This is a genomic window from Pseudomonas sp. Sample_24 (genome assembly GCF_004307605.1).
Taxonomy (GTDB): domain Bacteria; phylum Pseudomonadota; class Gammaproteobacteria; order Pseudomonadales; family Pseudomonadaceae; genus Aquipseudomonas.
Window position 1 is genome coordinate 115,343 of the sequence record NZ_RCNW01000388.1, and the last position, 57,671, is coordinate 173,013.

A 57,671-nucleotide genomic window follows, 5' to 3' on the forward strand; every position below is an offset into this window, starting at 1 on the left:
CGACGAGCGTAGGGGCTGCGAAAGTCGAGGTAGACGCTCGGTCCTTCGCGCGCGATAGTGGCTAGCCAAGTGCTGCTGAACCATTGAGCGATCGCCGGGGTTGAGAAATAGATAGACGCCCTGATGATATGCATGAGGTCTGTAACAATATCGCTTCAAGCGAGCGGAGGAATCTGATGTCGATTGCCCAACGGGTTTTCCACGGCAGGTTTGGCCGGGTCGCCTTGCTGAATATGGATGGTTCGCTGGTCACCCATACCCATTCCGAATGCCATGTGCTGGTCAAAGTGTCCGGCGAGGACACTTACTTCAACGTTAACGGTCGGCGGGTTCCGCTCAGCGATCGCACGGCGGTGCTGGTCAACGCCTGGGAGCCGCATTTCTACGATCCGCAGCCGGGAGCCGGTGCCACCGTCATCCTGGCGCTCTACATCGAGCCCGCCTGGCTGGCCACTGCCCAGCAGTCGCTGGCGCTTAGCGGTCGGCCGGACTTTTTTGCCCAATCATGCATCGAGCTGTCGAGTCGAAATCGCACCTTGGCCGACATCCTGGTCGCCGAAGCGCATGGTTGTGGGATAGTGCCGAAAGAGCGCTTGGAGTTCATGCTGTTCGACTTTCTGATCGAATTGATCGAGGACTTTTCCAGCTGGCGGCATTTGTCGCTGCTGGGTGCGCCCAACTCAGGTGAGTTCCGGGATGCGCGCGTGCGCCGTGGCACCGCCTGGTTGCTTGAGCACCTCGATGATCCGAACCCGATCGACAACGCCGCGCGGGCTTGTGGTCTGTCTCGGGCACACTTCTTTGCGCTGTTCAAGAAAGACACCGGCATGACGCCGACCCTGTTGCTTAACGACGCGCGCATGCGCCGGGCTTTTGCTTGGCTTGAGCGGGAACGCAGTGGAACGTTGGGCCTGTTGTCGGAGAACCTCGGGTTCTCCGAGCAAGGTCATTTCACACGGTTTTTCCGTCAGCACATCGGAGCTTCACCCAGCCAATATCGGCGTGTAGTGGATTGTTATGCGACGGCTTGAACCGAGAGGAGGGCGGGGGTATTGGGAAATACCCCCGCCTATGAAGTTAGTCTTTTATCTTAAAGCTGGTGGCTTTTATAGGCTGCGAAATTTGCAGGTTTATTAACTTTCCAGAAAGTCATAAATCTCTTTCATGCGTTCTTCGCGCATCAACTCAAGTTCTTCCTTAGTATCGGCTGCCCACTGAAGGATGAAGTCCCAGCAATCACAGTCGTGAGCGTCCGCTTCTGCTTCAAATGCTTCTTTCAGAAATGTAAGGCGGTATTCTTTTGGCGAGAGCCCGCAGTTTTCGGCGAGGCTGTAATTCAGCTCGCTGAGTTCAAGTTGGATCCATAAGTTAGCGTCCAGAAATTTCTTCAGGGCGAGTTCGGCTCGAAGTTCTTTTGCGATCATGAATACTCTCTTTTGGCATGCTGAGAATGGTGGGGTGTTCGAGGTCGGCCCAGCGCTAAAATGGGACTATTTCAATTTGCTGCCATCATCCATCCTCGAACGCCATGACTTTCACTCAACTCTTTAACGACTCGAGCGGCGTCTTGTTTTTGTTTATACGGGCCGATGACGACAAAGTTGTTTTCTTTCCGAGCTACCGGTAATTCCAGTTGCTTAATGGCTCTGACTGCGCGAGGGCGGCTGGGTGTGTCCAATGCAATTTCAACCACCCAGAGGCCGGATGTAGGCGTGGTGGAAGCTTCTTTTTTTGCGTGGAAAATATAGCTACCACACGTTAAGCACGGGCTTTCCAGCGTGATTAGCGACCCGGGCACGGAGCGAAAGACGTGCCATTGCGGATCAGAGGTTTTTTTGCGGGCGAAGAGCACCAGAAGCAGGCCAGTAGAAGCAATCAGGCCGCTAAGGATAATTGTCCAATTGCGTGCTTGTGTGGGCAGTGAAGGCAGCGAAAATACTGGCGATTCGTCTGGCTTTTCGATCAAAAACTGTACGGCGTGAGCCTCCGTTGAGTCGGGTATGGGGGATTCGGTTTCCGCAAGGGGCGTGAGCCCGTCGGAATATTTTGTAGTGAGGTTTGTTACAACTTCATTAGCGGTGTCATCGATGAGTTGTTTTAGCTTTGTCACGTCTTTCTGGATGTATGAGTTGTCGACATTGTTTTCACAAAGTGGTCCCGTGGCTACGTCCATATTAATGCTGATAGTTGTCCTATAACGCCCGTTACCAGGAAACCCAAGCCAAGCTTTCGCACGGCACCATCTCCAAATCAAATGAATAGTTATTTGTCCCATTTCTTTCTGATAAAGCATGGTCCTATTGTTTGTCCTGGGATGGTCTGCATTCTTGAGCACGTCAGTGTGCCCAAGCGCCAAAATAAGTTGGCTTCTTTTTTGTTGTTTTAAAGAACATCGGGCTTGCACTTTATAGAATGCTGGTTGACGAAAAAGGCTCAGGTGAACGAAAAAAAATAGTATCAGATGGGTTATATGCTGGCCTTATTAAAACACTTGTATTTAAGGTGAATGTTGTGACTGAAATAACTGGCCAAAGATTTAGGTCATACCTATGCGCTTGCTGGAAAGGAAAGGGCTGTTAGCCGGCCCTTTAGGGTACGGACAGGAGAAGCTATTGAATTTTTTGTCAGCCTTTCAAACGATGCCGGTGCCCAGCGCTACATCAATTGTCGTCATTCGGTTCATCTGCGCTTCAGCGCAGAAAACTGACCACTCAACCACGTATAAAGCTGGGAAACCGCAGGGCTGATCTGCTTGCGATGCGGGCACACCAGACTCAATGGCGAAGCTTCGCCAGGAAAATCCGGCAGCAGCACAAGCAGGCGCCCAGCGGCGATATCGGCACTGACATCCAGCCAGGATTTGTAGGCGATACCTTCGCCCTCCAACGACCAGCGTCGCACGACATCGGCGTCATCGCTGAACAACGGCCCTGAAACCTGCACGGTTTGCCCGCCCAGATTCCACTTGTCGTAGATCCGGCCATTTTGCAGATAGAGCAAGCAGTGATGCTTGCTCAAGTCATCCGGCGTTTGGGGAGAACCGCAGCGTTGCACATACTCTGGCGAGGCAACCAGCACTCGCTGGTTCCATGGTGCAAGCGGCAGTGCCACGTAGTTGGCGTCTTCATTCGGGCCATAGCGAATCGCCACGTCCACCGGGTCACGAAACAGATTGGCCATCTGGTCCGACAGGAAAAAACGCAACGCCAATTCCGTATGCTGATGGCGGAATTGCGTCAGCCACGGCAGCAGTATGTTGCGCCCCAGATCGGACGGCGCTGTCACTTGCAGGACGCCCCGTAGCGTGGCGTTCTTACCACGCAAATTTTCCTTGCCTTGCTGCAGGGTCTCAAGCACTGAGTGGGCGGTGGGAAGATATTGCTCGCCTTCGGCAGTCAATCGCAGGCTGCGAGTGGTGCGGGCAAACAAACGCACGTCCAGCTCGCGTTCCAGACGTTTGATGGCGGCGGCGACCTGACCAGGCAGAAGATCAGCCTCCAGCGCCGCTGCGGTGAAACTGCCCAGCGCGGCGCTACGGATGAATAAACCAAGATCATCGATGCGGATCATTTTCACTCCTGTAGTGAAAGTGTTGGCGCATTCTGCTTGTTTTTCTTTGTGCATGGGAAGTCGAAGATGGCTTCAAGTGGGTGGATCAACCCTTCAGACAGCGAGATTCCATGAAAGCCATCACCTTTACCCAACACGCCTTGCCCATCGACAATCCGCAAGCATTGATCGACATCAGTCTCCCGAAGCCCACACCTGGTCCAAGGGATCTGGTGGTTGAAGTTCGCGCGGTATCAGTGAATCCAGTCGACACAAAGGTGCGCGCCGGAACTTTCACAAAAGAACCGAAAATCCTCGGCTGGGATGCCACAGGCATTGTCCGCGAGATCGGCTCTGAAGTGACGCTGTTTCAGCCGGGCGATGAAGTGTTCTATGCCGGCTCGATTGCCCGCACCGGCAGCTACAGCGAATTCCATCTGGTCGATGAGCGGATCGTCGGGCACAAGCCTCGGTCATTGAGTGCCGCCGATGCGGCAGCGTTGCCGTTGACCTCGATCACTGCCTGGGAATTGTTGTTTGACCGGCTCGGTGTCGTCGAGAGTTCGGGAGAGGGCAAGTACCTGTTGATCACCGGAGCGGCTGGGGGCGTCGGTTCAATGCTGGTGCAACTGGCACGACAGTTGACCCGCCTTACCGTCATCGGAACTGCCTCACGCCAGGAAACCGCTGATTGGGTGCGGCAGTTGGGCGCGCATCACGTGATTGATCATAGCCAGCCACTGCTCGCACAGTTGCAAGCGCTCGGCGTGCCGGAGATCGACTATGTCGCCAGCCTGACTCACACGGAACAGCACTTTGCACAACTGATCGACGTTCTCAAGCCGCAAGGGCGTCTGGGTGTGATTGACGATCCCGAAAGCCTCGACGTGATGCCGCTCAAGCGTAAGTCGCTGTCGTTGCATTGGGAGCTGATGTTCACCCGCTCGCTGTACGAAACCCCGGACATGATCAACCAGCATCACCTGCTCAATCGGGTCAGCGCTCTGATTGACCAAGGTGTTCTGCAAACCACTGTGGGCGAGCACTTCGGTGCGATCAATGCGGCAAACATGCGTCGTGCCCATGCTCTGGTCGAGAGCGGTAAGGCCCGGGGCAAGATCGTTCTCGAAGGTTTCTGATTTCACTCCTCGGGCTGGCTCGCTTGCGGGCCTCTGAACCGCCTGCGGCATCACTGCCATTTTTTATGTCGCAGAGTTGACGATGAATCCGTCCGGTAACGTATTGGTTTCAATTCGTTTCGGAACGAGGCTGTACTCCGAATCGCGGAACGATGTGAGTGCCCAGCTCCTCAATAACTTGCGCAGCAGGGCGCTTACCGTATTTGAGATTCAGGATAACGTGGTCCACCCCGATTTCCTGAAGCACCTCCAGCAAACCCCGGAGGTGGTCGCGTCCAAGCCTGAACCCCAAATGAATACGAGTGGGCGGCGTTGACGGGTTCTCAGCGAGGTCGATGTATAGCGACTGAGCGAAGGGCTTATAGACGGAACCACATTGCTTCATGACCTCCAGCCGCCAATCTTCCACGATCAGTCGCTGCATGTTCGGTTGGCGTGGATAGTTGATCCATCCGGTGCTTTCGCGCGCGATCCAATCCAGTGACTGGCGACTATTCCCGGTCACGAGCATTGGAATAACTTGTGTTGTGGGTTTCGGAATGAGGTCTGCGCCCTGCATCTCACCCCCGCTCCAGCGGATGGGCTCAAAGCTGGTGCTGTGGGCGCTGCGAATCACCCTGTAGTACTCCCGAAAGATTTCTCCGCGCCTTTCGGCATCGACGCCAAAAGCCGAAAACTCCACCGGGCGATCGCCGGAAGCTACCCCCAGAATCAAGCGGCCTGCGCTCAACTGATCGACGCTGGCTGATGCCTTGGCTGTGTGCAGGGGATGGTGTAACGGGATGGCAATGGATGCGGTGCCAAGCGCTATCTCTGAAGTATGAGCGGCTATATAACCCAGGTAAACCCAGGGGTCGAAGACTTGGCCGACATCGCCGAAGCCAGGGTCGCGAAGAGGCACGTCGCGAAACCAGAGCGCGCAGAAGCCCAGCGCCTCTGCTCGTTTGGCCAATGCGACCTGGTTGAGCATGCTCGGAGTGTCCCCATCGAAGGCCTCCATAGGAAAGAACAATCCAAGGCTCAAATGACCCTGAGTGAAGGTTCGGCTGAACCCTCGATGCTGCTGATAAGGAATCGTGCTCGGCCGATACATGCTCATCTTCCTCAATGGGAGAAACCTGAATTGCGCCCCTGTTTAAGAGGTGCTGCGGCATCGGTCGCTTGGAACGACAGGTGGGGTAGTGCGTGTAGCCTTTATCCTTTGCGCCGTACATGCTGGTCGGGTCGACCGGGTGAGGGGCCAGTTGCTGGCAAAACGCGCGGGCAGGCCCGGATTGGCGATGAATGGACGATCAAAACAAATCAGATCGTTCCAGCCCAATACATCGCCTGAGCAAAAGCAGGAGGACTATCCAACAAGATTAGGCGGCTTTGCGGGGAACCGCCATGTTCGTCGTCCGTCTCGGTACCTGTCGCAGATGATTACACCGCAGTCTGGGACTTGGGCGTCGTGATCGTGATCGGCGCGCCGCGGGTTGCTATAGAGGACAGTCGTCAGGTCAGCCCGCTGAGCCTTTGGGTACTCGACCGACAATTGGGTCCGGCCCCAATCCTGAAATTCAGACGATAAGATAAATTTTCAGACCGCAACGCAGAACTCCATTTGCCCGGGCAAGGCACTCCCTGCGCCTTTCTTACACAATCGGCTCTAACGCTATCGTGCTGCATAACAAAAACAGGTGCGATGAACGACTTTGGAACCAGCATTAACGATATTAAGTTGATGTAGGAGGGGAGAAGTATCGTCGATTTCTCGTTTTCAGCAAGATATTAAGAAGAATAAAAAACGCGCACCTGAAAAAATTTTGCGTTGCTTCTATTACTTTAAAAATAACAAATGGAGCGCTATATAAGTGAGTGTAAAAAAAATTTCTGCAAGTTCGGTGTTTCTTAGTATCACCCTGAGTGCCCAAGCGCATGCTGACTTCCTGAGTGAAAGCAAAGCCACCTTGGGAATGAGAAACTTCTACTTCAATAACGATAACCGCGATGGCGTTGCCGCCCCTTCCAGAACCGAAGAATGGGCGCAGGGTTTCATGCTGGACTTCAAATCGGGCTATACCGATGGCATGGTTGGCTTTGGTATCGATGGTCTGGGGTTGCTGGGGGTTACCCTCGACAGCGGTAAAGGACGGCATGTCGGCAGCACCATGATGCCTTCTGACAGTGACAACCGTGCCGTCGACGAGTGGAGCCGGCTCGGGCTGACCGCAAAAGTCAAGATGTCGAAAACTGAACTTCGCTACGGCACTTTGATTCCCAAACTTCCAATTTTGGTTGCCAACGATGGGCGCGTACTTCCACAAACCTTCGAGGGCGGTCAAATCACCTCGAGCGAGTTCAAGGGGCTGACTTTGACTGGAGGTCGGATCGAACATGCAACAGGACGTGGTTCGAGCGATCAGACGGGGTTGGCCGTTGCCGGTGGTACGCGGGAAAGCAATCAATTTGACTTCGCCGGGGGCGATTGGAACGTCACCAAAGATCTGACAGCTCAGTACTACTACGCCAGCCTCGACAACTATTATACGCAGCATTTTATGGGATTAATTCACACCCTTGCCCTCTCGGACAATCAGTCCCTTAAAACCGACCTGCGCTATTTCAAAACTGACTCGTCAGGGGCAAATAGCTCCGGGACGTCAGGCTACAGAATTAGTGGCTACACCAAAAACGGTAGTGGAGAGATCGACAACCGTACCTGGAGTGCCGCGTTGATTTACACACTGGGTGGCCACGCGATTACTGCGGGGTACCAAAGTGTGTCGGATGGCAGCAACTTCACTCAACTCAGCCAGGGTAGCCTGATAGACAAGGGCGCCGGTGGAGCAAGCCTGTATCTGTATACCGACCGCCTGATCCAAACTTTCACCCGCGCCGGCGAGCGCACAGCTTTCGGTCAGTATGCTTACGACTTCGCCGCTCTGGGTGTCCCTGGCCTGAAAGGCTCGGTCATGTACCTCTCCGGCGATAACATTAAAACTACGTCAGGCAACAACCAAAAGGAATGGGAAAGAGACATTAGTCTGGACTACGTCCTTCAGTCCGGAGCGCTCAAAGGCGTCGGGTTCGGCTGGCGTAACGGCAAGTCCAACAGCGAAGCATCTCGCAACGTAGATCAGAATCGTGTTTTTGTGAGTTATAGCATTCCGCTTCTCTAGATAGTGGTGCGGGAAGTTTGATTCAACTAACGTCCGAACCGTTCATGGTAGACAAACGATAGTAACGGGCGGGCCAGGATATCGGATTCTCATGATCGGCGCAGACCCGGAGTGCGACGCGCCAGTCATGGTCAAGCTGAGGCTACAGTGGTCCTTGTTTACCAGTCGGATGCCATGCACCTCGGGCTACATTTGATAGTGTCCATTCGAAGGCATACGATTGAGCGGGAAGGTGCCTACGTACAAGTTACAGCTCCGCCACGGTGACACCACGCCTGAAGCGGTCAGCAGACTGGGAGGTGTTACTTGAAGCACACAACTGATATGCCCGCTAGCGTCATCACGACACTCACCTACCTGGTCAAGCACGATGCGAAGCCCTATGTGCATACCGAGGCGCTGACCGGTAACAGTGAACCGCACTACTTTGCTGAGCAGGAGGAGCGCGAGGTCACGGTACACAACGGTCGTCCGTTGGCAGACAGCCTCTCTCTGGACAAGCAGGGGTTTGAACTCCATCGGCGCGATACGGTGGTCGACGATCTCTACGACGATACCTCAGTGGAAAGCGTCTACTATGACGAGGTCAAGGCATTGATCAAGGAGTTAACGGGCGCGAGCCGAGTCGTCATCTTCGACCACACTAGGCGCAGCGACGCCGAGCGGCGGGATATTCGCGGTCCAGCCAGCCGTGTGCATAATGACTACACCGACCGCTCGGGGCCTGAGCGTATTCGCGACGTGCTGGGTCAGGATCAGGCCGGCGCACAGGTGTCGGTGGCCCAGATTAACCTGTGGCGCCCGATGAGCGGGCCCGTCAAGCGCTCACCGCTGGCTGTGCTGGACGCCTCGACGCTCGACTCCAATGACCTTCTGGCCACCGACTTGGTCTATCCGGATCGTATCGGTGAGATCTACCACCTGGCCTACAATCCGCAACAGCGCTGGTACTATTTTCCGGACATGCGCCGTGACGAAGTCTTGCTGATCAAGGGGTATGACTCACGTCACGACGGCCGTGCCCGCTTCACGCCCCACACCGCCTTCAAAGATCCCAATACGCCGCCGGGAGCCTCGCCGCGCGAGAGTATCGAAGTTCGCACCCTGGCCTTCTTTGATTAGGTTTCTGCCATTTGACGCGGGCCCCCCCGCGGGGTGTTTGCCCCCCCCGTGCTTTACCAGACGACCACCCACTTTGGTTGGTAAGGATGTGTGGGTGCGCGCGGATAGCTGATCCACCCGTGATATGGCCTAACTTTAGAGATTCAACGATACCTGAAGTTTAGTAAAACATAACAGATCATGGTTGCTGTCAGGCCGACCAATATGTACTCGACGCGGGGTAGGAATATAACCAACCCACCTAGAGAAAACACGATTAAGGTGTTTTGCAGTATGTATTTCCTTATTTTAGGTACCGCTATGAAGTAGCCATATTGCTTGCCTAGGAAAAATAAGGCCATGCCGATGATTGACGTAATCTGGAAATCGCGCATCGCAATGTCATTCAGGATCGCATGCCTGATCAAATTTGCCAGGAGTGCTAGCCCCAGAAATAGAAAAAGATGCGAGTAAATCAGGGAGTGTCCAGTCATACTACTTTCATTTTTGCTCAGCAGGTAAAAACTATCAAAATAGATCCACCAGATACTGCAAATCATGATAAATCCGGTGATTGCTGCCATCACATTATAACGATCCCATTGAATGTCAGATAATCCTCCAGAAAGGCTAATCACTGACTCACCCAATAAGATGAGGGTGAGTAAGCCTACGCGTTCAACCAAGTGTTCTGTATGTGCTGGCAGTGGCTTTAGTTTAGTCCAGAAAAATACAGGGAACAGAATATCAAGAATAATCCCAGTGTAAGCGACAAGGTAACGCACGGGTGGGTCAAAAAGAACGGATGAAAGACTAACAACTGCGCTAATTAACAGGGCGAAGCCAAGCTTGGAGGAGAGTTCGTTACGTGAATCGAGTTTGCTTATGGACGAAATGTACATAATACTGATGATGGCACGTATACCAAAATAGCAGGCAATAACAAGGGGGTAGTTTACTTCCAGATCTTCCCCGATCCGAGCAGATGCCACAATGAGAAGCAACATTATAAATAATGTTGCTAAGCGGTGAAGGTTACTGTCTGTATCAAACCTATTGGAATAAATCGTGTGGCTAGACCAGATCCACCACAATGGAACAAAAATCAGTAAAAATGTCCATAATTGCTCATGTTCAAAGTGGCCTTGATGAACATGTCCGAGAGTATGCGTAACTTTGCCAATTGTAACAACAAAAGTCAGGTCAAAAAACAACTCTAACCATGTGGCGCGCCGATTTTTTTCATAGTACTTCAATGATTTCATTAGTTGCCGGCTCCGTGTACACCTCTTTAAATGTAGAAGGAAGCTAACCCTGTTAGTCCCCGGCTTCGGTGTGGGTGATGCCAAGCCGATGTCGCTGTCTAGCGACTTCACCCACGCACTAACGAAAGCTCAATCATCTGGCTCATCTCGGCGAACTCTGGAACCCCGTCATAGCGAAGCCCGTCGATGTAAAACGCTGGGGTGCCATTCACGCCGCTTCGTACGCCGCCATTAAAGTCGGATTGTATTTTGGGGAGGTAAGTATCGTCTTGCATGGCAAGAACGAGTTCTTCGCTGGAGAGGCCGTGTTTTAGAGCGATGGCCCGAAACAGCGGCAGGCCCAATCGCTCCTGATTTTCATACAATTCGTCGTGAGCCTCCCAGAAAAATCCTCGACTCCCGGCATACTCAGCGGTGACAGCTGCACCCATCGCATGCGGGTGAGCGGTGGTCAGTGGAAAGTTACGGAACACGAACTGCAGATCATCGCGAAAATGCTTTTGTAGCTCTTTGACCATCCAATACGCTTCACCGCAATAGGGACATTCATAGTCGCCAAATTCCACCAGTGTGACCTTGGCATGCGCACTTCCCTGACGATGGTCGTTTTCACTTACCGGGACTTTGAGAGTGGCCATGTGATCACCTGTTAATTTTTGGCTGGCGTTCTTTGTGGCGAACTCGCCAGAGCATCCAGCGCATCCAGAATGCCGTCCGCCCCAGGATTGATAGCCATCGGTGAGACGTAGCTCCAGGCGACCACCCCTTCCTTGTCAATCACGAACAGCGCCCGCTTACAAACCCCCAGGTGGGAGTCGTACGCTCCATACTGTCGCGCCACAGCCCCTTTGGGCTCGAAATCGGCCAGCAGGCTGAAGTGAAAATTCCGATCTTTGGCAAAGGCCTGATGACACCAGGCGCTGTCAACCGAGATACCCAGTAGCGTCGCACCGTATTCTCTGAATGTGGGTAGCAACTGGTTGTACAAAGTCAGTTGGTCGCCACAAACCGCACTCCAGTCAGCGGGATAAAACGCCAGTATCACGGGATTTCCCTTTAGCTCGCGCAGCGATAGCTGCTGATCAGGGGTCGCGTACAGCGTGAAGTCGGGCGCGACAGTGCCGGCTGACAGCGGCCCCTGAGCCAGGTCGTCATTCGTTTTTTTTGCATCATCCAATTCTGAGGTGTTCATTGCTTGAGCCCTGATAGAAAGGTGGTTGGGGTCTACTCAGGGGGATACGACTTGGTCGGCGGGATAACTCCATCCACCATCAAGGGATTTATAACGGCAACGATGCCTCGATCTCAGCCTGAGCCTGAGTGTTTTCGGCAGTGAGACGTTCACGTTCCGCTTCAAGAAGCACGACGACGTCCGCCGTGCTTTCGCGGTATTTGATTGAGGGCCAGGAGGGTAGAGCGGCGACAGGATTCGCTCTGGCTCACCAATGACTATAGTCGCTGTTCTCGCTTGCCGTAGTAGCTGAACGCGTTTTTGTTTTCGGTTTCCTCAGCAAGGCCGCGCTCGCTCGTTCTGTTGCCCATGAAATTATCAGACGTCGTTCGTCGGTATCCTGTGTCGCCCATAGCGTGTTTTGATGAGATCCGACTATCTTGATTGGATGGCATCGTCTGTCGTGACTGCCATTCCCCGCAACATCATCGTCTTCCTGATCAAGCTCAGCGTAATGCGGATCTCATGTCCCAGCTTCTTGAGCATCGTTTACAGGGAAGTAGATCCATCTGAATGAGTTCGTGTTATCCACCTTTTGGAGACAACTCATGGCAACTCTCTGTGAAATATGTAACGCGAGACCAGCGGTCGCGCGGGTGACCGTATCGCAAAATGGCCAAGCCAGAACAATGTCCGTTTGCGACCACGATTACCGCCAACTCTTACGCCATCAAAGCATGTTGAATCCATTCGACTCTCTGTTGGGCGGGGGAGTCTCTCGCTTTTTCGACAGCATGGGCGGCGCAAAGGATCAGGGGGGCGATGACTTCAGGCTCTCTGCGCAAGTACCTCGAGAATCTGTCGATGCAACCGATGCATTCAGTTCCCAGACGCTCGAAATTTTGCAGCGCGCCGGAGAGAAAGCCCACGAACTGAACCGCAGCGATCTCGATACCGAGCATCTGTTGTACGTGCTGGCAGATACCGATGTTGGTGCGGCTTTGCTCAAGGAGCTGAAGCTTTCTGCGGACGATATCAAAGGCTACATCGATCAACATGCGCAGAGGGGCACTGCCGAGGTTTCGGTCGATCAGATGACCATTTCTCCGCGCTTGAAGAAAGCGTTCAATTTTGCATTCCAGGCCTCTCGTGATTTAGGGCATTCGTACGTAGGCCCCGAACATTTGTTGATCGGGCTTGCTTCTGTCCCGGAAAGTATTGCCGGGACGTTGCTTAAAAAATACGGCGTAACGCCTGAAGCCTTGCGGCAGAAGGTGGTCAAGGTGGTGGGCAAGGGGGCTGAAGATGGGCGAGTCGATACCCCGACGGGAACGCCGACACTCGACAAGTTCGGTCGCGACCTGACGTCGTTGGCTCGCGAGGGCAAGCTTGATCCCGTACTCGGACGTGCGCAGGAAATCGAAAATACCATTGAGGTGCTGGCACGGCGCAGAAAAAACAATCCAGTGCTTATTGGTGAACCCGGCGTTGGTAAAACAGCCATCGTTGAAGGGCTTGCACAGCGTATCGTCAAGGGTGACGTCCCTGAGATCTTGCGTGGCAGACGGCTCGTTGAAGTCAATCTGAACTCAATGGTTGCGGGCTCCAAATATCGTGGTGAATTTGAAGAGCGCGCCAAGCAACTGCTTGATGAAGTCGCCGCAAAAAGCTCGGAGCTTATTCTGTTCATCGATGAGTTACACACGATCGTTGGCGCGGGGCAGGGTGGTGAGGAGGGCGGCCTGGATATTGCCAACGTACTGAAACCCGCATTGGCACGTGGGGAGCTTAGTTTGATCGGTGCGACGACACTCAATGAGTATCAAAAGCACATCGAAAAAGACGCAGCGCTTGAACGACGCTTTCAGCCTGTGCTGATAGCCGAGCCCACCGTCGAACAGACCATCATTATCCTGCGTGGGCTGCGCGATAAGCTTGAGGCTCACCATCAGGTCACATTCGCCGATGAAGCATTTGTGGCGGCAGCAGAGCTGTCGGATCGTTACATCACCTCGCGCTTTTTGCCGGACAAAGCCATTGACCTGATCGATCAGGCAGCCGCCCGCGTCCGAATCAGTTCCTCCTCAAGGCCGGCTGGCATTCAGGAGCTGGAAGCCGAAATCACGCAGCTTAAACGTGAACAGGATTATGCATCCTCCCGTAAACGTTTTGATGAATCCAAAGGCTTCGAAGAACGCATTGGTCAAAAACAAGCGCAACTGGGGGAGGAAACAGAAGCCTGGGAGCGCAAGACCGGTTCCGAAACCCTTGAGGTGACCCTGGAGTCAATTGCCGAAGTTCTGTCCCGTCTCACCGGTATTCCAGTGACTGAGCTCACGCAGGCAGAGCGTCAAAAGCTGTTGAACATGGAAGACACTTTGCGTGATCGGCTGGTCGGACAGGAAGATGCCGTTCTCGCGGTCAGCGATGCTGTTCGTTTGTCTCGAGCCGGCCTTGGCCAGGCGAACAGACCTATTGCCACGTTTCTCTTTCTTGGCCCTACGGGCGTCGGCAAAACCGAACTTGCCAAAGCGCTGGCGGAAACGGTGTTTGGTGACGAGCAATCGATCATTCGTATTGATATGTCGGAGTACATGGAGCGTCATGCTGTTGCCCGGTTGATAGGCGCGCCACCCGGTTATGTGGGGTACGACGAAGGCGGGCAGTTGACAGAGCGTGTTCGCCGCAAGCCCTACAGTGTGATTCTGCTCGACGAGATCGAGAAGGCGCATCCCGATGTGAACAACGTATTACTGCAGGTATTCGACGATGGGCGTCTCACGGACGGCAAGGGGCGTGTTGTGGACTTCAGCAATACGATCATCATTGCCACCAGCAACTTGGGCTCTCACGTGATCATGGAGAATCTTGAGCGCCCAGAAGATGAACGCCTTACGGATAAAGCGTTACGTGATGAATTAATGGGAGTCTTGAAAGGGCATTTCCGTCCCGAATTCCTGAACCGTATTGACGACATCATCGTGTTCCATGCCCTTACCCGTGACAACATCCGGTCGATTGTGAGCATTCAGCTTGATCGGGTCATTCGAACCGCAGCTGCACAGAACATCACAGTGAAAATTGATGGTTCACTCATTGATTATCTGGCGGATGTTGGCTATCAGCCTGAGTTCGGCGCGCGCGAGTTGAAACGTCAGATTCGCCAGGCCGTCGAAACGCGGCTTGCGAAGGAAATGCTCGCTGGCAAGCTGGAAGCCGGCGATAGTGTTGAGTTGGGCTACGACAAGGGGCGTGGCGAAGTGATCTTCAATAAGGTGGCGGTGGATGTGCCCAAGGCCTCGGAAGAGAGTAGTCCACCCGAACCACCCGATGATCTGGCACCTATTGCGGCGACCGGGACTTAGCCTCAATACACTCACGATGCCTGGCAACGGGTCTGTTGATCAAGACGTGCAATGATGTATTGGACGTCACGTTCACAGGCCCAATTGGCTACCGCGGACCGCCACGCCGGCGCGGTACTCGATCAGTTGAAAGGGCGCACCGCGTGATGCTCAGTCATACCAATGTGTGCAGCTCGTCGATGGCGGTGAGCACCTCGGGCTCCTGCCGTCCGCAGGAGCGTTACCTGCATGTGATGCCCATGTTCCACCTCGCCGACTTCGCAGCGAGAGATCTCAGTGGTATCGACCCTGCCCCTAAGCCTGGAAAATGACAGATTGCCCGGGATTGATTGCGACTTCTATCGAGCGGCGAGCATCATCAGGTCGACTACTGGACGTAGCAATACTCACAGGTGGCTGCTGAGTTGTGGGGGGGCTTCACTTTTTATTTGCAATCGTCAGCGTTCCTTTGTCCATCCGGCAATTTCTTCAGCCTGTAGGCAAGTGCTGGCCGAGTCATTCCTAGCAGGCGCGCGGCTTCTGAGACATTTTGCCCAGCGCGCTCCATCGCCCCCTGCAAAAGTTGTTCTTCCATAGTATCCAGACTCACTCCCGAGTCGAGTAACCGATCCACCCACTCATGCGTTGGCTCTAACGTCTGACTGATCAAATGACCTTCGCTCGACAGACCGATGCTATGAGCTTCGGCGGACAGGTGTGGGAACAGTGCCTCTACCGAAATGCTTTGGTTGCTATCGGTAATGATTACTCCGCGCTCCATAAGGTTTTCCAGCTCGCGAATATTGCCAGGCCAGTCGTAGCGCAAGCAGGCTTCGCTAGCACGATCGGAAAGGCCGAGGGTTTTTTTCTGGTAGCTCAAATGCAGCTTTTCAAGGAAATGCTCGATCAACAGTGGGATGTCTTCGCGACGCTCGCGCAGCGCGGGGATTCGGACTGGATAGACATTCAATCGGTAGTAAAGGTCGGCGCGAAAACGTCCTTCTTTCACGGCTTGGCCGAGGTCTTCGTGAGTAGCACCGATGACGCGCACATCCACACTGCGGGTCTGGCTGTCACCCACTCGTTCAAGTTCCCCTTCCTGCAAAACGCGTAGCAAACTGGCTTGAGCTCGTGGCGTCAGCTCGATGATTTCATCGAGAAACAGTGTGCCGCCATGCGCCCGTTCGAAGCGACCCATGCGAGATTGTTGAGCGCCGGTGTAGGCGCCTTTTTCCACTCCAAACAACTCAGCTTCAATCAGGTCCGGCGTTATGGCGGCGCAGTTAAGGGCAATGAAAGGACCTCCGGCGCGCTCGCTTCGTAGATGCAAACTTCGAGCGATGACTTCCTTGCCAACACCCGTTTCTCCAAGCAGCAACACAGATGCTTTACCCAGGGCAACCTTGTCAATCAGCTCACAGGTTTTGCGATATATCGCCGAACGACCGATGCCGTAAAACTGACCTTCACGTAGCTCGAGACGTTGGTTCATATTCTCGACTTGAAGCTGCAAGGTGTGCAGTTCGTCGATGATCGAATCATTTTGGAAATAGCGCATGAACGTATCGGCATCCTCCCATTCCTCAGCGGGCTTGCCGATGATTCGACATATGTTGTCGCCGCATCCTCGGCAACTGACTTCCTTGTAAATGATTTGTCTGCCAATGAAGAACGACGAATAGCTGATCGCGTATCCGAGCAGCATCCAGCAAATCGGCTGGTCAGAATGCAGTTGTTCACTCTGGTGGTTTTCTACTTCAAAAGAGTCAATCCATTCGATGTCGGCGTAAAAGATTCCAGCCTCAATATCAATATCCATCTTCAATGGATGAACCTTGACCATGCCCTTGAGCGAGTGCAACTGAGGTCCTATCAGGAACATATCCATGTCACTGCCGTTGGGGCGTAGTTTTCTCGCCAGCTCCGCGTCTTTCAGCCCGGACTGGTAGCCCAGGCGAAGGAAAAAGCCCTTTGCACGTTCTTCGCCAATCATATCGAGCAGCTCCCGACGAAATGATGCCATCGCTGAAACCTGCATCAGCATCATGCGTTGCTCATCAAGCCAGATCTTACCTTCGCTGCCGAGGAAATGAATTCGATCGGTCAGGTCCTTGAGCAGGGCGGAATGCTCAGCGGCTCGGTATTTCATGGTCATGCAAATACACCCTCTATTTTTTTTGTTGGTGGGGAGGACACGGGGCCTTATACCCAGGCTGGGGCGTAATCGAGGCACGGTATCAGAACTTTGGCGACGACTTGGTTTCGCTAACGTCTATATAGACGCCCCGAAATGCTCCTGAAAGTCAAATGGATATTCAGCGTTTCACCGAGGTTGCTACGGGGCGGGGGCCTCAACGGGTGCTGGCCCGTTTATTTCTGAATGACCATTTGCTCAAACGGCTCCAATTCAGGTTGATCAAATGATCAATTGGTTGAGCTGTATCTCGCCTACGTACCGTACTGGTCGTTCGGATAGAGTTTGAATAAACCACTTAACTAATTGTTTTATCGGGCTTTATTAATGGTGCTGACGACGCTGGCACTGTTGTTGCTCTGTACCTCTGCATAACAACAGAGGAGTACTCGAGCATGAGCCAACCTGGCAACGCCTTCGATCAAATGCCGCGCTACGTCCGTGTGCGCAGCCAGCCAGGCGATGCCTTTGTCGAATTCGATTTCGCCATTGGCTATCCCGACCTGTTCGTCGAGCTGGTGCTGCCGCGTCAGGCGTTCCAGCAATTCTGCGAAAGCAATCACGTGCAGCACATGGACGCACAGATGTCCGATGCCCTCGACGCCGATGCGCGGAAGTGGCGCTACGGCGAAAGCCGCGACACCGAATAAGCCCCCAACAATAACTACAGGACTCCACTCCATGAGCGTCGAGATCAAGACGACCACCGTCGAGACAATCCGCAACACCTTCAGCCATACGCGTCGCCGGTTTGGTGACAAAGTCGCCAGCCGCTACCAGGAAGCGAGTTTCGATCTAGAGTCCGCGACCAATTTCCATTACCGGCCGCTATGGCAGCCGGACAAACTGCTCAATGACGCCACCCGCACAGCGGTGGTGATGGCCGACTGGTACGCGGTCACTGACCCCCGTCAGTACTACTACGGCGCCTACGTTCAGGCCCGAGCCAAAATGCAGGAAAACGCTGAGCACGATTACGCGTTCTGCGAAAAGCGCGACATGCTTGCCAGCCTGTCCGCCCGTAACGTCCAGCTGATCAGCAAGCTGCTGTTGCCGCTGCGGCACGCCGAGATGGGTGCCAACATGAACAACAGCAACATTGCCGCCGACGGCTTCGGCACCAGCGTCACGCAAATGCACATGTTCCATGCCATGGACCGGTTAGGCATAGCGCAGTACCTGTCACGCATCGGCTTGATGCTTGATGACGGCGATGTCCTGTTGCTGGCCCAGGCCAAACAGCAGTGGCTGAACGACCCGGCGTGGCAGGGCCTGCGTCGCTTTGTCGAAGACACATTGGTGGTCCGCGACTGGTTCGAACTGACGGTGGCGCAAAACCTGGTCAGCGATGGCCTGTTGTACCCGCTGCTGTTCCACAAACTCGACGAGCAATTGTCGGCCAACGGTGCCGGCCAGGTTGGCATGCTGACCGAGTTCATGCGCCTGTGGTTCGCCGAAAGCCAGCGCTGGGTTGATGCGCTGCTTAAAACCGTGATCAACGAAAGCCCCGCCAACAAGTCGCTGGTGCAAGGCTGGATCGATCATTGGAGTGCCCGTTCTATCGAGGCACTTCAGCCCCTGGCGGCGATGAGCCTCGATGCATCCTCTCTGGATGCCGTCTGCGCCGAGTTCAGCGCACGCCTGAAAAAAATCGGCCTGACAGGAGCCAGCGAATGACTTCCCTCGTTTACATGAACTTACAAGACACCGATTACGCTCGCTCGATTGTCGACGCAATTGTCCGGGACAACCCCCATGCCGAGATCCAGCATCAACCGTCGATGATCCGCATCGAGGCCAAGGGCCGACTGGATATTCATCGCGAAACTGTCGAGCAATTGACCGGTACCTCGTGGGATATCCAGGAAATGCTGATGTACGTGATCACCCTGGGCGGCAACGTTGCGGAAGAAGACGACAGCTTCTCCCTGTACTGGAACAGCTGATCATCGATCGCAGCCGCCTTTGATCCACAACAAGAATTCGGGAGCGCCATCATGGCCGTGAAAAAACGCCTTAATGCCAAAGAAAAATATCGCTGCATGACCCGTGACCTGGACTGGGAGCCGAGCTACCAGACCCACGAGGACATCTACCCGCATGAACGTTTTGAAGGGATCAAGATTACCGATTGGGACAAGTGGGAAGATCCGTTCCGCCTGACCATGGATACCTACTGGAAGTACCAGGCTGAAAAAGAGAAAAAGCTCTACGCAATCTTCGATGCGTTTTCGCAAAACAATGGCCATACCACGCTGTCGGATGCCCGTTACGTCAACGCGTTGAAGCTGTTCCTGTCGGCCGTCACGCCTCTGGAATACCAGGCGTATCAAGGCTTCGCCCGGGTCGGCCGGCAATTCAGTGGTGCCGGTGCGCGCATCGCGTGCCAGATGCAGGCCATCGACGAATTGCGCCATGTGCAGACCCAGATTCACGCGATGAGTCATTACAACAAGCACTTCAACGGCCTGCATGATTTTGCCCACATGCACGACCGCGTGTGGTTCCTGTCGGTGCCCAAATCGTTCTTCGAAGATGCGCGCACAGCAGGTCCGTTCGAGTTCCTCACGGCGATCTCGTTTTCGTTCGAGTACGTGCTGACCAACTTGCTGTTTGTTCCGTTTATGTCCGGTGCGGCGTTCAACGGCGACATGGCCACGGTCACTTTCGGTTTCTCCGCGCAGTCCGACGAAGCCCGGCACATGACCCTGGGCCTTGAGGTCATCAAGTTCCTGCTGGAGCAACACGAAGACAACGTGCCGATTATCCAGCGCTGGATCGACAAGTGGTTCTGGCGCGGTTACCGCCTGCTGACGCTGGTCGGCATGATGATGGATTACATGCTGCCGAACAAAGTCATGTCCTGGTCCGAGGCCTGGGGTGTGTATTTCGAAGAGGCAGGGGGTGCGCTATTCAAGGACCTGGAGCGCTACGGCATCCGTCCGCCCAAGCATGTCGAGGAGGCCAACAACGCCAAGGATCACGTCAGCCACCAGGCTTGGTCGATTTTCTACCAATACAGTCAGGCGACCAACTTCCACACCTGGATGCCGACCGACGAAGAGCTCGACTGGCTATCGGAAAAGTACCCGGACACCTTCGACAAGATCTATCGGCCGCGCTTTGAACACTGGCGTGCGCTGCAAGAGAAGGGTGAGCGTTTTTACAACCCGACCCTGCCGATGCTGTGCCAAATCTGCCAGATCCCGCTGTCGTTCGGCGAGCCAGATGACCAAACCACCCTCAGCCATCGCAGCGCCGAGCACGAAGGCGAGCGTTATCACTTTTGCTCCCAGGGTTGCTGCGACATTTTCGAATACGAGCCCATCAAGTACATCCAGGCCTGGCTACCCGTGCACCAGATTCTTCAGGGCAATTGCGGTGGCGGGGATGTCGAGTCGGTGGTGCGCGATTACTACAACATCAACCCCGGTCAGGACAACCTCGAATACCTGGGCTCCACCGAGCACCGTCGCTGGCAGGACTGGCACCCCAACGATCGTAGCAGTGCGCCCGCCACGCCCGTTGACCCGGACCTGCGCAAGACCGGTTGATGCCTGAGACGTGTGACGAAGTGGGCCTGCGGGTCCGCTTCGAAAACCCCATTACAAGAAGGACAAGATCATGCCCGTGACTTCCATCGGTGCCTATGAGGCCCAACCCCTGGATCGCCAGGAAAACTTCCATGGATTGCAACTTGTGTACCTTTGCTGGGAAAAGCACCTGATGTTCTGTGCCCCGTTTACCTTTCCGCTGCCACCGGCGATGCCCTTCGCCGACTTTATCGAGCTGGTGGTCAAGCCCTCGATTTCCCAGCATCCGGATGCTGCGAGGATTGATTTCAGCCAGACGCTGTGGCGTCTGAACGATCGCCCGTTCACCCCGGACAACGGGTTGAGCCTGATCGACAACGGCATCGACCACAAAAGCCTGTTGCACCTCAATACACCTGGTTTGAACGGCATTGCCGGCACTTTCAACTGAGGACATGGCGATGAGCTACCAAGTAACCATCGAACCCACTGGCGAGCAGATCGAAGTGGAAGAGGGGCAGACCATTCTCCAGGCAGCGTTACGCCAGGGTGTCTGGCTGCCATTTGCCTGCGGGCATGGCACCTGCGCTACCTGTAAAGTTCAGGTGCTGGAAGGCGAAGCGGACCTGGGCGCGGCATCGTCTTTTGCCTTGATGGATATGGAGCGCGATGAAGGCAAGGTATTGGCGTGCTGTGCGATTCCGCAAAGCGACATGGTGATCGAGGCGGATATCGATGCAGACCCCGATTTCCACGGGCATCCCGTCGAGGACTACCGCGCCGTGGTTAGCGCACTGGTGGACCTGTCGCCGACCATCAAGGGCGTACACCTCAAGCTTGATCGACCAATGGCGTTCCAGGCCGGCCAGTACATCAACCTGCAACTACCCGGGGTTGAAGGCACGCGCGCATTCTCGCTGGCCAACCCACCGAGCCGCGCCGATGAAGTTGAACTGCACGTGCGGCGTGTTGACGGCGGCCTGGTCACTGGCAAGATTCACGATGACTTGAAGGTCGGTGACGCAGTGGATCTGTCCGGGCCCTACGGGCAATTTTTCGTGCGCACTTCGCAAAGTGGCGACCTGATTTTCATTGCTGGAGGCTCGGGGTTATCTAGCCCGCAATCGATGATTCTCGACCTGCTGGAAGTAGGTGATACGCGTCAGATCGTGTTGTTCCAGGGCGCGCGCAACCGGGCCGAACTCTACAACCACGAATTGTTCGAAGCGTTGGCGCGGGACCACGCCAACTTCACCTACGTGCCTGCCCTCAGCCAAGCGGAAGAGGATACCGACTGGACAGGCTTCAAAGGCTACGTGCATGACGCCGCGAAGGAGCATTTCGACGGTCGCTTCAGCAGCCGTAAAGCTTACTTGTGTGGCCCGCCCGTGATGATCGATTCGGCGATTACGTGCCTGATGCAAGGGCGGCTGTTCGAACGCGACATCTTCATGGAGCGCTTCTATAGCGCCGCCGATGGCGCCACTGAAACCACACGGTCGGCGCTGTTCAAACGCATCTGAGTTCAACCGCAACACAACGCCAGACGCTGCTGACCTCCCGACGGGAGGCACGGTCTCGGCTGACTATAAAAACAACAAAAGGGCACCTCCTTATGAAAGCTGTATTTCGAGTCGCGCGTGCAAGTCATCTGTGCGGTGCCGGATTGAGCCTGCTGGCAGCTTCCAGTGCCGGGGTTCATGCTACCGAAGGCGGTGGATCGTCCTACCCGATGGGGGCGGAAAGCTACATGTCCGGCGCCATGCCACCACCGGGCTTGTATACGCAATTCTTTGTCAGTCACTACGAGGCCGATTCCCTGCGCGGCAACCATGGCGAGAAAGTGCCGGTGGACTTCAGGGCGCGGGCAAACGCCATAGCCCCGCGATTGATCTGGGTCACCGAGCAGCAGGTGCTGGGTGGAAATCTGGCCATCCATGCCATCGTGCCACTGGTGGACCTCAAGGTTGAGCTCAACGGCCAGTCGCAAAGTAAACAGGGGTTGGGCGACATCATCTTCGGACCGGCGCTGGGCTTTCATCACAGCGAAAAGCTGCACAGCATTGTCGCCCTGGATTTTATTGCGCCATCAGGTGACTACGATCGCGGAGACCTGGCCAATATCGGGCGCAATTATTGGGTGGTTGAACCGGTGGTGGCGGTGTCCTATATCGACCCGAACGGGCTCAACGTCGATGTGAAAACCATGTATGACTTCAACCTGCGCAATAAGGCTACCGACTACCGTTCTGGCCAGGAGCTGCATGCAGATTATGCAGTGGGTTGGGGCTTGGGTAATGGCTGGGTAGTCGGTGTGGGCGGTTACATACTCCAACAGACCACAGACGACCGGCAAGACGGTGATCGTGTCGAAGACAATAAAGGGAGGACGATAGCGATCGGCCCTTCTGTGAAATACACGAGCGAAAAGGGCTGGTTTTTAACAGCCAAGTGGGAGCAGGAGACCCAGGTTCGTAACCGTGCAGAAGGTAATGCGTACAGGGTGAAGCTGACGATCCCTTTTTGATCAGTTCTTAGGTTTTTAAGGACTTTTGACGGCGGGGAGCCCGATACCCACTACAGTTTCGAACTTCAACGTCGGGTGCGCCAGCACTACTCCACCATCGGCCCCGGGTATAAGCGAGACATGGACAAAATTGATTGCCCCAAAATGCAAGGGCCGGGCTGGGGCCGATAACTTCATCAGCTGGATGTTTTGATCCTGCTTGTCAAACTGGAGGCAACAGACACCGGTTTCTATCAACTCCCCAGCGATAGAGCCTGCGGAACCCGATAAGATTATGTCTTGAACGTTTGAATCCATCTAATTGCGCGATTAAATTTTGATGATCCCAAGGAAAGTGACGGGCGAGGTTGGTACCTGATAAATAGGCAAGAGACCTTACAAACATGAACGCTGTCTGGGGAGCATACTTTTCCAGCGCGTATGCCATAAAGCCTTTAGCTATTTCATTAAACTCTGGAGTTAAGTCAAGCTCGGCCCAATCAATTTTCAGTGCGACCCCACCGTCGTACCATGTCCACACATTCAACCGGGTATTTGACATAGCGTGGCTGGTCATTGGTACGTGTTCGAATGGCAACTTGGGCCGGGCCCTGAAACACATAAGCAGCTAAAGAGGAGGCGGGTGAAGGGTGACCTCGACCGGCGGATTTAGACAAGCAAACCTCCTTAATTTTCACGGCGGGTCCAGGCTGCCGAGGCTCGTTCGGCGTTATGACGATTGGCCGACTCTGCTAGATAACGACTCGCATAGCGTCGTGGCATGGTCGAGGCATCGGACCAGCCGCATACCCGCCGGAGTTCATCCGTAGCCCGCTCCAAATCATTACCGCGTGTTTCGACCAGATAGGCCAAGAAACGGTCTGCGAAGGTGTGGCGAAAGTCATGCGCAGAGAGTGTAGGCAACAACCCAGGATGAGCCAGTTCAATGGTCAGAAATAGCCGATCTAGGACGTTAGACAGTGCGCGAATCGACAACGGGCGGCCTCGGTCAGAGATGAACAAATAGCGATACAGCAATTTCATCGATTTTCCATCACGCAATGGGCGACGCTCGCTCTGGATATAGCGCTCGTAGACCTCATACAACTGTGTGGAGATACCTACAGTCCGCCCGTGTGTTTTCAGTGCAGGCTCTTCAGCGTGCGGGTCACTTGGGTCATGTTCGCGGTCATTGATGCTGAGATAAGCATGCTGAGAACCCTGATTGATGTCCGTGGCGTAGAGCTTCAGAAGCTCTACGCGGCGAATACCAGTCTCCAGCAGCAATTTAATCATTAGCCAATTGCGCAACTGCAGTCGTTCCGGAAACGGATTCTCCGCAGCGCCCGGGACAATCAATTTGCGAATGATCTGGAGTTGCGTATCTGTCAGGCTGCGGTAACGAGTGCGGTCGGGACGAACATTGATGATATGGCTCTCAAAGCGCCGCTCAATGACGTCGGCGACATCTGCAAATACAACTTCGATGTGAGCCAGGGTGGTTGAGTTATGACGGGCGCGCGGATGTAACGAGTGACGCACCAGGACAGGAACTGTTTCAGCAACCGCAGGTACTGGTCACGGGTACGCGGATCGATCTGCGGAAAGTTACCGTTTCAGCTTTGCCGATTCGCGCGACCAGATTGTCCGCTTGACGGCCGCTTTGGAGCCAGATGGCGTAGCCGTCTAGTAAAGACAGAATCGCCTCAAACTGGCAGGCCAAGATGGCCTCATCGATATCCAGATCTCGGCTTCTGGCATAGGCATAGAAAGCCTGGATAGCACGTAGGTGCGCTGCGGTAGTGTTAAATGCACGATGCCTGAGCTTGAGCTGGACATAGATGAACGGAACGAGCTTGGGCAACGGCGCCGCATCTCCGGTCTGCACGAGCAGCGGTACACGCTGACCAGAAGCGTAACGGCACTGAATCAGCTTCATCGGCAGCCACCTCATTCAATGACGCGCCATGGACACGAAGTACATGGCCCGTTGAGAGAGTGGACGGCAGAACCGGGTTTGTCGAATCAGTGCCTTAAGAGTCTCATGAACATTTCTAACATAGCATCTGGTTTAACATAATATACATTATGCGTAACAGGATATTTCAGAAGCAGGCTCGTTGCACAGGGATTTCAACGCTCTAATCGTCCCAAGGAATACTCATCGAATTGCCAGCGTATCAATCAACTGCAGTTGTTCTGAAAATTGCTCTACCAGTTTTTGTTGGCTGACGATTTCCATATCGGCAAAAATCAAGCCCTGGCGAAATGGCTTCGCTGGCCAGACCGAATCCTGATGAGCCCGTCATCAGCCGATGACGCTTTCCAGATTCCGCCAGCTATGTGCATTTGCAAACTCCACCCGGCAACAACGTCGTTGCGTTTTCAATGTGCCGGCTGGGAAAATCAGTGAGTACTCGATGGCGTCACCCAAATGGTAGTAATGCATCACGCCTGACTGGTTGGGGGAAAATGTCCTGTGGGCGAATCTTCAGCCATCCGCAATATCGTGAGCCGTCCCTGTTGGTCGGTATGGCTTGTTTGTCGGAGCGTAACGTCGATGGTATTCGCTGCATCTGGTGCAGTGCCAGTTCGAGCGCCACGATCAATTGTCCGGCTGAGTCCGTCGCACACTCCTAACGTTTTTTGGCTTGTATTTACGTGTTTTCGCCGACGATCGGCGATTAACTCGACTAAACAGGCATTTAGCGTAGTTATAAAATTCATCCCTTCAACGCTCAGTTCGGATCCAGCAACCCGCCGCTCCAGTTGCGTGAAACACGGCTACCGGTGAATTTGGCCACTACCGCGCCTTGCGGGATCAGGCGATCGCGATAACGCGTGACCATGCGCCCGGTTTGTTCGGCCAACAAGACGACTTGCGAAGACGGATCTCCCGGCCGCCGCAGGATTCGCGCAAACCGCTGGCCTTGCTCAACGACATCGCCCAGCTCTTTTTCAAAGATCAGTACGCCCGATTGTGGCGCGAGAATGGTCTCCATCTGCGCCATGTCCCTGGTCTCGACAGGCCATTCGGCCAGTGCGGTCACTTCGTCGATAATTCCGTAGCCACACAGCCAGGCGTACAGGCCATCGGCGTCTTGCGTGGCGAAGCGGTCGTTGACGTCGCCCTGCCCTCGCAGCTCCAGGGTAGCGGCCATGCGACCTTGCGTCGTACCTTCGCGCAACCACGGAGCGATGATGGTTTCTTCGAATGAGCCATCGCCGCCATTGTCCCAGATGATTGCCACGTCCATCTTCATCGCTGTCGCCAGTTCGTGACCTCGGGGCCAGAAACTGCGATGCACGTAGAGATAGGGAAGTGCTTCGTCATCGGTATGCAGATCAAGCATCACGTCTGCCGACGCGGCCAGTTCTACCAGTTTCTTTTGCCATTGCTGGACATTCGTAGCCGGTTGTTCCATCGCGGCTGATTGATCGAAGTCCCGGTTGAAATTATGGCCGGTAGCATCGTGAAAGCGCCCCAGAATCCGACCTTGGCGAAACTGGCCGATGCCCAGGGGATTGGCCTGTGGCACCACGGTCACGCTGCCCTTCAGTCGGCCCCCGGCCTCGGCCACTGCAAGTCGTTGCATCAAGACGTGCAAGACCAGCATTCCGGCAATTTCATCGGCATGCACCCCAGCCTGCAAGTGCACCTTCGGCCCGGTATTGTCGCCTTCGAAACGCCAGGCACCGACCTGCACCGCGTCACCATTGTTGTTAAGAACGCTGAATGAAACGTCCTGCGCCATGCCCTTCCCCTCTGTCATGAACGTAATTTTTCAGCCTGGTCAACGGGTTCCACATCTGCCGCTGCTGGATAAAGGGGTTGCGACACGGAGCATTCAGCACCGACGACGTCCTGTGAGGGATGCCGGCCGAAAATCATCGCCAGGGTGCCACTGACCGCGATCAAACCGGCGCCGATCATCAACGACACATCCATCAGCGTGCCCCAGATCAGGCTCGACAGCAGGAACGCCCAGATCAATCCCGTGTACTCGAAGGGTGCCAATACCGTCGCGGTGGCGCGCTGGAAACTGGCGAACAGCAGGAACTGGCCGATGCCGCCCAACAGGCCCGCTCCCAGCATGCCTAGCCAGGCCGGGGTCGGCGCTGGCGTATGGGTCCAGGGCAATGCCACCGCCATGCAAATGACGAACACCACGTTGGTGATCAGCATCTGCTCCAGCACCGAGGTCTGGTCATCCACCTGGCGCAGCTGGATATAGGTGAACGCCCAGCACATCGCCGCCAACAGTGTCAGCACAATCGGCAACGGATCGGCCAGATTGTTGGGGCGACAAGCAATCACCACGCCGACAAAACCGATGAGCAAGGTAAACCACTGCCAACCGCTGACGCGTTCCTTGAGTATCGTAGTCGCCAGCACCGTGACCATGATCGGCGCCGAAAAATACAACGTGGTCATTTCCGCGAGCGTCAGGTCCCGGGCTGCCGTGTAATACAGCAGCCACGCAGCGATCGACAGCAACCCGCGCACGACCAGCAAGCGGCGACTGGACGACTGCCACGCACGGCGCACCAGCGACAAACGCCCGATCAGCAAGCACGCAACCGCAACCACCAAGGCTCGCCAGAACAAAATGCTGACCACCGAATAGTCGGCCACCAGCCACTTGATGCCGGCGTCCTGCAACGACAGGAACGCGTAGCCCAAGGTGCACAGGCCGATGCCTTGCAGCGAGCGGTCAACCAACGGTTTGTTCATCATGCGGACCTGCGTACCGGCGTTCCCCGGCGCTCGAAAAAGGCAAACAAGGCTTCGATCAGGAACGTCAGACAGACGTAGACACCGGCCACCAGCAGCAACGGTTCGTAGACTTGCAGGGTTTGCGCTCGAACCACGTTGGCCGCCCCCAGCAGATCGATGACCGCGATGGTCGAGGCCAGCGCCGTGGACTTGAGCAGCATCACGGTTTCCCCGGCCAGGGTCGGCAACAGCAAACGCAAGGCCCGCGGCAGCCGCACGCGCAACAGTGCCTGGCGAGCCGTCATGCCAAACGCCGAGGCTGCTTCCATTTCACCCTTCGGGACGGCCAACAGACCGCCGCGGATCACTTCGCCGACATAGGCGCCAACCGACACCACCAGGGCAAACACGATGTACCAGTAACCATCGCGCAGGTACGGCCAGAGAAAACTGCCGCGAATCAGCGGGAACTGCGCAAACAGGCTGCCGAGTCCGTAGTAGAAGATGTAAATCTGAATCAGCAGCGGCGTGCCGCGGGTCACGCTGGTGTAAAACAGGCTGACCCTGGCGATCACTGTGTTCTTCGAGATTCGCGCCAGGGCTACCAAAATCGCCAGCAAGAAACCCAGCACACTGGCAATCAACAGAATCATGAGGGTCGTTTGCAGCCCCCTGATCAACAGCGATGCGTATTCAACTGTCCACGCTGGAATCATTTCATTTACTCAGCCGGTTTAGTCAACAAGAGGCATCCAGCGACGAATACGCCGCTCCAACCGTCCCGACAGGTAGTTCGACACCAGCGTCACCGCGTAATACAACGCCGCGGCCGTGAGGTAGAACAACAGATAGTGACGCGTCGAACCCGCCGCTTGCTTGGCGGTGTACAGCAACTCGTTGGTGCCGACCACGCTGATCAGGGCGCTGTCCTTGATCAGGTTGATCCACAGGTTGGCCATCCCCGCCATTGCGTAAGGGGCCATGATTGGCAACGTGACACGCCGGAACAGGCCAAAACCGTGCAAGCCGAAGGCCTTGCCTGCTTCGATCTGGCCATAGGGAATCGCCTGGATCGCCGCACGGAAAATCTCCGAGGCGTAGGCACCCTGCACCAGTCCCAGCACCACGATCGCCGCCAACGGGCCGCTGACATTGACCACCTCGTAACCCAGCGAGGTCATCAGCGAGTTGAGCAGCATCGAACCCATGTAGTACAGCAACAGAATCAGCAACAACTCCGGCACCGCGCGGAACAATGTGGTGTAACCGCGAGCCAGTGCTGCAATCGGTTTTGGCGCACCCAACTTGAGGCAGGCCACCAGCAAGCCGATCCCCAGCCCGAGCACGAATGCTCCGGCCGAGATCTGCAGGGTCATCCAGAGCCCCTTGAGCAGCGCCCCGCCCCACCCTTGCTCGCTGAAATTGATCAAATCGAACATTGCAGGCATTTCAGTCTCCCGTAACAACCGTGAACGCACCGCATAGCCTTTGTGGGAGCTGGCTTGCCAGCGAAGGCGGTACGTCAGGCACACCGCGTCGCGTCAATCGCCGGCAAGCCAGCTCCCACAGGGTTCTATATGCGCCCGGTTGGTCAGAACGTCGGCTTCACGCTTGTACCGAAGTAGCGCTGGGACAAGTCGTCATAGTCCTTGCTCGCCAGCAACTCCTGGATCGCCTTGTCGAGTTTGCTCTTGAGGTCGGTGTCGTCCTTGCGCAGACCGGCGCCCACGCCTTTGCCGAAGATCGGGTCGTATGGCACCGCGCCGAGGTAGGCCAGGTCTTTGGCATCCGGGGTCTTGACGAAAGCAGCCATGGCCGTGCCGTCGGCCATCATCAGGTCGATGCGGCCAGCGAGCAGGTCGGCGTTCACCGAGTCCTGGGTGTCGTAGTACTTCACATCGGCAATTTTTTCGTAGTAGGTCTTCAGGTAGCTCGCACTGACTGTCGAGTTCTGCACGCCGATGGTTTTTCCTTTGAGGTCATCCGGGTACTTTTTGACGACGGCGTCCTTCGGCCCCACCACCGCGACCACCGAGTCGTAATAGGCTTTGCTGAATGCGATCTGTTTTTCGCGCTCTTCGGTCACCGACATCGAGGAGAAAATCACGTCGATTTTCTTCGCCAACAACGATGGAATGATCCCGTCCCACGCCACTTCCTTGATCTCGCACTCGGCCTTCATTTCGCTGCACAGCTTGTGAATCAAGTCGACCTCAAAACCTTTCCATTCACCGTTGGCCTGTTTTTCGGTGTACGGCGGATAAGGTTCCGCGGCGACTGCAAAGCGAATGGGCTGTGCCTGAGCTGCGCTCATGCCGGCCAGCAATACGCAGGCGGCGCCAGTCAACCAGTGTGCAAAACGTCGATTTCCCATGGTGTTTTCCCGTCTTTTTATGTGGCGTTAGCGAGTTTGATGAGCGTTGACGAACTGCCGGCAACGCTCGCTGCGTGGGTGTACGAACACTTCGTCCGGCGAACCGGTTTCCTCGATCAGGCCTTGATGCAAGAAGGCGACTTTGGAAGAGACATCGCGTGCGAAGGCCATTTCATGGGTCACCAGGATCATGGTCCGGCCTTCTTCGGCGAGGGAGCGGATCACCCGCAGCACTTCCCCGACCAATTCCGGGTCGAGTGCCGAGGTAGGTTCATCGAACAGCATGACCTTGGGCCGCATGGCCAGGGCCCGGGCGATGGCCACCCGTTGTTGCTGTCCCCCGGAGAGGAACGCCGGGTACTCGTTGCGCTTGGCCGCCAGCCCCACGCGTTCGAGCAAGGCTTCGGCGCGTTCGGTGGCCTCCGCTTTGCTTTCGCGCAGGACTTGGGTCGGCGCTTCGATGAGGTTCTCCAGCACCGTACGATGGGGCCAGAGGTTGAAATTCTGGAACACCATGCCCAGGCTGGACCGAATGCGCACCAGTTGCCTGGCGTCGCAAATGAGCGGCGCGCCGGGGCGGGTGTGATTGAGGTGAATGCTTTCGCCGTCCACCAGAATGCGCCCCTGGTCCGGCACTTCAAGCATGTTGATGCAGCGCAACAAAGTGCTTTTGCCCGAACCGCTGGCGCCAATCAGTGAAATCACTTCCCCTTCACGGGCGGTCAGGGACACGCCTTTGAGCACTTCGATATTGCCGAAGCGCTTGTGCAGTTTCTCGACCTCGATCATGGTCCGCGCCGCGACGGGTTCGACCTTTGCCTCGGTCGCGACACACGTGATCACGGGTCGCGGCGCTTCGCCCTTCAATACCAGGACGAAATCCCGAATGCGCTGGCAAGCCTCGGCCAGCCGCTCTTCAGCCAAAGTGAAGGACAGGCGCACAAAGCCCTGGGCCGGTTCGCCGAAAGCCGCCGCGTCCAGCACCGATACCCTCGCCTCCCGCAACAGGCGCCAGGCAAATTCCAGCGAAGTCAGGCCAGTGCCACGCACGTCCACCAGCACGAACATGCCGGCATCGGGTTTGAGCACTGAAATGCCCGGGCAATCGGACAGCCCGTTCACCACCAGATCACGGCGGCGGCGATAGATGTCGCGCATGCCGTGGGTCACTTCAGCGTGGGCCTCGACAGCCTTGAGCGCGGCTTCCATGACGAACCCCGGCAAGCCGTAGAGCATGCTCAGGACCAGGGTTTCGGCATGCGCGATCAGAGCGGGGTCGGCAACGATCCAGCCGATCCGCCAACCAGTCATGGCGTGGGATTTCGACAGGCTGCCGATGACCACGCAACGCTCGGCCATGCCCGGCAGCGCTGCCAGGCTCAGGTGCTCGCGTTCGAAAGCCAGACTCTCGTAGACCTCATCGACGACCACCCACAGGTCATGGGCGATCGCCAGGTCTGCGATGGCTTGCAGCTCTTCGCGATTGAGCATCACGCCGGTGGGATTGTTGGGGTTGGACAGGAAAATCGCCCGGGTTCGTGGAGTAATGGCTTTTGCCAATACGGCAGCGTCGAGACGGAAATCATCCATCGCCGAGCACGGTACCCGCACCAGGGTGGCGCCAGAAGCCTTGAGCGTCGCTTCGTAGGTCACGTACATCGGATCGAGGGCAATCACTTCGTCCCCCGCACTGAGCAGGCACATCGAGGTGACGAACAAGGCGTTCTGCGCACCGGCCACGGTGATCACATTTGCCGCCTGCAACTGACGCCCGAACAGATTGCCGTAGCGCGCGGCGATGACTTCACGCAACGCCTGGCGGCCGGCGATTTCGGTGTAGTGGGTATCCCCTTCGCGCAACGCCTGGATGGCGGCATCGGTAATGAAATCGGGGGTTGGGAAATCCGGGTCGCCGACACTGAGAATGATCACATCCTCACCATTGCGGCGGGCTTCGAACGCCGCATTGTGAATATCCCAGGCAGCGACACCTTGACCTGAGATCCGCTCAACAAAAGGTGAAAACCGCATGCCAGTGCCTCGTTCAAATAGAAGAAACGCAAGCCCGCAACCAGCCGGGAAAGAAGGTGGAACGAACATAGACCAGGCTGAACACTCGTTCAACAGAAAAGTCGTGATGGTTCGCGTTCAGCGTAAACAGGTCGTTTTTGCGACAGTGGTGGCGTTTTTACGCCGCGTGACGTTGAAACACAGCGGCAGGCGCCCGGGCGTCTATGCTGCTGTGATGTTCTTGGTCGGAAAACGCGTAATGCATTCAGGTACCCTCCAGCTGCTGCTGTCTGCCGTGCTTGTCCTTGGCGGTTGCGTGCGGTTGGGGCCGGACTTTCAATCGCCCGGCGAAACGTGGATCGATCACTGGAACACCCCGGCCCTTGAGCACGCCAGCCAACGTGCAGTGAATCCGGACATCCGCCAGTGGTGGCAAGTGTTCGCCGACCCGGCGCTGGACCAGTTGATTGCCGAATCCGATGCGCACAACGCCAGCCTGAAGATCGCCGGGTTGCGCGTCATGGAAGCTCGCGCACAATTGGGCATCGCCCAAAGCGGTCTCTATCCGCAACTGCAGCAGGTCAGCGTTGACAGCCTTTACGTCAACCGGCGGCAGTCCGGCGGCAATAACCCGGTCGACAGCCATTTCTGGCAGCACAGCGCCGGCTTCGATGTGGGCTGGGAATTGGATTTCTGGGGCCGTTTCAGCCGCGCCATCGAGTCTTCCGATGCCAGTTACTTCGCTGCCGAAGCCAATTATGAAGATGCGCTGGTATTGCTCCGGGCTCAGGTTGCCGATACCTATTTTTCCCTGCGCACTACCGAAGCGCGTTTGCGTGTGGCTCGGGAAAACGCCCGCCAGCAACAGCGCAATTACGAGATCACGGAAAAACTGTTCATGAGTGGCCAGACGGCTGAACTCGACTTGCAACAAGCCAAGACCCAATACCTGGGCACCTTGAGCACAATCCCCGTTCTTGAGGATCAGATCGGTCGAATCCGCAACGCCCTGGCGGTGTTGATTGGTCGTCCACCCGGGGCGCTGCCGCTGATGGCCGAGAACACTGGGTTGATTCCGTTGGTGGACCGTGCGGTGCTGCAGGATGTCCCGGCCAATCTGCTGCTGCGTCGCCCCGATATACGCGCCGCAGAACTGAATGTCGCCGCCCAATCGGCACTGATCGGCGTAGCCGAAAGCGATTTCTACCCGTCGTTGACGTTGCTGGGCAGTATCGTCTGGTCCGCCGATACCTTGAGCGGGACATCCCGCAGCCTCGACCTGATTGGCGGCCCAAGCCTGCGTTGGAACGTGTTCGACTATGGCCGTATCAGCAACAACGTGCGCGTGCAGGATGCGCGGTTGCAGCAATTGATCGAGGCCTACCGCGACAAAGTCCGCCAGGCCGCGCGCGAGGCCGATGATGCAGCCAATGGACTGGTTCGCGCATTGCAGCGCGAACGCATTCTGCGTGAGGCCGAAGGCGCGGCCAAACGTTCATTGGAGCTGGCCAACGCGCTGTATCGCGAAGGCTATTCGGATTTCCAGCGCGTACTCGATGCACAGCGTGCACTGCTTGAACTCCAGGACAGTTACCTGCTCAGTCGTGGCGATGCCGTGAGCAACGTGATTGCCCTGTACAAGGCACTCGGCGGCGGTTGGTACAGCGCCCAAGCCAGAGTCGACTCCACGACGCGCAAGCAGATGGAGCAACGCACGGACTGGGGCGATTTGCTGACTGATCCCTCTGCCGACCTTCCCGTATCCCCTTTGCCCGACCAGGTGAAAAACCATGAGTGAAGCCGCGCCCGTGACGCCCGACGCGCCCTCCCCGCCGCCCGCCGAACCGGCTGCCGACCCGACTGGCAAAGGCATCAAGTGGGTTTTGTTGCTGATCGTCCTGAGCCTTGCGTGGTACCTGCTGGCAGACCGATTCACGCCCTATACGCAACAGGCAAGGGTCGGTGCGTTCGTGATTCCGGTGGCGGCGGAAGTCGCGGGGCGGGTAACCCGCGTCAATGTGCGCAACAACCAGGACGTCAAGGCCGGGGAAGTGATTTTCGAGATCGATCCGCAGCCGTATCAGATTGCCGTCGACCGTGCCCGCGCCGACCTCGAATCCACTCGCCGGCAGATCGGCGCCAGTACCGCCGGCATTGCTTCGGCCCAGGCGAGCTTGCGTGCGGCGCAAGCCAACGAGCTCAAGGCGCGCCAGGACAATCAGCGCTTGGAAGGGTTGTATCGAGAGGACCCGGGAACCATTTCCGTGCGTTTGCTGGAAGTTTCCCGCGCCAACCGCGAAGCGGCGGTCAGCCAGGTGGCCGCCGCCCGCGCCGAGGTCCAGCGCGCCCGTGAAACGGAGGGTGGCAGCGCGGAAGACAACGCCCTGCTGCGTAGCGCCGCGACGGCATTGTCAAAAGCTGAACTGGACCTTTCCAACACGCAGATCCGCGCCCGTTCGGCCGGTTTGATCACTGACCTGCGCACCGATGTCGGCCAATTCGCCGCGGCCGGCAACCCGGTCATGACCCTGATTGCCATCCACGATGTATGGATCAGCGCCGACATGACTGAAAACAACCTCGGTCTGGTCAAGCCTGAAACCCCGGTGTCGATTGTGCTCGATGCCCTGCCCGGCGAAGTGTTCGAGGGGCGCATACGCAGCATCGGTTACGGCGTCAGCGTTGGCCAACCCGCCGCGCCCGGCAGCCTGCCGACCGTGCAGAACAGCCGCGACTGGCTGCGTCCCGCGCAACGCTTCCCGGTGATCATCGAGTTTTCCCCTGACGCCCTGGCGAAGCTGCGTGACAACCGCGGCATCCGCGCTGGCGGCCAGGCGGAAGTCATGGCTTTTCCCTCTGAAGATAATCTGCTGAACCCGCTGGGTCGGGTGTTCCTGCGGCTGATGAGTTGGCTGTCGTATGTTTACTAGCGCACAGCGCACGCCCAGGGCTCAGCGTGCATTGCGCCTGGCCACTGGCACGTCGGTATGCCTGGCCGCCAGTTTTGGCCTGGCACTGCCGATCCCTTTTTTAGCCCCGGTGCTCTGTGCACTGCTGCTCGCTTCCGCCAATCGGCCGCTACCGTTCAAGACAGCAGTGGTATTGGCGCTGGCTGCAATGCTGACCACCGGTACCGGCCTGTTGTTGATCCCGGTACTGCGTTACTACCCCAACACCGGGGTGCTGTTGATCGGCCTGTGCCTGTTCCTGGTTTTTCGCTTCGGCTTGCGGGGCGGCAATAACCTGATCGTCACGTTTCTGGTGATTGGCCTGACCCTGATTTCCTCGGCGGGTGTTGCCGATTTTGGCCTGGCAGTCATGGTCATCACGGCCATGGTCTCGGGACTGCTTCTGGCAGTGATCGTCGGCATGTTCAGTCACTGGCTGTTCCCCGAACCGGTCAACGCACCGGCTCAGCCCCCTTCCCCAGCCCTCCCGACGAGCGAAGTGGACCGAATCGCCTTGCGCGCCACCTTGATCGTGGTTCCGGCATTCCTGCTCGCTTTGATTGATCCGGCAAGTTACCTGCCCATCGTCCTCAAGGCGGTCAACCTGGGGCAACAGAGTTCGACGACCTCGGCGCGAAACGCCGCACGCGAGCTGATCGGATCGACCCTGCTCGGGGGGCTGTTGGCCGTGATGTTCTGGTGGGCGCTCAGCCTGTTCGCCCACTTGTGGATGTTCTTCTTGTGGATGCTGTTGTTCGCCCTGATCGTCACGCGCAAGCTCTACGGATTGAAATCGGGCCGCTTTAGCCCGGGATTCTGGCTCAACAGCCTGCTGACCCTGATCATCCTGCTGGGCCAATCTGTTCAGGACAGTGCAGAAGGCAAGGACGTACAGACCGCATTTGCCGTGCGCATGGCGCTGTTCATCGGCGTAACGCTGTATGCGTGCTTGATGGTTCATTTACTTGAACAGCGGCAAAAACCAACCCGAGCGGATGCCGCCACTGCTCCATAGCAACCGGCGATTCTCAGGGATTGACTTGATAACCCTTGCCTTGCAGGCAACTGGTATAAGCCGTCGCCGTGTTCGCGGTGTTGGTCTTCTCCTGCGCGCGTCGCTCCTGACGCTGGCGCGAGCCACCGACCACGGCACCGGCCGCTGCGGTTTCCTTGGCGCGGTTCTGGCGGTAATCCTGTTTGGTGTCGTCATCGACGCGATCATAAAACTCGTCGTGCTGCCGCCCGCGCACCTGCGCGCCCGCAGCCCCGGCAGCCGCACCGGCCACGGCGCCCTTGACCCGACCTCCGGAGGGCGTCGATGAGGTCGACGCCGTCTGGCTGGCGGCAATGTTGTTGCACTCGGTGATATCCATTTGAGTCTGCTGCGAACTCTGGCCTTTCAACGGCGTAACGGTTTGCGCCCATCCCTGGACACTGAAAAAACACAAGGCAACGCACAGGCCGATAGGTGACAAGCGTTTCATGTTGACCTCCGACAGGAGCCGGGCTGGGTGAAGTAGAAACAGTGTAGTTCACCCCCCGGCCCGCTCCTGCCCCGGACGTTGAACGGTCAGCGAGGCATCGACGGATTCAGTTGCTCGTCAACGGATAGAGCCGTTCGTCAAACTGCGCCAGTTTCGGAAACACCAGCGGCTGCTCATCACTCAAATGCTGCAACCTCTGCCCGTAATCAGCCAGAAACTGCTGGCGAGCCTCTTCGCTGATATACGGCACATGCCATGCCACGAACGGCTGCAGCACATCGAAACCCACATAAGCCAGGGTGCCGCGCAGGATCGGCCGCAACATGTCCTCCAGCGGTCCGTGAATGGCGCCATCACCGAACATGTGTTCACGCCCGCCAAGCGTCACCGCCACCAGCGCTTTCTTGCCTGCCAAACCACCCTGATCGTAAAAACGTTTGCCGCCATAACAGATCCCCGACACCAGCACCCGGTCGATCCAGCCTTTGAGCATGGCCGGGGCGGAGAACCAGAAGATCGGGAAGTTGAGGATCAGCAGGTCGGCCCACAGCAGTTTGTCCAGCTCGGCCTGGATATCCGGCGCCAAAGATTGGCTCTTCACGCCCAGGCGTTGTTCCAGGGCGTAGACCAGGTATTGCGGGTTTTCCCGCGACGAGAAGTCAGCGTCGCTGGCCACCGGGTTCCAGTTCATTTTGTACAGGTCGCTGACCTGCACATCATGGCCCTGGGCTTCGAGGGTGGCCAGCGCTTGATCACGCAGGGCGGCGGTGAAGGATTTCGGCTCCGGGTGAGCGTGGACGATCAATACTTTCATGGTGGTTCCTTAGACTTTTTCCAGCGTAGGGTTTGAATTCGTGGTGCGGCTCGCCAGCAAACGGTCGAGCCAGTCCGGGTCCATTTGCGGTTCGGAAGAAAACAGCAGTCCGGTGTAGTCCTCGTGCGGCGGCGTGAAGATCTGGCTGCGCGTGCCTTGGTCGACCACCCTGCCCCGCTGCATCACCAGCACGTGATCGGCAATCGCCCGCACGGTGGCGACGTCATGGGTGATGAACAGGTAGGCGACGCCGAGTTGTTGCTGAATGCGGTTGAGCAGCTTGAGCACACCTTCGGCCACCAATTGATCGAGGGCCGAGGTCACTTCATCGCAGATGATCAATTGCGGATCGGCCGCCAATGCCCTGGCAATGCAGATCCGTTGCTTCTGCCCTCCGGACAACTCCCGGGGCTGGCGCTCCATGAAGGTCGCCGGGTCCAGTTCGATCATTTCCAGCAACTCGGCGACCCGTGCGCGCATCGCTTTGCCTTTGAGCCCCAGATAAAACGTCAGCGGCCGCCCGATGATGTCGACGATGCGCTGACGCGGGTTCAGTGCGGTGTCCGGGATCTGATAGATCATCTGGATGCGCCGCAGTTGCTCTTTGCTGCGCTGGCGAAAGTCCGCCGGCAGTGGCTGGCCGTCATACAGCACCTCGCCATAGGTGGGCGGCAGCAAACCGGTAATCAACCGAGCCGTAGAGCTTTTGCCACTGCCCGATTCGCCGATCACCGCCAGGGTCTGGCCGCGATACAGCCGCAACGAAACGTCATGCAGCACCGGCTGATTCCCGTAGCTGGCGCAACTCTTACGCAGTTCAAGCAGCGGCTGTTCCTGCTGTGCACACGCCTTGGGGTCAGTGCGGAAACTGCGCACCGCCCACAACGATTTGGTGTAGTCCTCCTGCGGGTCGCCGAGCATCTTGCGGGTCACGGCCTCTTCCACCCGTTTGCCGTGACGCAGCACCATGATCCGGTCGGCCATTTGCGCGACCACCGCAAGATCGTGGCTGATGTAGATCGCCGCGCTGCCGTAGGTCTTCACCGCATCGCGTATCGCCGCGAGCACTTCGATCTGTGTGGTGACGTCCAGCGCGGTGGTCGGTTCGTCGAAGATGATCAGGTCCGGGTGGCAAGCCATGGCCATGGCGGTCATCACGCGTTGCAACTGCCCACCAGACACTTGATGCGGATAGCGCTGGCCGATGGTTTCCGGACTGGGCAGGCGCAGCACGCGATACAGCTCAACGGCTTCGGCCATGGCCTGATCGCGGCTCATACCCCCGTTTGTCACGGCGGTTTCAACGTGCTGGTCGATCAGCCGATGGGCGGGGTTGAACGAGGCCGCCGCACTCTGCGCCACATAAGCGATGCGCAAACCGCGCAGCTTGCGCAGTGCTTCGGGGTTGGCCTTGAGCAAGTCGATGCCGTCGAAATGCACCGAGCCCCCGGTGATCCGGCAGCCGTCACGGGTGTAGCCCATGGCCGCCAGCCCGAGGGTCGACTTCCCCGCGCCGGACTCACCGATCAGTCCCAGGACCTCGCCGCGTTGCAGTGTCAGGTCGATGCCCTTGATCAGTGGATGCCACGCATCTTCGTAGTGACCTTCGATGTGCAGGTCGCGGATTTCCAGCAATGGTTTGGACGTCGTCATGTTCAGCACTCCTTTAGGCCGCTGGACTTGTGCAGCATCCAGTCGACGACGAAGTTGACGCTGACCGTGATCAACGCCACGGCCAGGGCGGGCAGCAGCGGGCTGATGTCGCCGAAGGTGATCAGCACGGCGTTGTCGCGCACCATGCTGCCCCAGTCGGCGGTGGGCGGTTGAATGCCCAGGCCGAGGAACGACAAGGCACTGATGAACAGGAACACGAAACAGAAGCGCAGGCCGAACTCGGCAATCAGTGGCGCTGCGGCATTGGGTAGCACTTCACGGGTCACCAGCCAGTACAGGCCTTCCCCCCGCAAGCGTGCGGCTTCGACGAAGTCTTGCACCACCACGTTCATCGCCACCGCCCGTGACAGGCGAAACACCCGGGTCGCATCCAGCAGGGCAATCACCAGCACCAGCGAGGTCGCCGTGGTGCCGACCACGCTGAGGATAAGCAACGCGAAGATCAATTGCGGAATCGCCATCAGGATATCCACGACCCGCGACAAACCCTGATCGATCCAGCCACCCTTGATCGCTGCAACCAACCCGCACGAACCACCAAGCAAGAACGCCAGCAGCGTGGTCAGGAAGGCAATGCCCAGGGTGTTGCGGGCGCCGTAGACCAGACGGCTGAACATGTCACGCCCCAGGTTATCGGTGCCCAACAGGAACTGCCCGCCCCAGGGTGCGAAGCCCTCGCCCACGACCTGGGTTTCACCGAACGGTGCAAGCAGCGGCGCGAACAACGCCACGAGGATGTACAGCACAATCACCAGCAGCCCGAATTTCGCGCTCAGCGGCGCCCGGATCAATTGTTTGAACAGGTTCATGAACTACCCCTTCGGATGCATCAGGCGTGGATTGCTGGCGATCGACAGCACATCGGCGCTGGTGTTGAGCAGGATGTACGTCGCGGCAAAGATCAGGCTGCAGGCCTGTACCACCGGAATGTCGCGCTTGGCCACCGAGTCCACCAATAACTGACCGAGCCCCGGATAGACAAACACCACCTCGACCACCACCACACCGACCACCAGGTACGCCAGGTTCAACGCGACGACGTTGACGATCGGCGCCAGGGCGTTGGGCAAGGCATGGCAAAAGATGATCCGCGATTGGCTGATGCCCTTGAGCCGGGCCATTTCGATGTAGGGGCTGGCCAGCAAATTGATCAGGGATGCGCGGGTCATGCGCATCATCTGCGCGATCACCACCAGGCTCAGGGTTGCCACTGGCAGCACCGAACGTTCCAGCACTGTGCCGAGGGAGGCGTCTGGCGACAGGTTGGAGATGCTCGGGAACCAGTTGAGCTTGACCGCGAACAGCAGAATCAGGATGTAGGCGACGAAGAACTCGGGGAACGACACAGCGCTCAACGCCGAGGTATTGAGCAAGCGATCAAACCAGCTATTGCGATACAACGCCGCGAGCATGCCCAGCAGCAACGCCAGTGGCACCGATACCAGCGCCGCCAGCAATGCGAGGCTGAAGGTGTTGCCCAGGCGCGAACCGACCAGGTCAGCGATGGGTCGCTGGTTGGCCAGTGACACGCCGAGATCGCCCTGCAGCAATTGCCAGATCCAATGCCCGAAACGGGTCAGCGGCGGCAGGTCTAGGCCCAATTGCGCGCGGTAAGCCGCCACGGTTTCCGGAGTGGCGGACTGGCCGAGCATGGCTTGGGCGATGTCACCCGGGAGCAGGCCGACAGCCAGGAAGATGATCACCGATACGGCGAACAGCGAAAGCAGGCCTAATGCGAGACGCTGTCCCAATAGCTTGAAAATACTTCTCATCATGCAGTTCCTTAAGACGGATTGCAGGCCTTGAATGATCGTTCCAACGCTTCGCGTGGGAATGCAGCCCGTGACGCTCCGCGTCTTTGGACGCAAAGCGTCCCTAGAGGCATTCCCACGCGGAGCATGGGAACGATCTCCCGTTGATCTCCACAAGTTTCAAGATGATCGTTCCCACGCTTCGCGTGGGAATGCAGCCCGTGACGCTCCGCGTCACTGGACGCAGAGCGTCCCTAGAGACATTCCCACGCGGAGCATGGGAACGATCAGCCGTTGATCTCCACAGGTTTCAAGATCCGGTTTTATGCCTGCCACCACCGCTCGATCACCCGCAAGCCATCCAGTTCGCCATACGGCGCTGTCTGCCCGCCGTGCGCGACGCGGTTGGATCGCGCTGCCACGGAACTGGCAAACAACGGCACAATCGCCCCGCCCTCATCGCGGCACAGGCCCTGCATTTCGTTGTACATCTCGCGGCGCAGCGGTTCGTTCATCTCGCCACGGGCGGCATTCAGCAGTTGATTGAATCGCGGGTTGTCCCAGTGGGTTTCGTTCCACGCTGCGCCTTTGGCGTAACCGATGCTGAACATGCGGTCGGCGGTCAGGCTGCTGTACCAGAACGAGGTGGTAAACGGCTGCTTCATCCACACGTTGGTGAAAAAGCCGTCGGCCGGTTCACGCACCACATCGATGTCGATCCCGGCTGCACGGGCCTGCTCCTTGAACAACACGGATGCGTCGACAGCGCCGGTATACGCCGCGTCGGAGGCTTGCAGGCGCACCTTGAGCGTATCCAGGCCGGCCTTTTTCAGGTAGAAGCGCGACTTCTCCGGATCGTAGGTGCGCTGCTCCAGTGCGGTGTTGATGAAGCGGCTACCGGGCTGGATCGGATGGTCGTTGCCGACCAGGCCGTAGCCGTACAGCACCGAGGCCAACAAGGTTTCGCGGTTGATCGCATGCTTCATTGCCAAGCGCACGTCATTGTTCTGAAACACCTGGCTGTCGGTGAGCATCGGGAAGGTGTAGTGCTGCGCGCCTTTGGTTTCCTCGATCACCAGGTTCGGGTTGCGCTTGAGCAATGCCACGGTTTTCAAGTCGACCTTGTTGATCACGTCGACTTGCCCGGTGACCAGTGCGTTGATTCGCGCCGCGCCATCGCCGATTGCAATCAGCTCGGCGCCGGCGAAGTGTGCCCGCCCTGCCTTCCAGTAATCCGGGCTGCGTTCCAGGGTCATGCGCACACCCGGTTCGAAATCCTTGAGTCGATAACCGCCGGTACCGACACCAGCCTGCCAGTCCGGCACACCGTCCTTGCTCGGCATGATCACCAGATGGTAATCGGCAACCACGTAGGTGAAATCGGCGTTGCCTGATTTGAGTTCGAACACCACGCTGTCGCTGCCGTTGGCGCTGACCTTGGCCACATCGCCCAGCACGGTTTTGGCCGCCGAGCTGGATTTTTCCCCGAGGTGATGCTGGATCGAGGCGACCACATCGTCGGCGGTCAGGGTCTTGCCGTTGTGGAAGGTCACGCCCTGGCGCAATTTGAACGTCCAGACCCGTGCGTCCTGGCTCGAGGTCCAGCTTTCGGCCAGTTCGGGGATCGCCGTGCCGTCGACGGCAATCTCGGTCAGGGTGTTATAGATCGCCGAGAACCCGACGAAGGTGAAGGTATCGACCCAGGAGCCGGGGTCTTTTGAATCGGTGGTGCTGCCACCGGCCAGGCCCAGGCGCAATACACCACCGGGTTTCGGCGTTGCCTGCGCCGCCATGGCGCCAAATGGCAGGCCCATGGTGAACGCCCCGGCCACGGCAGCCGCCGCGGCGCTGTACCTCAAGAAGTCGCGACGCGGGAAGCTGAATTCATGGTTCGCTTGAGTAATCTTGTTTTTGTTATCGCTCATTGGATTGCCCCTGATCAAAAGCTAACGGAATACCCATTCAAAACAACGCAAAACACCGGACCAAGGCCCGGTGCGTACAACGTTTGAATCGCCAACGGTCACACCTGGATCGCCTTCACTTCGACAAATTCGTTCAGTCCTTCTTCCCCCCACTCCCGACCATTGCCCGATTGTTTGTAACCGCCGAATGGCGCCTGATAGTTGAACGCCGCGCCGTTGAGGAAGCATTGGCCCGCACGCATTTGCCGCCCCAGATGCAAGGCACGCTCGGCGCTGCCGGCCCACACGCCACTGGACAGGCCGAACGGCGAGTCGTTGGCGATCTGGATGGCTTGCGCTTCATCGGCATAGGGAATCAGGCACAGAACCGGGCCGAAGATTTCTTCCTGGGCGATGCGCATGCGGTTGTCGACATCGGCGAACAGCGTCGGGCTGACGTAGAAACCCCGTTCAAATGCTGACGGCGTATCACCACCGCACAACAGCCGCGCACCTTCCTGTTGCCCGACCTTGATGTAATCGAGCACGGTGCGACGTTGCCCCGCCGAACACATCGGCCCGAGAAAACTGTACGGGTCGAGCGGATCGCCCATTTTCAGGCTCAGGGTTTCGGCCAGCGCAAGCTCCAGCGCTTCGGCGTAGCGACTGGCTGGCAGCAGCATGCGGGTCAGAGCCGTGCAGGTTTGACCGGAGTTGATCATCACGTCCTGCACGCCATAACGAACCGCTGCGGCCAGGTCGGCGTCTTCGGCGATCAACAGCGGCGACTTGCCACCCAACTCCAGACACACCCGTTTCACCGAAGGCGCTGCCGCCTGTGCCACACGAACGCCTGCGCCGGTGGAACCGGTGAACGACACCATGTCGACATCCGGGTGCTTGGCCAGTGCTTCACCAACCTTCGAACCTGGCCCGCTGACCAGATTGAACACCCCGGCCGGCAGGCCAATGGCTTCGATCATTTGCGCCAGCAGAAACGCGTGCAGCGGCGTTTCCTGGCTCGGCTTGACCACCACCGTGCAGCCAGCAGCCAGTGCCGGGGCCAGCTTGCCGATCAGTTGATGCAGCGGGTAATTCCATGGATTGATAAAGGCGCAGACACCGACCGCCTCGCGAATCACCAGCGAGTTGCCGACTTCGCGCACTTCGTCCATCAAGTGCGTCAGCTCGATGTATTGCTCAAGGCCGATGATCGGCCCGTCCACTTGCACCGAGCGGCACCATTGCACCGGCATGCCCAATTCGGCGGTGATGACCGCGGCCATTTCATCGGCGCGGTTGCGCAGTTGTTCGGCCAAGGCACGGAGGTATCCGGCGCGAACGCTGGCAGGTGTGCGCGACCATGACGCGAAGGCTTTGCGCGCCGCGGCCACAGCGTTGTCGACGTCGCGCTCATCGCCCAACGGCACGCTGCCGGCGACTTCCTCGGTGGCCGGGTTGATGACCTCGGCCACGCCTTGCCCCGAAGGTGTTTGCCAGCGGCCATCGATAAACAATGTCTTGTGGTTATGCATCAACCTGGGCCTCCATCAGTTCCTGGGCACAACGGGCGATGCGCTGACAGGCATCGCGCAACGGTTCGGCGCCGACCACCAGGCCGAGACGAATATGCCCGGCCGCGCTCGGGCCGAAAGCTTCACCGGCCAGCACCGAAACGCCGTGGCGATCCAGCAAGCGATCGGCAAATGCCTGGGCACTGAGCCCGGTTTCGCGGATATCCACCATCACGAACATTCCGCCATCGGGCTTCAACGCCCGTACGCCGGGGCATCTGCCGAGGATGTCGCACACCAGGTCGCGGCGCTGGCGATAGGCCTCGCGCATGGCGTGCAGCTCCGGCAAGTCACTGTCGAGCGCGATCACCGCGGCGTCTTGAATAAAGTCCGGCGAACCGTAGAGCATGCACAGCGCCAGGTTTTCCAGGTGCGCGGCCAGTGACGGTGGCGCCACCACCCAGCCGACGCGCCAGCCGGTCATGGCGTGGGATTTCGACAGGCTGTTGAGGGTCGCGGTGCGCTCGGCCATGCCCGGCAGGCTCGCCGGGCTGACGTGCTCGCCTTCGAACAGCAGTTCGCTGTAGACCTCATCGGAAATCAGCCACAGGTCATGGCCGATGCACAGCTCGGCCAGCGCTTGCCAGGTGTTGCGCGGCAAGCTTGCGCCCGACGGATTGTGCGGGCTGTTGAGCGCCAACGCACGGGTACGCGGGGTGATGCGTGCGGCAACGTCTTCGGGCAACACGCGAAAGCCGTTCTCCGAACGCACGGGTACGGGCACTACCACGGCGCCACAGGCACCGAACACCGCTTCGTAAGTGACGTACATCGGTTCGGCGACGATCACTTCATCGCCTGGGTTCAGTACGCATTGGGCAACGGCGAACAGCGCACACTGCGCACCGGCCAGCACCGTGACCTGATCGGCAGAAACGCGTTGCCCGCTACGTTGCTGATGGCGCCTGGCGATGGCTTCACGCAGGGCACGCTTGCCGCGCACCTCGGCGTAGTGAGTGTTGCCGTTGAGCAAACTGTCGATGGCGCCCTGCACGATGGGCTGCGGCGTGTCGAAATCCGGGTCGCCCACGGACAGCAGCAGGATGTCTTCACCCTGCTCGCGCAGTGCCAAAGCGCGGTAATGAATATCCCAGGCGGCAGCGCCGTCCCCGGCGATACGTTGAGTCAGATCGGAAAAGCGCATGGCTTCATATCCTTCAAATACAGATCAATGGGCGCAGGCATGCTTGAGTTCGATCAGGGTCACGCCGTTGCGCTTGAAGCCGTGGCGCAGGTCGGTTTGCAGCTCCGCCAGGCTTTGCGGCTGGGTCACGGTGCAACCGAATGCACGTGCGAGCGCGGCGAAGTCCGGGTTGCGCGGCAGCACGCCAATCGGCTCGATATCGAGGCCGAGCATGTCGTCGCGGATCTGCCCCAATGCGTCGTTGTTCCACAGCAACACCACCAGTGGGCTGTCCAGTTCCTCGACAGCGGTGGCCATTTCCTGGGCGGTGTAGAGGAAACCGCCATCGCCCACCAGCACCAGACCGGGGCGCTGCGGTGCGCCAAACTTGGCGCCAATGCCGGCCGGCAGGCCGTAACCCAACGTCCCGTAACCGGTCGGGTGCAACCAGCTGCGAACGGCGAGACTGTCGAAGGCGTAGTTGCCGGTGTAGGCCAGTTGGGTCATGTCGGTGCTGACGAACGCGGTTTCCGGCAGCTCTGCAGCAATGCGCGCCAGAATCGATTGGTGAATCTGTTGCAGCGGACCATGGCTGGCCTTGACCGCTTCGCGTAGCGCGGCAACCGAGGCAATCGCTGCGCTGGCGTCACGTACGCTCGATGGCAGGCGCTCGAGCAAACCGCTGAGGGTTTGTTGCGCATCGCCATGCAAAGCCACCGCGCACGGGTAGAAGTCGTTGAACTTGCGCGGGTCGATGTCCACGCGCAGCAGTTGAGCGTTGAGCGGCAGGCGTTCGCGCCAGAAATCGGTGTCGGCCATTTCGGTGCCGACCGCCAGCACCACGTCGGCTTCGGCAATCAGCTTCCAGCCGGGTTCTACGCACAGGGACGAACCGGCGTTCAACGCTGCGTTCGGTGGCAACAGGCCTTTGCCGGCGACGCTGGTGAACAACGGCGCCGCCAGTCGTGTGCTGATCTCCAGCAGTTGATCGGCAGCATTCAAGGCACCGCCACCGGCGATGATCATCGGCCGTTTTGCGCCGTTGAGCCTGGCTGCTGCGTCATCAAGGGCGGTGGCACAAGCCGGGCCGCGGGTCGGACGCCGCACCACGTCATTGCTCCAGTCGCGGGTAATCGGCGCCGACAACACGTCCAGCGGCACCGAAATGTGTACCGGACGCGGGCGCTCGCTGTCGAACACCGCGTAGGCGCGGGCGATCAGTTCCGGCAGGTCTTCGGCGGACAGTGCCACGGCGGAGAACGCAGTGATTGGCGCGGTCATCGCCCGTTGGTCCTGGCATTCGTGCAGGCTGCCCCACCCCTTGCCGAGACTGGCGCTGTGGTTGACGCTGGAAATCACCAGCATCGGAATCGAGTCGGCGTAAGCCTGGCCGATGCCGGTGGCGGCGTTGGTCACGCCCGGGCCGGTGATGACGAAGCACACGCCGGGCTTGCCGCTGACCCGGGCATAACCGTCGGCCATGAAACTGGCGCCCTGTTCGTGACGGGTCAAGACGTGGCGAATGCCGCTGCCCGGCAGGCCGCGATACAGTTCCAGGGTGTGAACGCCGGGAATGCCGAATACGGTATCGACGCCGTAATTGGCCAGCAGACGCACCAGCGCCTGGCCACCGGTCAAGGTTTTGCTTTGCATGTTCATGTCCTCACTCGTGGCCGAGGCGAATCAACGCATCGACTGCGGTCGTGCCATCGGCGCCGACCAACAATGGGTTCACATCGAGTTCCAGCAACTGCGAGGCGTTTTCGCAGGCGTAATCGGCGACCGCGCGAATCGCTGCCACCAACGCCTCCAGATCCGCCGCTTCACGGCCACGGAAACCTTGCAGCAACGGTGCGCTGCGCAGGCTGAGCACAGCATGGCGGATGGCGCCGTCGGTGGTTGGCAGCAACAGGCTGCGACTGTCCTTGAGCAATTCCACCAGGATGCCGCCCGCGCCAATCACCAGCGCCAGGCCAAAGTCGTTTTCGCGCTTGATGCCGACAATCAACTCGGCCAACGGCGGTTTGGCCATGGGCTCCAGCAGCAGTTGATCGAACGGTACGCCCGGTGCATACGCGGTAATGTTCGAACGCATTTTTTCCAGGGCCGCGCTTAATGCGACGCCATCCTTGAGGTTCAGCGCCACGGCGCCGGCTTCAGTCTTGTGCGGCAACTGTGCGCTGACGGCTTTGAGTACCAGCGGATAGCCCAATGCTTCGGCGTCTTTCAACGCATTGGCCGGTGAGCTGAGAACACCGTTGGGTGTCGGCAGGCCGAAGACTCTTAACGCTTGTTTGGAATCCCATTCATTGAGCAATTCGCCTTCGCCTGTCAGCGCTTGCGGGCACAGCGGCACCAACGCCGATTCACCCAGCTCCAGCAAAGCCCGGCGATTGCGCTGGTAACCGGCAATGCGCCCCCACGCCGCGAGGCCATCCTCGACACCCTGCAACGCCGCAACGCCCTGGGCATGCAGATGTTCACGGGCATGGGCCGGGAGTAATTCGGGGAACGCCGAAGTGACGAAACCGGTCTTGCCGTGCCGTACCAGCGCCTTGCAGAACAGGTCCAGCAGCAGGTCGCATTCCTTGCGCTCGCCAGTGAACTCGGCCGGATAATCGAGCACCAGCATCGCGGCATCGGCTTCAGTACGCAGGGCGCTGTCGAGCATGCGGTTCAAGGCTTCGCCGTCGCCCCAGATCGCCGTGGTGAAATCCAGCGGATTCACCAGGTTGGCGTAACTCGGCAGCACTTGGGCCAGTTCACCGACCTGGCCGTCATCGAGCTTTGGCAAGCCCAGATCGTTGCGTTCGGCGTAGTCGGCAATCAGCCCCGCATCACCGCCGGAGCACGCCAGCGCGATCACGCTGTTTCCCGCCGGCAAGTTGCCGCAGGCCGCGGCTTTCAGGGTTTCGACGAAACTCACCGGGCCACTGACGCGAATAACCCCAAGGCGATCGAACAGCGCGTCATACAGCGCATCGGAGCCGGACAGCGAACTGGTGTGACTCAGGGCCAGTTCGGCGCCGATCTGCGACACGCCGGTTTTCAAAGAGATGATCGGGATGCCCTTCTCCAGCGCCTTGTGCGCGGCGCGGGCGAAACCCGGGACGTTTTTCAGGCCTTCGAGGTGCAGGCCGATAGCAGTGACCCGCGGCTCGTCGAGTAACACGTCCATCAACTCAGCGACGCCCAGTTGCGCCTGATTGCCAACCGAAGCCATGTAGGCCACTGGCAGCGAGCGGTCGCTCATCGACAGGTTGTAAGCGAAGTTGCCGCTTTGAGTCAGCACCGCCACGCCCTTCTCCACCGCTTTGCCGCCGTGGGCCACCGGCCAGAGCGCGCAGCTGTGCAGATAGTCGAGCAGGCCGTAGCAGTTGGGGCCGAGCAAGGCCATGTCACCGGCGGCTTCGAGCAGTTGTTGTTGCAGCGCCTGGCCTTCGGCACCGGTTTCGGCAAAACCCGAGGCATAGCAAATCGCGCCGCCCGCACCGATGGCGGCGAGTTCAGCGATACAGGTCAGGGTCAAGTCGCGGTTGGTGGCGATGAATACCGCGTCAGGGCCGCAGGGCAAGTCAGCAATACTGCGTACGCAGGGCACGCCTTCAAGGCTGTCGTTCTGCGGATTGACCAGCCACATCTGCCCTTGGTAGCCACCTTCGGCGCAGCGCTTGAGGGCACGCGCCATACTGCGCCCGCCCACGAACGCCACATGCTGTGGCGCGAGCATGCGTTTGAGGTTGTCACGAATGGTTTGCGACATGGAAATTCTCCGGGCGGATCAGCGCAACAGTGGCCGCAGCAGTTCGCGGGAAATGATGTGGCGCTGGATTTCCGAAGTGCCTTCCCAGATCCGCTCAATCCGCGCGTTGCGCCAAATGCGCTCCACCGGACTTTCGTCCATCAGGCCCATGCCGCCGAAAATCTGCACCGCCTCATCGGCCGCGCGCCCCAGCACCTCGCTGGCGAACAGCTTGGCCATGCCGGCCTCGCCATCGGTCATGGTGCCCTGGTCCATTTTCCACGCGGTGTGCAGGGTCAGCAGTTCGGCAGCGCGAATCTGCGTGGCCATGTCGGCCAACTTGAACGACACGCCCTGATAGGTGCCGATCGGCTGGCCGAATTGCTTGCGATCCGCCGCCCATTGCAACGAAACATCGAGTGCGCGCTGGGCCTGGCCGACACAGTTGGCCGCCACCATTACCCGCCCGGCAGTCAGCCAGGCGTTGGCCACTTCCCATCCCTTGCCGACTTCGCCCAGCACTTTGCTGGCAGGAACGCGGCAATCGTCGAAGAACATTTCGAAAGTGTGGTAACCACGGTTACTCACACATTTCGGTCCACGGCGAATGGTCATGCCCGGTGTGTTGCGGTCGACCAGGAACGAGGTCACGGCGTTACGCTTTTTACCGTTGTGTTCGTAGGTGTCGGTCACGGCGAACACGATGGCGAAATCGGCATGCCCGGCATGGCTGATGAAGTGTTTGCTGCCATTGAGGATGAAGTCATCGCCCTCGCGCACGGCGCGGGTCTTGATCGCATTGGCGTCGGAGCCGGCACCCGGCTCAGTGAGGGCGAAGCAATCGATTTTCTCGCCCTGGATGCACGGCAGCAGGTAATCGTTGATCTGCTCGCCGGTGCAAGCCATGAGGATTTTCGACGGTCGCGCAACGAACACATGCAGCGCCCAGGAGACTTTCGACAGTTCCCGCTCGATCAGCGCCTGGGACAGGTAATCAAGACCACCACCGCCGACCTCTTCCGGCATGTTGAAAGCGTAGAAACCGGCCGCAATCGCCTTGCCGCGAATCTGTGCCGCCAGTTCCGGCGAAACTTCGTCGGCACGGTCGACTTCGGTCTCATAGGGCAGCAGCTCCTTCTCGACGAAGCTGCGTACCGAGTCCACCAACATTTCTTGTTCTTGGGTCAGTTGGAAATTCATGCTGCTACCTGTTGTTCGTGTGCTGATAAAGGGGTGCGAGGCTTAGCGGCCGATGAAGCGTGGCGGACGTTTTTCCATGGCGGCGCGCAAGGCTTCGCCACCGTCTTCGCTGCGACCGCAGAGCAGTCCGGCGGCGAGTTCGGCTTGCAGTTGTTCGGGCAGGCTGCGCTCGGCACCTTCACGGATGAGTTTTTTGGTCTGGGCGAAAGCGAATGTCGGCCCGGCGGCCAGCCGCGCGGCCAGCTCGCTGGCAACGGTCAGCAGTTGATCGTCGGCGCAGACTTCGCCGACCAGCCCGGCTGCAAGAGCACGGTCAGCGCCCCACAATTCGTCTAGGAACAGCAGGCGTTTGGCTTGTTCGCTGCCAATCAGGCGTGGCAAATGCCAACTGGCGCCGGCATCCGGCGAGTAGGCCATGCTGGTGTAGCCGGCCTTGAACCGCGCGGACTGCCCGGCAATGCGCAAATCGCAGCACAGGGTCAAATCCATCCCGGCGCCGACGGCAGTGCCGTTAATGGCGGCAATCGTCGGTTTTTCCAGGCTGTGCAGACGCGTCATCAAGGCGTGGGCGGTTTCGGTCCAGCCGTAGGTTTCCAATGCGCCGCGGGCTTCGGCGTCGGCCCACTCATCGAGGTCGGCGCCAGCACAGAAACTGCGACCGCTGCCAGTCAACACCACCACGCGCACCGCTGGATCGGTGTTGAAGCGATCGAGCAACGCCTGCAGGTTTTTCAGGGTCGGGATGTCCAGCGCGTTGCGCTGTGCGCTGCGATTGAGCGTGATCCAGGCAACGCCTGCTTCGACCTGGCTGAGCAGCGAATCATGAGTAGTCATGCGAATCCTCGAATTATTTTGATGAGTCTGAGGTGATGCGACTTGAAGCCATACTAAACGAGTGTTCAGCAAGGCGGCAATTGTTGGTGGAATGAGCTGTAACAAGCTCTATGAATCTCTAAAGCATTGGTTTTGTTGAATTTTTTCTGATGGCGCGAGCGCAAGCCGGTGGCGCTGTTACAACTTCGAACAACTCGCTACGGCCTCCCCAAAACCAATGTGGGAGCAAGCCTGCTGGCGATAGCGTCATCACATTCAACATCTCTGTTGACTGATGCTCCGCTATCGCCAGCAGGCTGGCTCCCACAGGGGATGTACGGATTGAAGGGATTACACCGTGGGCAAGCTCGGCGCCAACACGCCCTGGCGCTTGCGGTGAATCAGGAAGTACGCGCCGTAGCACAGCGCAATGAAACCAAAGCCCCAGTACAGCGATGGCCGTTGGGTTTCATCCAATGCGAGGAACACGAACAGCGAGCAGCACAGCGTGATGCACATCAGTGGCAGTACCGGGAACCACGGTGCGCGATATTTCAGATCGCTGAGTTTGCCGCCTTCGCGCAGGTAGGCCTTGCGGAATTTGTATTGCGCCAGCGCGATGACAATCCAGGTCACAGTGCCCGACATCCCGCTCACTGCCATCAACACCATGAACAAAGTGTCGGCCGCGATGAAGCTGGTCATCAGCGACACCAACGCGAAACACAAGGTGATACTCAAGGCGCGCAGCGGCACCCCGCGTTTGCTCAGTGGCGACAGGCTCTTGGGCGCCATGCCGGTTTTCGACATCGCCCACAGGATGCGCGTCGAGGCATACAGGCCAGAGTTGCCCACCGACAGGATCGCGGTGAGGATCACGAAGTTCATCAGGTCGGCGGCGTAAGGAATGCCGACCATGTCGAACACCTGCACGAATGGGCTTTCCATCAGCCCCGCTTGCTGCCACGGCACGATGGCGGACAGCACGATGATCGCCAGCACATAGAAAATCAGCACGCGGAACACCACGTTGCGCACCGCACGCGGGATGCTTTTTTCCGGCTGATCGGTTTCGCCGGCGGCCACGCCCATGATTTCGCAACCCTGGAAGGCGTAGACCACGGTCATCATCACCGCGAACACTGCCGACAAGCCGTTAGGGAACAACGAATCGCCAATCAGGTTGCTCGCCATCGGCGCCGGAGCACCGCTGCTCAGCGGCATCACCCCGAAGATCACCAGCACGCCAACCACGATAAAACCGAGAATCGCCGCCACCTTGATCCCCGAAAACCAATACTCGGCTTCACCGAACGCCCGGGTCGCCAGCGCGTTGATACCGAACAGCACCACCACGAACAGCGCCGACCAGTACCAGATCGGCACATCCGGAAACCAGCGTGTCATCAACATCCCGGCGGCCGTGAATTCAAGGCCGACGGTGGTCGCCCAGCTCATCCAGTACACCCAACCGATCATGAACCCGGTCGCCGGGCCGATGTATTTGGTGGCGTGGGTCTGGAACGATCCCGATACCGGCATCTGCACCGACAGTTCCCCCAGGCAGACCATCACCAGGTACATCAGGAAACCGGCCACCAGATACGCCAGTATCGCCCCAACCGGGCCACCCTGATTGATGGTCACGCCGGAGCCCATGAACAGCCCGGTGCCGATCACCCCGCCCAGGGACAGCATGAAGATGTGCCGGCTTTTCAGGGCGCGGGTCAGGTGAATGCCTTTGCGATCAGTATTTTCGTTCATGTCAGCACCCCAAGTCGGTGAGGTGCGCAGTGCATGACAGGACGTCAGGGCACGGGGAGAAATCAGCTTTACGGCCATTCATTATTATTATCTCCAATAAGCTTCGAAGACCGCGCTGCGGCGGTTGTGTCGATTATTGGAAAGCCATGTAAGGTCGCGTTGAACGTAAAGATCGAAGTTGTGAAAAGTCGTAACAAACTTGTACGTCAGCTCTGCAACAGCGGTTCCAGCGTGTCCAGCGCCCGTTGGCATTGCCCGTCGGCCTGCGGCGCCAGCAGGCGCACGGCCGCCTCATCGTTGATTCGTGCGGCGTCCTCCAGCGAACGCAACGCATTGGCCAACGCACGAAACCCCAACGAATCGCAGCTTCCCGCCAGTCGATGAGCCAGGTGCGCGACTTCGGTCCCGTCTTCGGCGCCAATGGCTTCACGCAACGCCTCACGATGCTGCAGGATCGATTCGCGCAGCACGGCCAGCAGCCCCTGCACTTTCTGTTCGCCCAGCAAGTCGCGATGGGTTTGCAGCAGCGGCCAGTCCATCGCGCTGTCTTCGTGCATCGGTGGCGGAGTCGATCGTTGCTCCCTCAGGGCTTTGCGCAGATTGTCCAGTTTCAACGGTTTGGCGAGCACGCCGTCCATGCCGGCATCGAGATAGCCGCGCACCAGTGCCGGTTGCACACTGGCGGTCAGGGCAAAAATACGTGCGGTGCGGTTCGGTCCGTCGAGGCTGCGCAGGCTTTTGCACAGTTCCACACCGCTCATGCCCGGCAGATGCACGTCCAACAGAATCAGGTCGAATGTCTGCGCAGCACATTGGCGCAGCGCCTGTTCGCCCTCTTCGGCCAGCCAGACCCGATGGCCGTCGCGCTCCAGCAAACCCGAAACCACTTCCCGATTGAGCGCCACGTCCTCCACCACCAGAACCTTCAACGCCGGCCCCGGCACGTCCACCGGCACCGGACTCGTCACGTCAACAGCAGGTTGCAGCGTCAGTTCAAACCAGAAACAACTGCCCCGCGCGACTTCACTGGTGACACCGATGCTCCCGCCCATCTGCTCCACCAGGTGTTTGCAGATCGCCAGTCCCAACCCGGTGCCGCCGAAACGCTGCGCCACTTCATCGCTGGCCTGGGTGAAACGCTCGAAGATCTTTGCCTGCATCGGCGGCGCGATGCCGATGCCGTTGTCGGTGACACTCACCCGCAAGCGATCTGCGCGAGTGCCTTCAGGCTGCGCGAGCAACGCCACGTCGACACTGACCTCGCCGTTCTCGGTGAACTTGATCGCGTTGGCCAACAGATTGCTCAAGACCTGGCGCAAGAACTGTTCGGCGCCGTGATAACGCTCGGCCACCCGCTGATCTATTCGACACTGCAGCACCGTGTCATTGGCCAACGCCTTCGGTTCCAGCAAGGTCAACACTTCGTCGAGCAATTGCCGAACCGAGAAATCCACCGGCTCCGGCAGGCTCGCGCCCTCCTCCAGTTTGGCGAAGAACAGCACTTCGTTAAGGATGGTCAGCAAACCTTCGCCGGCCTTGTGCAGTGCATCGAGCCGTTTGCCATCGCGCTCGTCCAGCCGGGCATCGCGCAGCAACTCAGCCATGCCGAGAATGCCGTTGAGCGGTGTGCGCAACTCATGGCTCATGGTCGCCAGGAACCGTGACTTGGCAAGGTTGGCCGCTTCGGCTTCGTCCTTGGCGCGCATCAGGCTGGCGGTACGCCGCTCGACCATTTTCAACAATTCGTCGCGGTTGTCCTGCAAGGCCAGTCGATCGGATTCGCGGCGTTCGATGTCGCTGAGGATTGCCCGGCGCATGTCGTCGAGGGCGTGGGCGACTGTGTCGATTTCATCTTCGTTGGCGCTACGGCTCTTGCCCAGGCGCAGGGGTTCCTGCCACTGGCCGGCGGCAATGCGCCGGGCGAATTCGGCCATGACCTGCAAGTGGCGGGTCACCAGGCGATAAAACAGGCCGGACAACGCCACCGCCAGGCCACACAGGAAGGCGCCCATCCACAACAGGCTGGTCAAGCCGCTGGCATACAGGCGCTGATACACCGCCCCCAGATCGGTGCTGACTTCCAACTCACCCAGTTGGCGCAACGGGCCGGACGGTGGTTGATAGTCCAGTACAAAACGCTCGATACGCAGCGGCCCGATCGGATGCGGGTTGCCCTGCACCAGATCGAAATCGGTGCTGATCAGATGCACCCGTGCCACGTCGGAAAAGTCCACCAGCCCGCGCAATTGCACGCTCAGCTGTTCCTGGTTCAGATCCCAAAGGCTGCGCTCCAGGCTTGCCAGGTACCCGGCGCGGATCAGCTCCATGCGCGAATCGATCTCGCGCATCTCGCGCCGGTACTCGATATACAGCTGTACGCTACTGGCAAGCACGGTAAAGCACAGGCTGAACAACAGAATGAACAGCAGCAGACGCCGCAATAAACCACCGGATCTGCCGCGGATCATGGGGTGTTCGCCGGCAGATTGATCATGTCACGGTAGGTGACTTCGCTTTCATTGAGCAAGCGCTCGATGTCACCGGCTTCGACCATGCGCTGCAGTTGCGCATCGATGTCCGCCATGCGCCCGGCCAGTGGCGAGCGGCGGGATACGGCGACCCGCAGATAATCGACGCTCAGGGCGGTGGGCAACGCGACGATGTCTTGCGCGCCGGCCAGGCTTTCGACGTACAACTGGCCGGTGCGGCGTTCCTGGGTGATGAAATCAATGCGCCCGCGAATCAGCTTGCCGAAATTCTGGCGGCTATCGGAGACCCATTCGATGTTGTTGTTTTGCGCGACCATGCGATCGAACTCCACGCCGTAGCTTTCGCCGAACAACAATCCACCCCGGTAATGCGCCAGGTCTTGCAGGTGCTCGAACTGCACCGGGTGTTGGCGATTGACGAACAGCGCGACTTCTTCGCGCAGCACCGGGACAGTAGAAAACAGCATGCTTTGCTCGCGCTGCGCGGTGCTGTACGCCAGGACCACATCGACCCGGCCTTCGGCGGCATCGAGCAGGCAACGCTTCCAATTGCCCAGCACCACCACTTCAACCTCGTAGCCCAGTTGGCCGAACAGTTTTTTCACCACGCTCGGCGCCAACCCACGGACGTGCTTGCCATCGCTCCAGGAAATCGGCGGATACACCGGGTAATCGCAATAGCGCACCGTCTGCGCCGCGGACGTACTGCCCGCCACCAGCGCCAATATCAGGCAGAGCGGCCTGATTGCAGCCATCACGCCGCCAGGCTGGCGGTGAACAGATAACCGGCGCCGTGAATGGTGATGATCAACTGCGGTTCCGCCGGATCGTCGTGCAACTTGCGGCGCAAACGCCCCACCAGCACGTCGATGGAACGGTCATTGGGCACCCATTCGCGGTTGCGGATCTGGTCCATCAACTGGTCGCGACTGAGCGTGTGACCGCTGTTGCGCAGGAACACGCTGAGCAACTGATACTCGCCGTGGGTCAGCAGGGTTTCACTGCCGGACGCATCGATCAGTCGGCGGCGGTCGGTGTCCAGCGCCCAATCGGCGAACTGTTTGACCGGTTTTGACACAGCGGCGACCGGTGGCGGCGTCTGCGCGTGGCGGACCCGACGAATCAGGTTTTTCGCCCGGGATACCAGCTCACGTGGGTTGAGCGGCTTGATCACGTAGTCATCGGCGCCGCATTCGAGGCCAACGATGCGGTCGATTTCATCGTTGCGCCCGGTGATCAGGATGATGCCCACTTCCGAACGCACCCGCAGCTCGCGGGTCAGGGTCAGGCCGTCCTTGCCCGGCAGGCGAATATCAAGCATGACCAAGTCGACGCTCTGGCTGGCCAGAAAGGTTTCGGCCAGTTCCGCCGTGGCGGCGCTATGCACCTCATAGCCCTCCTGGGAAAGGTAGGCATGCAACAGTTCGCGAATCAGCGGATCGTCATCGACGACCAGTACCCGAGGAGTCATTGCTGGTGTCCTGCTTGTTTCTTATTAGAAGGGTGTTGCATCAGCGCCAGAGAGTAGCCACTGCTGAACGGGTGATCAACAGCTACTCGTCTGTATGCAGAAACGCTGGCGGCCACCGGCCTGCAAACCGTCGACCCAGGCTTCGCAAATCTGAATGCCTTGCTCCGGGGTAAAGGTGCCAGGGTTGAGGCCGGACTCCAGCCACAAGCCATCGAGCAATGCGCTGAGACTGATCGCCGCGAGATCGGCGTCAAAGTTTTCCCAGTTTTCTTCTTGTGCCAGTTCCATCAGCACCTTGCGCAGGATGCCGCGATACTCGCCGTAGGAGTGATCGTGGGCCTTGTTGATCGCCTCGGCGGTTTTCACCGCGCCCCAGAATGCCAGCCAGGCGTCGATCAGTTGCGGGTCGAGCAGTTCGGCGGAGAACGACCCACGGAAAAACGCCGACAGACGTTCGCGGGCATTGGGCGCCGCTTGCTCCATGGCGTCACGCAACAGGGTCATGACCCGGCCGGTGATCGCCATGTAGGCCTCGGCCACCAGTTCGTCCTTGCCGGAATAGTGATGGCTGATCAAGCCCACCGACACACCGGCCTCGGCGGAAATCTTGCGGATCGAGGCGCCCTGAAAGCCGTGGCGCTTGAGGCACGTCAACGTGGCCTCGATCAGGTTGGCCTTGCGCAACTCCGGTTCCATTCGGGAAAAACGGGCTTCCTGATTCATCGGCAACACGCTCCTGGATTCAATCATGGGGACTCGCGATTGGCCCGCGAGTTGAACGACTGTACAGCAAGAACAGGAAAAACCTCCAGTCAGTTACCAGCCTGAAAGACTTCGGAGCATGACCGGGCCCCAT

Annotated in this window: 49 protein-coding genes and 2 pseudogenes; 15 read left to right on the forward strand and 36 right to left on the reverse strand. The window is 58.3% G+C overall.

The genetic code is table 11. The features are described from left to right. Positions 1-176: 176 nt before the first annotated feature. A complete protein-coding gene (locus D8V06_RS22210; RefSeq protein ID WP_130931805.1) occupies positions 177-1,031 on the forward strand; it encodes an AraC family transcriptional regulator in 855 nt (284 codons plus the stop codon). A 102-nt stretch (positions 1,032-1,133) separates the two neighbouring features. Here the strand turns inward: D8V06_RS22210 and D8V06_RS22215 are convergent, their stop codons facing one another. The 3 genes from D8V06_RS22215 to D8V06_RS22225 all read right to left on the reverse strand — a co-directional run bounded on the left by D8V06_RS22215 (position 1,134) and on the right by D8V06_RS22225 (position 3,570). After that, on the reverse strand, positions 1,134-1,424 hold the full coding sequence (locus D8V06_RS22215) for a DUF6388 family protein (protein ID WP_130931806.1): 291 nt from the start codon (positions 1,422-1,424) through the stop codon (positions 1,134-1,136). 71 nt (positions 1,425-1,495) lie between these two features. After that, the gene (locus D8V06_RS22220) at positions 1,496-2,293 is read right to left on the reverse strand and encodes an SPOR domain-containing protein (RefSeq protein ID WP_241667858.1); all 798 of its coding nucleotides are present in this window, start codon (positions 2,291-2,293) and stop codon (positions 1,496-1,498) included. Positions 2,294-2,679: 386 nt separating this feature from the next. Continuing rightward, positions 2,680-3,570, reverse strand: coding sequence for a LysR family transcriptional regulator (locus D8V06_RS22225; RefSeq protein WP_130931807.1), 891 nt, complete (start codon positions 3,568-3,570; stop codon positions 2,680-2,682). A 110-nt stretch (positions 3,571-3,680) separates the two neighbouring features. On the opposite strand from D8V06_RS22225, the gene D8V06_RS22230 reads away from it, so the two are divergent. Next, a complete protein-coding gene (locus D8V06_RS22230; protein ID WP_130931808.1) occupies positions 3,681-4,688 on the forward strand; it encodes a zinc-binding alcohol dehydrogenase family protein in 1,008 nt (335 codons plus the stop codon). A gap of 109 nt (positions 4,689-4,797) precedes the next feature. On the opposite strand, the gene D8V06_RS22235 is transcribed toward D8V06_RS22230, so the two are convergent. Continuing rightward, on the reverse strand, positions 4,798-5,781 hold the full coding sequence (locus D8V06_RS22235; RefSeq protein ID WP_130931809.1) for an LLM class oxidoreductase: 984 nt from the start codon (positions 5,779-5,781) through the stop codon (positions 4,798-4,800). A 70-nt stretch (positions 5,782-5,851) separates the two neighbouring features. Next, a pseudogene (locus D8V06_RS30915) lies at positions 5,852-6,006 on the reverse strand (alkene reductase); the annotation flags it as partial. 535 nt (positions 6,007-6,541) lie between these two features. Here D8V06_RS30915 and D8V06_RS22245 point away from each other — a divergent pair. Together D8V06_RS22245 and D8V06_RS22255 are read left to right on the forward strand one after the other, a co-directional pair. After that, positions 6,542-7,849, forward strand: coding sequence for an OprD family porin (locus D8V06_RS22245; protein ID WP_130931810.1), 1,308 nt, complete (start codon positions 6,542-6,544; stop codon positions 7,847-7,849). A gap of 306 nt (positions 7,850-8,155) precedes the next feature. Then, a complete protein-coding gene (locus tag D8V06_RS22255; protein WP_130931811.1) occupies positions 8,156-8,971 on the forward strand; it encodes a CmcJ/NvfI family oxidoreductase in 816 nt (271 codons plus the stop codon). Positions 8,972-9,114: 143 nt separating this feature from the next. Here D8V06_RS22255 and D8V06_RS22260 read toward each other — a convergent pair whose 3' ends face one another. From D8V06_RS22260 to D8V06_RS30920, 4 genes and pseudogenes are all read right to left on the reverse strand, one after another. Continuing rightward, positions 9,115-10,215, reverse strand: a complete 1,101-nt coding sequence (locus D8V06_RS22260) for a low temperature requirement protein A (RefSeq protein WP_130931812.1) — start codon at positions 10,213-10,215, stop codon at positions 9,115-9,117. A gap of 107 nt (positions 10,216-10,322) precedes the next feature. After that, positions 10,323-10,853, reverse strand: a complete 531-nt coding sequence (locus tag D8V06_RS22265) for a thioredoxin domain-containing protein (RefSeq protein WP_130931813.1) — start codon at positions 10,851-10,853, stop codon at positions 10,323-10,325. Between the two features lie 11 nt (positions 10,854-10,864). After that, complete coding sequence (locus tag D8V06_RS22270) at positions 10,865-11,407, reverse strand: redoxin domain-containing protein (RefSeq protein WP_130931814.1); 543 nt, start codon at positions 11,405-11,407, stop codon at positions 10,865-10,867. 36 nt (positions 11,408-11,443) lie between these two features. Then, positions 11,444-11,730: pseudogene (locus D8V06_RS30920) on the reverse strand (hypothetical protein); the annotation flags it as partial. A gap of 264 nt (positions 11,731-11,994) precedes the next feature. Here D8V06_RS30920 and D8V06_RS22275 point away from each other — a divergent pair. Next, positions 11,995-14,751, forward strand: a complete 2,757-nt coding sequence (locus tag D8V06_RS22275; RefSeq protein ID WP_130931815.1) for an AAA family ATPase — start codon at positions 11,995-11,997, stop codon at positions 14,749-14,751. A gap of 424 nt (positions 14,752-15,175) precedes the next feature. Here D8V06_RS22275 and D8V06_RS22280 read toward each other — a convergent pair whose 3' ends face one another. Next, entirely contained in the window at positions 15,176-16,885 is a 1,710-nt protein-coding gene (locus tag D8V06_RS22280) for a sigma-54-dependent Fis family transcriptional regulator (RefSeq protein WP_130931816.1), read from the reverse strand. Between the two features lie 434 nt (positions 16,886-17,319). Here D8V06_RS22280 and D8V06_RS22285 point away from each other — a divergent pair, with 434 nt between their 5' ends. The 7 genes from D8V06_RS22285 to D8V06_RS22315 all read left to right on the forward strand — a co-directional run bounded on the left by D8V06_RS22285 (position 17,320) and on the right by D8V06_RS22315 (position 22,984). Then, positions 17,320-17,574 (forward strand): phenol hydroxylase subunit, encoded by a 255-nt coding sequence (locus D8V06_RS22285; RefSeq protein ID WP_130931817.1) that lies wholly within the window; start codon positions 17,320-17,322, stop codon positions 17,572-17,574. A gap of 31 nt (positions 17,575-17,605) precedes the next feature. Further along, positions 17,606-18,601, forward strand: a complete 996-nt coding sequence (locus D8V06_RS22290; RefSeq protein ID WP_130931818.1) for an aromatic/alkene monooxygenase hydroxylase subunit beta — start codon at positions 17,606-17,608, stop codon at positions 18,599-18,601. Further along, complete coding sequence (locus D8V06_RS22295; protein ID WP_130931819.1) at positions 18,598-18,870, forward strand: MmoB/DmpM family protein; 273 nt, start codon at positions 18,598-18,600, stop codon at positions 18,868-18,870. The genes D8V06_RS22290 and D8V06_RS22295 overlap by 4 nt, the downstream gene beginning before the upstream one ends. Before the next feature lie 51 nt (positions 18,871-18,921). Next, positions 18,922-20,478 (forward strand): aromatic/alkene/methane monooxygenase hydroxylase/oxygenase subunit alpha, encoded by a 1,557-nt coding sequence (locus D8V06_RS22300; protein WP_130931820.1) that lies wholly within the window; start codon positions 18,922-18,924, stop codon positions 20,476-20,478. A 70-nt stretch (positions 20,479-20,548) separates the two neighbouring features. After that, positions 20,549-20,908 carry a phenol hydroxylase subunit P4 gene (locus D8V06_RS22305; RefSeq protein ID WP_130931821.1) on the forward strand — a complete coding sequence of 120 codons (360 nt, stop codon included), beginning with the start codon at positions 20,549-20,551 and terminating at the stop codon, positions 20,906-20,908. Positions 20,909-20,918: 10 nt separating this feature from the next. Further along, positions 20,919-21,980 carry a phenol 2-monooxygenase domain-containing protein gene (locus tag D8V06_RS22310; RefSeq protein WP_130931822.1) on the forward strand — a complete coding sequence of 354 codons (1,062 nt, stop codon included), beginning with the start codon at positions 20,919-20,921 and terminating at the stop codon, positions 21,978-21,980. A gap of 92 nt (positions 21,981-22,072) precedes the next feature. Beyond that, positions 22,073-22,984: a transporter gene (locus D8V06_RS22315; protein ID WP_130931823.1), complete on the forward strand. Its 912-nt coding sequence runs from the start codon at positions 22,073-22,075 to the stop codon at positions 22,982-22,984. 202 nt (positions 22,985-23,186) lie between these two features. Here the strand turns inward: D8V06_RS22315 and D8V06_RS22320 are convergent, their stop codons facing one another. The 9 genes from D8V06_RS22320 to D8V06_RS31045 form a co-directional block, all read right to left on the reverse strand. Beyond that, positions 23,187-23,540 carry a hypothetical protein gene (locus tag D8V06_RS22320; protein ID WP_130904836.1) on the reverse strand — a complete coding sequence of 118 codons (354 nt, stop codon included), beginning with the start codon at positions 23,538-23,540 and terminating at the stop codon, positions 23,187-23,189. 110 nt (positions 23,541-23,650) lie between these two features. After that, entirely contained in the window at positions 23,651-24,505 is an 855-nt protein-coding gene (locus D8V06_RS22325; protein WP_241667859.1) for a site-specific integrase, read from the reverse strand. Positions 24,506-24,521: 16 nt separating this feature from the next. Continuing rightward, on the reverse strand, positions 24,522-24,902 hold the full coding sequence (locus tag D8V06_RS30925) for a hypothetical protein (protein WP_241667860.1): 381 nt from the start codon (positions 24,900-24,902) through the stop codon (positions 24,522-24,524). Between the two features lie 799 nt (positions 24,903-25,701). After that, on the reverse strand, positions 25,702-26,718 hold the full coding sequence (locus tag D8V06_RS22330) for a succinylglutamate desuccinylase/aspartoacylase family protein (protein WP_130931824.1): 1,017 nt from the start codon (positions 26,716-26,718) through the stop codon (positions 25,702-25,704). A 14-nt stretch (positions 26,719-26,732) separates the two neighbouring features. Then, positions 26,733-27,698 (reverse strand): DMT family transporter, encoded by a 966-nt coding sequence (locus D8V06_RS22335; protein WP_130907537.1) that lies wholly within the window; start codon positions 27,696-27,698, stop codon positions 26,733-26,735. Then, positions 27,698-28,396 carry an ABC transporter permease subunit gene (locus tag D8V06_RS22340; RefSeq protein ID WP_056855323.1) on the reverse strand — a complete coding sequence of 233 codons (699 nt, stop codon included), beginning with the start codon at positions 28,394-28,396 and terminating at the stop codon, positions 27,698-27,700. Before D8V06_RS22340 ends, D8V06_RS22335 begins: the two co-directional genes overlap by 1 nt. An 18-nt stretch (positions 28,397-28,414) precedes the next feature. Then, positions 28,415-29,128 carry an ABC transporter permease subunit gene (locus D8V06_RS22345; protein WP_056855322.1) on the reverse strand — a complete coding sequence of 238 codons (714 nt, stop codon included), beginning with the start codon at positions 29,126-29,128 and terminating at the stop codon, positions 28,415-28,417. 143 nt (positions 29,129-29,271) lie between these two features. Further along, a complete protein-coding gene (locus D8V06_RS22350) occupies positions 29,272-30,054 on the reverse strand; it encodes a transporter substrate-binding domain-containing protein (protein WP_130931825.1) in 783 nt (260 codons plus the stop codon). 27 nt (positions 30,055-30,081) lie between these two features. Next, complete coding sequence (locus tag D8V06_RS31045; protein ID WP_130904832.1) at positions 30,082-32,085, reverse strand: aminotransferase class I/II-fold pyridoxal phosphate-dependent enzyme; 2,004 nt, start codon at positions 32,083-32,085, stop codon at positions 30,082-30,084. A gap of 238 nt (positions 32,086-32,323) precedes the next feature. On the opposite strand from D8V06_RS31045, the gene D8V06_RS22360 reads away from it, so the two are divergent. From D8V06_RS22360 to D8V06_RS22370, 3 genes are read left to right on the forward strand one after another with little or no spacing between them, the layout of a single operon-like run. Continuing rightward, complete coding sequence (locus D8V06_RS22360) at positions 32,324-33,862, forward strand: TolC family protein (RefSeq protein ID WP_130931826.1); 1,539 nt, start codon at positions 32,324-32,326, stop codon at positions 33,860-33,862. Then, positions 33,855-34,994 (forward strand): HlyD family secretion protein, encoded by a 1,140-nt coding sequence (locus tag D8V06_RS22365; protein ID WP_056855319.1) that lies wholly within the window; start codon positions 33,855-33,857, stop codon positions 34,992-34,994. Before D8V06_RS22360 ends, D8V06_RS22365 begins: the two co-directional genes overlap by 8 nt. Next, positions 34,984-36,027, forward strand: a complete 1,044-nt coding sequence (locus D8V06_RS22370; protein WP_130931827.1) for a DUF2955 domain-containing protein — start codon at positions 34,984-34,986, stop codon at positions 36,025-36,027. The genes D8V06_RS22365 and D8V06_RS22370 overlap by 11 nt, the downstream gene beginning before the upstream one ends. A gap of 13 nt (positions 36,028-36,040) precedes the next feature. On the opposite strand, the gene D8V06_RS22375 is transcribed toward D8V06_RS22370, so the two are convergent. The 17 genes from D8V06_RS22375 to D8V06_RS22455 form a co-directional block, all read right to left on the reverse strand. Next, positions 36,041-36,496 (reverse strand): YMGG-like glycine zipper-containing protein, encoded by a 456-nt coding sequence (locus D8V06_RS22375; protein WP_056855317.1) that lies wholly within the window; start codon positions 36,494-36,496, stop codon positions 36,041-36,043. A gap of 106 nt (positions 36,497-36,602) precedes the next feature. Continuing rightward, positions 36,603-37,310, reverse strand: a complete 708-nt coding sequence (locus D8V06_RS22380) for an NAD(P)H-dependent oxidoreductase (protein WP_130931828.1) — start codon at positions 37,308-37,310, stop codon at positions 36,603-36,605. 9 nt (positions 37,311-37,319) lie between these two features. Beyond that, positions 37,320-38,963, reverse strand: coding sequence for an ABC transporter ATP-binding protein (locus tag D8V06_RS22385; RefSeq protein WP_130931829.1), 1,644 nt, complete (start codon positions 38,961-38,963; stop codon positions 37,320-37,322). A 2-nt stretch (positions 38,964-38,965) separates the two neighbouring features. Further along, entirely contained in the window at positions 38,966-39,793 is an 828-nt protein-coding gene (locus tag D8V06_RS22390) for an ABC transporter permease (RefSeq protein ID WP_056855313.1), read from the reverse strand. Positions 39,794-39,796: 3 nt separating this feature from the next. Next, complete coding sequence (locus D8V06_RS22395) at positions 39,797-40,756, reverse strand: ABC transporter permease (RefSeq protein ID WP_130931845.1); 960 nt, start codon at positions 40,754-40,756, stop codon at positions 39,797-39,799. Between the two features lie 302 nt (positions 40,757-41,058). After that, positions 41,059-42,660 (reverse strand): ABC transporter substrate-binding protein, encoded by a 1,602-nt coding sequence (locus D8V06_RS22400; RefSeq protein ID WP_130931830.1) that lies wholly within the window; start codon positions 42,658-42,660, stop codon positions 41,059-41,061. Between the two features lie 98 nt (positions 42,661-42,758). After that, positions 42,759-44,174, reverse strand: a complete 1,416-nt coding sequence (locus tag D8V06_RS22405) for an aldehyde dehydrogenase family protein (RefSeq protein WP_130907529.1) — start codon at positions 44,172-44,174, stop codon at positions 42,759-42,761. After that, a complete protein-coding gene (locus tag D8V06_RS22410; RefSeq protein WP_130931831.1) occupies positions 44,167-45,357 on the reverse strand; it encodes an aminotransferase class I/II-fold pyridoxal phosphate-dependent enzyme in 1,191 nt (396 codons plus the stop codon). Before D8V06_RS22410 ends, D8V06_RS22405 begins: the two co-directional genes overlap by 8 nt. Positions 45,358-45,381: 24 nt before the next feature. After that, positions 45,382-46,989: a 5-guanidino-2-oxopentanoate decarboxylase gene (locus D8V06_RS22415; protein ID WP_130931846.1), complete on the reverse strand. Its 1,608-nt coding sequence runs from the start codon at positions 46,987-46,989 to the stop codon at positions 45,382-45,384. Between the two features lie 10 nt (positions 46,990-46,999). Beyond that, entirely contained in the window at positions 47,000-49,099 is a 2,100-nt protein-coding gene (locus D8V06_RS22420) for an acetate--CoA ligase family protein (protein WP_130931832.1), read from the reverse strand. 18 nt (positions 49,100-49,117) lie between these two features. After that, positions 49,118-50,278: an acyl-CoA dehydrogenase family protein gene (locus tag D8V06_RS22425; protein WP_130931833.1), complete on the reverse strand. Its 1,161-nt coding sequence runs from the start codon at positions 50,276-50,278 to the stop codon at positions 49,118-49,120. Positions 50,279-50,320: 42 nt separating this feature from the next. Further along, complete coding sequence (locus D8V06_RS22430) at positions 50,321-51,112, reverse strand: enoyl-CoA hydratase-related protein (protein WP_130931834.1); 792 nt, start codon at positions 51,110-51,112, stop codon at positions 50,321-50,323. A gap of 330 nt (positions 51,113-51,442) precedes the next feature. Continuing rightward, positions 51,443-52,855 carry an amino acid permease gene (locus tag D8V06_RS22435; protein WP_130904822.1) on the reverse strand — a complete coding sequence of 471 codons (1,413 nt, stop codon included), beginning with the start codon at positions 52,853-52,855 and terminating at the stop codon, positions 51,443-51,445. A 206-nt stretch (positions 52,856-53,061) separates the two neighbouring features. After that, a complete protein-coding gene (locus D8V06_RS22440) occupies positions 53,062-55,323 on the reverse strand; it encodes an ATP-binding protein (protein ID WP_130931835.1) in 2,262 nt (753 codons plus the stop codon). Further along, positions 55,320-56,099, reverse strand: a complete 780-nt coding sequence (locus D8V06_RS22445) for a transporter substrate-binding domain-containing protein (RefSeq protein WP_130931836.1) — start codon at positions 56,097-56,099, stop codon at positions 55,320-55,322. The genes D8V06_RS22440 and D8V06_RS22445 overlap by 4 nt, the downstream gene beginning before the upstream one ends. After that, complete coding sequence (locus D8V06_RS22450) at positions 56,099-56,815, reverse strand: response regulator (protein ID WP_056855303.1); 717 nt, start codon at positions 56,813-56,815, stop codon at positions 56,099-56,101. Before D8V06_RS22450 ends, D8V06_RS22445 begins: the two co-directional genes overlap by 1 nt. Positions 56,816-56,890: 75 nt before the next feature. Then, on the reverse strand, positions 56,891-57,538 hold the full coding sequence (locus tag D8V06_RS22455) for a TetR family transcriptional regulator C-terminal domain-containing protein (RefSeq protein WP_056855302.1): 648 nt from the start codon (positions 57,536-57,538) through the stop codon (positions 56,891-56,893). Positions 57,539-57,671: the final 133 nt, after the last annotated feature.

What these genes read in the sequence shown, in the direction of transcription:
- D8V06_RS22295 (WP_130931819.1), top strand. Translation starts at nt 18,598, where the DNA reads ATGACTTCCCTCGTTTACATGAACTTACAAGACACCGATTACGCTCGC.
- D8V06_RS22395 (WP_130931845.1), bottom strand. Translation starts at nt 40,756, where the DNA reads ATGAGAAGTATTTTCAAGCTATTGGGACAGCGTCTCGCATTAGGCCTG.
- D8V06_RS22215 (WP_130931806.1), bottom strand. Translation starts at nt 1,424, where the DNA reads ATGATCGCAAAAGAACTTCGAGCCGAACTCGCCCTGAAGAAATTTCTG.
- D8V06_RS22450 (WP_056855303.1), bottom strand. Translation starts at nt 56,815, where the DNA reads ATGACTCCTCGGGTACTGGTCGTCGATGACGATCCGCTGATTCGCGAA.
- D8V06_RS22275 (WP_130931815.1), top strand. Translation starts at nt 11,995, where the DNA reads ATGGCAACTCTCTGTGAAATATGTAACGCGAGACCAGCGGTCGCGCGG.
- D8V06_RS22305 (WP_130931821.1), top strand. Translation starts at nt 20,549, where the DNA reads ATGCCCGTGACTTCCATCGGTGCCTATGAGGCCCAACCCCTGGATCGC.
- D8V06_RS22335 (WP_130907537.1), bottom strand. Translation starts at nt 27,698, where the DNA reads ATGAACAAACCGTTGGTTGACCGCTCGCTGCAAGGCATCGGCCTGTGC.
- D8V06_RS22445 (WP_130931836.1), bottom strand. Translation starts at nt 56,099, where the DNA reads ATGGCTGCAATCAGGCCGCTCTGCCTGATATTGGCGCTGGTGGCGGGC.
- D8V06_RS22365 (WP_056855319.1), top strand. Translation starts at nt 33,855, where the DNA reads ATGAGTGAAGCCGCGCCCGTGACGCCCGACGCGCCCTCCCCGCCGCCC.
- D8V06_RS22430 (WP_130931834.1), bottom strand. Translation starts at nt 51,112, where the DNA reads ATGACTACTCATGATTCGCTGCTCAGCCAGGTCGAAGCAGGCGTTGCC.
- D8V06_RS22435 (WP_130904822.1), bottom strand. Translation starts at nt 52,855, where the DNA reads ATGAACGAAAATACTGATCGCAAAGGCATTCACCTGACCCGCGCCCTG.
- D8V06_RS22310 (WP_130931822.1), top strand. Translation starts at nt 20,919, where the DNA reads ATGAGCTACCAAGTAACCATCGAACCCACTGGCGAGCAGATCGAAGTG.
- D8V06_RS22405 (WP_130907529.1), bottom strand. Translation starts at nt 44,174, where the DNA reads ATGCATAACCACAAGACATTGTTTATCGATGGCCGCTGGCAAACACCT.
- D8V06_RS22410 (WP_130931831.1), bottom strand. Translation starts at nt 45,357, where the DNA reads ATGCGCTTTTCCGATCTGACTCAACGTATCGCCGGGGACGGCGCTGCC.
- D8V06_RS22400 (WP_130931830.1), bottom strand. Translation starts at nt 42,660, where the DNA reads ATGAGCGATAACAAAAACAAGATTACTCAAGCGAACCATGAATTCAGC.
- D8V06_RS22415 (WP_130931846.1), bottom strand. Translation starts at nt 46,989, where the DNA reads ATGCAAAGCAAAACCTTGACCGGTGGCCAGGCGCTGGTGCGTCTGCTG.
- D8V06_RS22425 (WP_130931833.1), bottom strand. Translation starts at nt 50,278, where the DNA reads ATGAATTTCCAACTGACCCAAGAACAAGAAATGTTGGTGGACTCGGTA.
- D8V06_RS22220 (WP_241667858.1), bottom strand. Translation starts at nt 2,293, where the DNA reads ATGCTTTATCAGAAAGAAATGGGACAAATAACTATTCATTTGATTTGG.
- D8V06_RS22390 (WP_056855313.1), bottom strand. Translation starts at nt 39,793, where the DNA reads ATGAACCTGTTCAAACAATTGATCCGGGCGCCGCTGAGCGCGAAATTC.
- D8V06_RS30925 (WP_241667860.1), bottom strand. Translation starts at nt 24,902, where the DNA reads ATGAAGCTGATTCAGTGCCGTTACGCTTCTGGTCAGCGTGTACCGCTG.
- D8V06_RS22210 (WP_130931805.1), top strand. Translation starts at nt 177, where the DNA reads ATGTCGATTGCCCAACGGGTTTTCCACGGCAGGTTTGGCCGGGTCGCC.
- D8V06_RS22440 (WP_130931835.1), bottom strand. Translation starts at nt 55,323, where the DNA reads ATGATCCGCGGCAGATCCGGTGGTTTATTGCGGCGTCTGCTGCTGTTC.
- D8V06_RS22420 (WP_130931832.1), bottom strand. Translation starts at nt 49,099, where the DNA reads ATGTCGCAAACCATTCGTGACAACCTCAAACGCATGCTCGCGCCACAG.
- D8V06_RS22285 (WP_130931817.1), top strand. Translation starts at nt 17,320, where the DNA reads ATGAGCCAACCTGGCAACGCCTTCGATCAAATGCCGCGCTACGTCCGT.
- D8V06_RS22260 (WP_130931812.1), bottom strand. Translation starts at nt 10,215, where the DNA reads ATGAAATCATTGAAGTACTATGAAAAAAATCGGCGCGCCACATGGTTA.
- D8V06_RS22280 (WP_130931816.1), bottom strand. Translation starts at nt 16,885, where the DNA reads ATGACCATGAAATACCGAGCCGCTGAGCATTCCGCCCTGCTCAAGGAC.
- D8V06_RS22375 (WP_056855317.1), bottom strand. Translation starts at nt 36,496, where the DNA reads ATGAAACGCTTGTCACCTATCGGCCTGTGCGTTGCCTTGTGTTTTTTC.
- D8V06_RS31045 (WP_130904832.1), bottom strand. Translation starts at nt 32,085, where the DNA reads ATGCGGTTTTCACCTTTTGTTGAGCGGATCTCAGGTCAAGGTGTCGCT.
- D8V06_RS22455 (WP_056855302.1), bottom strand. Translation starts at nt 57,538, where the DNA reads ATGAATCAGGAAGCCCGTTTTTCCCGAATGGAACCGGAGTTGCGCAAG.
- D8V06_RS22330 (WP_130931824.1), bottom strand. Translation starts at nt 26,718, where the DNA reads ATGGCGCAGGACGTTTCATTCAGCGTTCTTAACAACAATGGTGACGCG.
- D8V06_RS22225 (WP_130931807.1), bottom strand. Translation starts at nt 3,570, where the DNA reads ATGATCCGCATCGATGATCTTGGTTTATTCATCCGTAGCGCCGCGCTG.
- D8V06_RS22230 (WP_130931808.1), top strand. Translation starts at nt 3,681, where the DNA reads ATGAAAGCCATCACCTTTACCCAACACGCCTTGCCCATCGACAATCCG.
- D8V06_RS22235 (WP_130931809.1), bottom strand. Translation starts at nt 5,781, where the DNA reads ATGTATCGGCCGAGCACGATTCCTTATCAGCAGCATCGAGGGTTCAGC.
- D8V06_RS22270 (WP_130931814.1), bottom strand. Translation starts at nt 11,407, where the DNA reads ATGAACACCTCAGAATTGGATGATGCAAAAAAAACGAATGACGACCTG.
- D8V06_RS22320 (WP_130904836.1), bottom strand. Translation starts at nt 23,540, where the DNA reads ATGACCAGCCACGCTATGTCAAATACCCGGTTGAATGTGTGGACATGG.
- D8V06_RS22370 (WP_130931827.1), top strand. Translation starts at nt 34,984, where the DNA reads ATGTTTACTAGCGCACAGCGCACGCCCAGGGCTCAGCGTGCATTGCGC.
- D8V06_RS22300 (WP_130931820.1), top strand. Translation starts at nt 18,922, where the DNA reads ATGGCCGTGAAAAAACGCCTTAATGCCAAAGAAAAATATCGCTGCATG.
- D8V06_RS22315 (WP_130931823.1), top strand. Translation starts at nt 22,073, where the DNA reads ATGAAAGCTGTATTTCGAGTCGCGCGTGCAAGTCATCTGTGCGGTGCC.
- D8V06_RS22345 (WP_056855322.1), bottom strand. Translation starts at nt 29,128, where the DNA reads ATGCCTGCAATGTTCGATTTGATCAATTTCAGCGAGCAAGGGTGGGGC.
- D8V06_RS22380 (WP_130931828.1), bottom strand. Translation starts at nt 37,310, where the DNA reads ATGAAAGTATTGATCGTCCACGCTCACCCGGAGCCGAAATCCTTCACC.
- D8V06_RS22290 (WP_130931818.1), top strand. Translation starts at nt 17,606, where the DNA reads ATGAGCGTCGAGATCAAGACGACCACCGTCGAGACAATCCGCAACACC.
- D8V06_RS22360 (WP_130931826.1), top strand. Translation starts at nt 32,324, where the DNA reads ATGCATTCAGGTACCCTCCAGCTGCTGCTGTCTGCCGTGCTTGTCCTT.
- D8V06_RS22340 (WP_056855323.1), bottom strand. Translation starts at nt 28,396, where the DNA reads ATGATTCCAGCGTGGACAGTTGAATACGCATCGCTGTTGATCAGGGGG.
- D8V06_RS22350 (WP_130931825.1), bottom strand. Translation starts at nt 30,054, where the DNA reads ATGGGAAATCGACGTTTTGCACACTGGTTGACTGGCGCCGCCTGCGTA.
- D8V06_RS22265 (WP_130931813.1), bottom strand. Translation starts at nt 10,853, where the DNA reads ATGGCCACTCTCAAAGTCCCGGTAAGTGAAAACGACCATCGTCAGGGA.
- D8V06_RS22385 (WP_130931829.1), bottom strand. Translation starts at nt 38,963, where the DNA reads ATGACGACGTCCAAACCATTGCTGGAAATCCGCGACCTGCACATCGAA.